Raw genomic sequence first — 52,864 nt, 5'->3', positions numbered from 1 at the left:
GAATATTGTAGTCGATATCACTATTCCAATTACGGACTGAAAGAGCTTTTAGATAAAGGGTTAGGAATTCTTTTTACAAGAAACCTTAATATAATACATGATGCAAGTGGATTCTCCTCTTCATGGAAGTATTATTTTTTAGGTGTTCCGTTTATCCCTGAGCAAACAAGAGGTATGTTTTTTGGTCAGTATTTCCTTATGGATGAGGAGGAACTGTGACCTGTTGTATAATGCCAATTCTTGCAATTTGCCATCTTAGAGAAACCAGGGATCAATCTTGTTTTTCTGGACCGTACAAAAATTGACTAATCAATCTATTTCATTTAGAATATATAAACTATCATGCGTTATGGACACTTTGACGATGCAAATTGCGAATACGTTGTTGAAAAACCTAATACTCCTCTGCCTTGGATAAATTATCTCGGGACTCAAAAATATTGCGCGCTAATATCTAATACTGCTGGTGGATACTCTTTTTATGAAGATCCCAGAGAGCGCAGAATTTTACGTTATCGTTATGACAATGTCCCTTTTGATCAGGGGGGTCGTTACCTTTATATTAGAAATAATAAAAATAAAGATATTTATTCTCCTACATGGCAGCCGGTTCAGAAAAAATTAGAGAAATATGAATGTAGACATGGACTGGGCTATACTTCAATTGCTTCTTTGTATAAAGGGATTAAAACGAAAATAACTTATTTTGTCCCAATGGATGAAAATTTAGAAATTTGGAAGGTGGAGATAGAAAACAAAACCAAAAAGAATCAAGATCTGACACTCTTTTCTTTTGTTGAGTTTTGTCTTTGGGATGCTGTTGGCGATTCGACTAATTTCCAGCGTACTTGGTCAATAGGCAAGGCGTATTGTGACGGATCTACGATAATTCATGATACCTTGCATAAAAGCTGGGTGGATATTCTTGCCTTTTTTGGCGCATCTGAAAAAATAGATAGTTTTGATTGTCAGCGGAAAAATTTTTTGGGGAATAATGGATATAATTCTCTTCAAAAACCTAAAGCTGTAGTTGACGGTCGGTGTTCTAATTCTGAAGCAATCGGCTGGGCTCCTGTAGGGTCCCATTGTATAAAATTGAAGTTAGCAAGCAACCAGAAGAAGACAATGATTTTTGTTTTAGGCGTTGCTCCTGACGAGAAAAAAGCGAAAGAACTTGTGAAGAAATTCACAAAAGTGCAAACGGTTGACCTGGAACTTACAGCAATAAAGGAATATTGGAAGAAAAATCTTTCTAAAATCCAGGTAAAAACCCCTGATGAAAATGTAAATTCCATGCTCAACATTTGGAATCAGTATCAATGTATGCAAACCTTTAACTGGTCTAGATATGCAAGTTATTATGAATCGGGAATCGGCCGTGGAATGGGATTTAGAGATTCCAACCAAGATACACTAGGGTTTGTTCATATAATCCCAGATAAGGTGAAAAAACGGATTCTTGATTTGGCTTCAATTCAATTTGAAGAAGGTGATACTTATCATCAATACTCTCCGATAACAGGAAAAGGGGCCCTTTATGGTTATTCCGATGATCATCTTTGGTTGATTGTTTCTGTTTCTAATTATATTAAAGCCACGGGTGATTGGAAAATATTGGACGAAGAAATCCCTTTTGCTGAAAAAGAGGAAATGATCCCTTTGCAGATGGGACATCATGATCATGTTGACATCCAGTTGAAGGATGAAAAACATAAGAAGGTTAAAAAAGCTACCTTATATGAACATTTAAAAAGAGCAATATTGTTTTCATGGAAAAATATAGGGCCGCATGGGTTTCCAAAGGCGGGATTTGCTGATTGGAATGATTGCTTAAATATGGTTGGCAAAAACGGGATGGCTGAGTCGGTTTTTGTGGCTGAATTGCTTGTTTTTGCCGCGCGTGAAATGATAAGCATTGCCAGTCATAAAGGATTGAAAAAAGATAAAGATTTTTTTGAAAATTCACTTTCTGAAATGGCCTCTTTAGTAAATGAATATGCCTGGGATGGGGAATGGTATTTGAGAGCTTTTGATGATGAAGGAAAACCTGTTGGAGCGAGTACGGATAAAGCAGCAAAAATCTTTCTTGAAACCCAACCGTGGGCTGTTATCTCTGGTGCTGCATCCAAGGATAGGGCGAAAATTTGTATGGATTCTGTTGCCAATCATCTGGAGACGGAAAAAGGGATAAAGTTACTACATCCTTCTTTTAAAGAATATAAACCTAAGCTTGGGGAAATTTCAACTTATCCTCCGGGGCTTAAAGAAAATGGATCTGTTTTTTGCCACACAAATCCATGGGTTGTAATAGCTGAATGTTTGTTAGGGCATGGAGACAAAGCTTTTAAATATTATAGTGCAACTCTTCCTTCAGCTCAAAATAATGTTGCTGATGTTAGAAAGACTGAGCCTTATGTTTACTGTCAAATGATAGCAGGTCCTGACCATCCTGATTTTGGGGAGGGGAAGAATTCCTGGCTTACTGGTGCTGCTTCATGGAGTTTTGTTGCCGCGATCCAATGGATAATAGGCGTCCGGCCGGATTATAATGGTCTAATTGTGGATCCGTGCCTCCCAAAAAAATGGAAAGAAGTTGAATTGAACATAACTGTTAGAGGCGTTAAATATAATATTAAAATCAGGAATAGTTTTAAGGTTAGTAAAGGCGTTAAGTTTTTGAAAGTTGATGGCCAAAGAGCTGACGGATGTTTGATTCCTTATTTTAAAGATGGGAAGGAACACAAAGTTGAAGCAATTTTGGCTTAATAAAAAGAAATCAATTATTCAATCTTCAAATCCCATGCTATTTTGGCATTTGACTTTTGTTAAGAAGTATCTTTTTTTAAGATTTTTAATTTTATTTTTTGTTTTTCTTTTTTTCTTTTTTTCAATGCCATCTTTAGCCCAGGATCTTTTGAAAAACAGTGGGTTTGAAGAAGGGTTGGTTAATAATATACCAAAATATTGGGGAGAAGAATATTATAACAGCTCTCTGCTCCCTGATCGTGGCGGAAATGTTTTAAAAATCATAAATGATTCTCCAAAAATGTCCTTGGGCGCGCAAACTATTGCAATAGACTGGAGAAAAATATCCAAAGTTACTCTTTCCGCGTGGATAAAATCTGAGAATGTTGTTCAGGGAAATGAAGATTGGAACCAAGCCAATATTCAGCTACTTTTTTTCGATGAAAAAGATGTGCAAGTTGGCGGATGGCCAAGCGTTGGAGCTTGGACAGGGAGTTTTGGCTGGAAATATGTTGCCAGGAATATTATTGTTCCAAAAGGTACGGTTAAAGCAAAAGTTGTCTTTGGCCTTTATGATTGTGCTGGGACTGTATATTTTGATGATATAAAACTTGTCCCTCTTCCCGATCAAAAAAATACAGACCCATATAATTTTTTGGAAAATGGAGGGCTTGAAGTTTGGGAAAAATGGGCATATGGAGGGTCGGAAGATTGGGCAATTATTAATAATAATGTTAAAGTTGGCAATGGTGCTTTGAGGATAAGAAATTCCACCCCTGTTTGGTCTTTTGTTTCTCAATCGGTCTCCGTGGACGGAAGAAAAGCAAAGAAAATAAAACTTTCCGGATATATTAAGGCTAAAGATGTTATTCCAGGGGTAAAACCGTGGCAACTTGCCAGGATTAACATTGAATTTAAGGATGGGAAGGGGAAGCGGTTGGATGGGTGGCCTATCTTGGAAGCTTTTTCAGGGACATTTGACTGGAAATTTATTGAAAATGAGTTTAATGTTCCAAAAGAGACCCGAAGGATTGACGTCTTTGCGGGTCTTTTGGAGTGTGCCGGGGAAGCATGGTTTGACGAAATAAAACTTATTGCGTTTGATAATGAAGGAAAAAAACTTCAACCTGGCGGTATTTATGTAACTGATACAAAAGATTGGAATGAGTTTATTCCACTTAATGAGTCATACAAAAAGACTGTTTCGGATGTAAGTTTTCTGCTTGACTCGCCAGCCGGAAAACATGGGTTTTTAAAGGTTAAAAATGGTCATTTTTATTTTGAGGATGGAACTAGAGTCCGATTTTGGGGGACCAATATATATGCCCCTTCAACTTTTCCTGAAAAACATGATGCTGAAATTATGGCAGAACGCCTTGCCAGATCAGGATGCAATCTTGTTCGTATCCATCATATTGATGCTTTTTGGTCCAATCCGAATATTTTTGATCAGAATTATGATGATACTCAACATTTATCCAAGGAATCTTTTGATAAATTAGACTATCTTATTTATCAGCTAAAGCGACGGGGAATCTATGTATTTATGGATCTCTTAGTGGATCGTGAGTTTAAAAAAGGAGATAACGTTAAGGATTGGCAGAATGTCGAGAGGGGGGCTAAGGTTACCGGCTTTTTTGATAATCGTATAATAGAACTTCAAAAGAAATATGCAGAACAAATTTTGACTCATAAAAATCCTTACACTGGATTGCGTTATGTTGATGACCCTGCGCTTGTTTCTGTTAAGCTTATTAACGAAGCAATGCTTTTTTATTTCGGCACGCAATTTAATATTTCTAAGCACTATCTTACTGATTTGGATGGGATGTTTAATGAATGGTTGCTAAAGAGATATAAAAATAGAAATAATTTAGATAAGACTTGGACGGATAAATATGGGCGCAAAGATTTAAAGCAGGACGAAGATCCCTACAGAAAAAATGTACAACGGGCAGATATTCCTCTTAAATATCAAAGAAGCGGCGCTGAAAAATATGAACCAAGCCGGCTTGCCGATACTTTAAAATTTTATGAGGAGCTGCAGGTTAAATATTATAAAGAGATGTCAGAATATTTAAAAAAACTGGGAGTTAAGGTTCCTATTTCCGGGTCGAATCACTGGGTTAATCTTTATGTTGATGTAAAAACAAATTCTTCTTTAGATTATATAGACAGACATCGTTATTGGGATCATCCTCAATTTGGATATGGCACACAAGTTGTTTTTGAAAATTTAAGTATGCTTCAGAATCCTGTAGATGCTCTGCCAAATAACTTTGCTTTTTACAATGTAAGCGACATCCCTTTTGTTGTTTCCGAATGGAATTGTTGTTTTCCTAATGAATTCAGGGTGGAAGGCCCTCTTGTTATGGCTGCATACGCCAATCTTCAGGATTGGGACGGAGTAATTCAATTTTCTTTTAACCATGCCGGATGGCAGGCTCCCATGGAAGACAACTTTGATGTTTCCGCGTGGCCCAATGTTTATTCTCAGCTTCCCGCAGCAGCGCTGCTTTTTTATCGGGGAGATGTTGCAGAAGCAAGAAAGAGCTTAAACTATCCTGTGTCGGATTCTGAATTGTATGGGCTTTTGGATGAAGATAAGATGATAGCCGGAAACCCTTATTTGCCCTATATCCTAAAAACTACGATTAATTTTAAAGGAAAAATTAATTCTATTCCAAAAGACTATGTTTCAAAATATCATGATAAGCAAAACAGAATAATATCTTCAGATACAGGTGAGTTGAAATTGGATTATGGCAAAGGGATATTTACAATAAATAGTGACAGGACTGAAGTTGCTATGGGCTTTATGAAAAACAGAATAATACAATTAAATGATTTTATCGTAGAACCTGAAAATGAATTTTGCTCTATAGCGTTTTCTGTTTTGAATGACAAACTAAAATTTAAGAAGATAGACGGCGGTACGATCCTTGTTACTGTTGCGGCAAAGATAGAAAATAAAAACCAGGAATATAATGAAAGCAAAACTCAACTTGCAAACGTTGGCGATGCTCCTCTTTTGACGGAGGGGGTGGAGGCAAAGATTACATTTAAAGGGGTACTCCCCAGAAGGATATCAGCCCTTGATATTAATGGGGATATTATAAAAACGATCCCTTTGAAGGGCAGGAGTTTTTATATGGATGCTTCAGACAAAGCATTCTTTTATGAAATGATTTTTTAATCTAATGAAATGTTTTTGTGATGCAAAAGCCTGGCATATTTTTCGCGCTATTTAATAAGCCCCGATTATTCTCCTCTAAACATGAGTCCTCGGGGCGAATTGAAAACAATGTCTCTACATAGTATAATAAAGCCTTCATGGGAGCAATAATTTCCTTTGTTAATCAGAAGGGTGGGGTTGGTAAAACAACCACTACGGTTAATTTGGCTGCTTATTTAGCCTCTTTTAATAAAAAAGTTTTGGTGATAGATATAGATCCTCAAGGAAATGCAACGGTTGGCTGTGGGATTGAAAGACAAAGTCTTGAAATGTGCATATATAACATCCTTGTTGATCAAGTTCCTGTTATTGATGCTATTAAGAAGACAATTGTGAGTAATCTTGATATTATTCCCGCGACATCCCGTTTGGCTGGAGCTGAAGTTGAACTGGTATCGGTTTTTGAGAGGGAGTTTAGATTGAAAAAAGCGCTTTCTGCTGCAAAAGATATTTATGATTATCTAATGATTGATTGCCCCCCCTCCTTAAATCTTTTAACTGTTAATGCATTGACCGCTTCTGATGAAGTTATGATCCCTATACAGTGTGAATATTATGCCCTGGAAGGGATAAGTCAGCTTATTTCGACGTTAGATCTTGTTAGAGAGAGGCTAAATCCTATGCTTAAAGTTGGAGGTGTCCTTCTTACGATGCACGACCAGAGAACTGTTTTAGCCAATCAAGTTGTAGAAGAGGCCCGTAAACATTTTGGCGCAAAAGTTTTTCAAACAATCATACCTAGAAATGTGCGTTTGGCTGAAGCCCCAAGTTTTGGCCAGCCAATAATGTTTTATGATCCTACATCAAAAGGGGCGTTGGCCTATGAAAAATTAAGCAGGGAGGTAATTGGCGATGAATAAAAAGGGTTTAGGCAGAGGTTTATCAGCGTTAATTCCTGAAGGGTCTGTTTTTACCGGCGGAAGAACAATTGTGAATATTCCTATAGATAAAGTTATTCCGAACCCGCGTCAGCCAAGAACAGTTTTTAATGAAGATAGCTTGAAAGAACTTGCAGAGAGCATAAAAAGCACTGGAGTCGCCCAGCCTATTCTTGTTCGTTTAAGAAAAGGAAATTATGAACTGGTTGCAGGAGAACGGAGGCTTCGTGCCGCAAAAATAGCAGGACTTAATGTTATCCCTTCGATTATTAAAGATTTTAGCGATCAAGAGTCTGTTCAGTTGGCCTTAATAGAAAATTTACAGAGGGAAGATTTAAACCCCATGGATGAAGCTGAAGCATATTCCAAATTGCTTTCTGAGTTTAGCATGAGCCAAATTGACATAGCAAATAAAGTCAGTAAAAATCGTTCCACAATTGCAAACATGCTAAGATTAAATGAACTGCCTGAAGAGATGCGTGATTCTCTTCGTAAGGGAGAGATTTCTTCCGGCCATGCAAGAGCTCTTTTATCTCTTTCTGACAGTAAAAAGAGATTATTGATTTTTGGGGATATTATAAAAAATAAGCTTAGCGTGAGAGATGTAGAGCTTATTGTTTATGGCGGGCCAAAACCTTCAAAAAACAAGAAAATCTCAAAAAGAGCTGTGAAAATTGATGATGAACTTAAACCATGGCTTGAGAAACTTACTTTTTGTTTGGCAACCAAAGTTCACCTTAGAGGGAATAAAAATCGTGGCAGAATTGAAATAGATTTTTTTTCTCAGGAAGACCTTGAAAGGATTTTGGATATTATTTTGGGAGAAAAGGTTAAAAGAGTTGAACCTGTGTTTGTAACAGAAGGAGGGATTGAAATTGATAAGCAAATTAATTAAGTTGGTATTGGGTGTTGTTTTTGTGGCTTTTGGAGTTTGGGCTATTGTTGTGTGGTGGGGAGATGTTTTGTTGTTGGTGAGGGGTGGGGTAGGATTTATGTTGATACTTGTAGGATTAGTCTGCTTTGCTGTTTTAGATTAGAAACTTATTTTAGAGATAAGATTTTTCTAAGTAAGCTCATGAAATGATTTTTTGGCTTGGGAGCGATAAAAAGCTATTTATTTTTATTGTGTTTGTTGTATCTTTGATGGGTCTGTTGAATAATGGTCATTCCCGTGAAAACGGGAATCTATTTCTCATAAAACAACCCCGATTATTCATATGCTCGAGGGATGAACCCCGATTATCCTAATCGGGGTGAATAATCGAGGTTAATCAGGGGGGCAGTCTTTTTTTAGATTTTCTATAGTTTCTGTTACAGAAAGGTTCTCTTTTGCTGATTGTATTATGCTTCTATACATTTTCTTTGTTTTTGGGTCAGATTTTTCCATGACAGCATATAGCTTTGCTTCAAGCTCTGCTCTTGCTTGAGAGGTTAAAATCGAGTAAATTCCCAAGAAATCTATAAGTTGTTTTTGTAATTTGCTGTTTAAATCAGTCATGGTTAAATTATATCACATATGGTATAATACTTAAGACGTGGTAGATATCTTTCCTTTTTGTGGCGTATTATACAATAAAAAAAGAGTGAAAAAGCTTTCAAATGTTCTCTCTCCCCCTTATGATGTCATCAAAGATGAAGAGCAAGAGTTTCTTTACAATTTATCTGACTTTAATATGGTTAGGCTTATTTTGGGAAAGGATTTTCCTGGGGATAATGAATATAACAATAAATATGTTAGGGCTGCCTCTTCATTTAATGGTTGGATTCGTCATGGAATTTTATCTGTTGAGGAAAAGCCGTCGCTGTATGTTTATGAACAACAATTTAAATATGGGACAAAGACGTATTCTAGAACAGGGATTATTGCTCTTTTAAGATTTGATGATGTTTCCAAGCGAAAGGTTGTTCCTCATGAATTTACTTTGCCTACGCCAAAACGTGATCGTATAAGCCTTATACGTTCTGCGTCAGCAAATTTTGATAATGTTTTTTCCCTGTTTTCTGATGAAAAAGGAAAAATTTCTAAAATCATGAAAAAAATGAAAAAAGGGAAACCCGAACTAGATGTCAAAGACGTAAAAGGGATAATAAATAGACTTTGGAAAGTAAAAAAGAGATCGGAAATAAAAAAGATCCAAAAATACTTTAAAGATAAAACCGTTTTTATCGCAGATGGACATCATCGATATGAGGCTGCGCTTCAATTTAAAAATGAAATGAAAGTTCGTAATACCAGATTTACAGAAGAAGAAGCTTATAATCATGTAATGATGGATTTTGTTCCTATCCAGAGCTTGGGGCTGGTTGTTCTTCCTATCCATCGAGTTTTGAAAATACCTTTACAGTTTAGCGCTCAATATGTTTTAACTCAGCTTGAGGCTTATTTTGATATTTTTGAGTATCCATTTAAAAAGAAATCTGAAGATAAAATAAAAAAGAAAATGACAAAAGAGCTTCAGAAAAAATCAAATGAGCATGCTTTTTGTTTTTATTTTAAGGAGATACCTGACACGTATTATATTTTGGCCTTAAAAAAGGATGTGATTATTCATGACATCATAAAAGAAGATAAATCTGATAACTGGAAAAATTTAGATGTTACTATTTTACATAGTCTGGTTTTTAAAAACCTTTTAGGCATTGAGGATAATGAAAATTTCATATTTACAAAGCATCAGGAAGAAGCTTTAAACTATGTTAAAGATCAGAATGCCTCTTTAGCTGTTTTATTAAATCCTGTAAAAGTTGAGGACATAATAAAAATAGCTGAAAAGTTTGAAAAGATGCCTCAAAAATCAACATATTTTTATCCTAAGCTGACAAGCGGAGTAATTATGAACAGAATTATTCTGGGTGAGAAGATTGAATAGTGAAATTTCTTAGGACAATTTTTTTATTTTTTACGGTTTTTTTGACTTTTTTTGTTGGTACAGGAATCACTCTTTTTTCTTCATTTTTTACGTCATCGCCCAAAAAGAGAAAAACATTTCAACGATCAGCCGCTATATGGTCGCGTTTACTTATATGGTTAAGCGGAGTTCCTGTTCATGTTACGGGAAGAGAAAATATCCCACGGGGAGAGCCATTGATTTTTGTTTCCAATCATCAAGGCGCTATTGATATATTAATTCTTTTGGCTGTTTTGCCTGTGGGGTTTAGGTTTATTATTAAAGAGGAACTTTTTAAAATTCCGTTTTTTGGATGGTATTTGAGACGTTGCGGTTATATTCCAGTTGACAGGGGGACAAGAAAAGGGGCTCTCAACATGTTTTTAATGTCCAGGGAGGCGCTTGCCAGCAAAGATAGTATCTTGATTTTTCCTGAAGGGACAAGAAGCCCTGACGGCACTCTCAAGGAATTTAAGAGGGGAAGTATGTTGTTAGCGATAAAAAACAAGGTTCGGGTTCTTCCTATTGCGATATCAGGAAGTTTTGAAATTATGCCAAAGCATAGTATGGTTATACACTCGGTTCCTGTAACTTTAAAGATTGGAAAGCCCATCTCTTTGGAAGAGTACGGGAAAGATCCTGACAGAGCGAACGAAGAGGTTTATAGAATTATTGAGAGCATGCTTTAACCCCGAGCATCATAATCGGGGTTCACTGTTTTCTCCTGACTTCCGCACAAGCCTCAAAAAATGTTAATTCCTCTCGTAAAAAGTTGCGATTTGGGTGTTGCAAACTAAACTTAATGACAAGATTTCGTATGAAATCATTCACCCCGATTTCCTAATCGGGGTTCATACCAGAATCAATAACTAACAAATTATCAAATATTACTCGATGTATGAATAATCGGAGTTAAATATATTTCAACCTCACCAAGCGATCATTAAAAATCTTATATACTCCTTCCTGTATTGACGTTCGTAACCTTCTGCAATATTAGATGATATGCCAACAACAGCCCTTCTTATTTGAGAAGTTATGCCAAATTTTTCTTCGGAAGGGAAAAGCTTTGTAGCCTTGTACACCTCTACCGCTAAATCATATGACTTTTTCCAAACTTTCAAGTCTTTAAAAGTTCTAATATCCATGTTTGTTTTTTCCCTTACTCGATCCCTTGAAACCTAGAAACCTTGACACCTTTTTTGTAGCAATTTTCATTCCATGACTCTAACATCTCTATTGCCCCCTAAAATAAAGGAGAATTTCAAGTAGAGCTTTTAAACCGTAGACGAGAATTCGTCACCCATGACCTTAGGACATTTATTGGACAATTGGGGTTAATTGTTTTAGAAGAGATTATAACGACTTGTTTTTTCTATAGATTTTAATATGCTTGCATATCTCATGACGCTATATTGACCTGGAGAATTTTGTATTGTATCTCTCAAAGCAGGAACTGCCGCTTTTCCTAGTTTTTGCAATCTTTTTATTGTTCTTTGGCTATCTACTGCCAATCCCTCTATCAACTGAAAAGCAGTTAATCTTCTCTCTTCTTCTGACCCTTTCTTTGTGTTTCTTGCTTTTTTTAGCGCTTTTGCAACTATTGATTTTTTTTCTCCGCAACCATTGAGCAGATGATCTTCCAAAATTTGGATAGCTTCTTCTCTGTTTATTTCTAACAACAAATTAACGGCTGCTTCGACTCTAAAGGCATAAGAATCATTTAGTGCGCTTTTTAGCGCATAAATAGCATCGTTCCCAAGATTTTTAACTTCTTGTGTTGAAGGTTTCTTTTCTTCCCATCTATCAATTAATATGTACGCGTATAGCCGCTTATATTCGGCAGTTCCAGGCTTTAGTTTTCTGACGTTTATCATTACCCCTGCTATTGCCGCCCTTGTATTTGATAAAGAAAAAAGGTTCAATCTTTCATCCAGCAAGGAAAGCTTTTCTGGTGGGATTGTCTTTTTTAGTAAAGGAACAACTCCTTCACAATTTATAAAATAGGGATTGTGTTTGATCTCTTCTTTTAGAGCAGGCAAAATATTTCTTCCTAATTTTTGAGCTTCTTTATATTCCCTTTTTTGAATTAAATGATAAGCTATTAGCTTTTGGTATTCATCTGTTTCACTTTCAAGCTTTTTTATTTTAATTATTGTTAATGCAGCTAATGCTCTAATATAGGAATTATTATCTTTTAGTCCTTTTTCCATTGCAGAGAGAGCTTGTTCTCCAAGCTTCACGCAATTATCAAAAGAGGTTTTTCCTATGATTAAGGTATAAGCATATAGCTCCTTATACTCACTAGAGCCTTTTTTTAGATTTTTAAGTTTGATTAGTGTTTTTGCCGCTGCGCTTCTTACTGACGCTTCGGCATTATTTAATTGCTTTTCAATCGCAGCAACTGCTGTTTCATTCTCTATAAATCCAATTGCCTCGATAATTGATTTTACTATTCTCATTGAATCCTCATCCCAATTAAATTGAGAATAGTATTCAAGCCCTTGCAAGAGTGTTGGAAGAGAAGAAGAATTTCCTAAATGGCCGATAGCTTTTGCTGCATTTTTTTTGACCTCTACAGTTTCTTCCCCATCTCTCAATATTTGTTCAAAAGCTTTAATTGCTTTTTCTCTCCAGTTTAAATAATACTCTTCTATTTTTTCAGGATCAATTTTTTTAATTGCTTTTTGTAAGTCACTAAAATTCTTTATTTTTCCTTCCAGATCTAAAAGTGAAATATATAGAACTATTTTTCTGTACAATTGTTTTCTTGCGATTGCTACTTTGGCTTTTGATGATGGCTTTGGGGCTAAGTGTAATAAGCCTTTTTGAGAGAACAGTTTTATTCTTATTAATCTGTCAAAATATTCCGCGGCAACATGTTCCTCCGTCAAATCTTTCAAAGGAGCGCGTTTTGTTGGGTGTTCTTCCGGAAAAGTTGGGAATCTTTCTTCTTGGTTATTGAAGGAAGAATCTTTATGGCGACTTGTGAAGTAATACCCGCCCGTTTTAAAGACTTTTGCTTGAGGTGAACGATCTTCAAGATTACCATTGAGAATAGCATGGAAATTACTTCTATCGGCTAACTCTGTTACTACCCTGTGGATACTCCATCCCATGCGCGGGGTTCTAATGTTGAGAAATCGAAACATCCAATGCCCTATTTCTGCTTTTATTGTTGAATCTATAGATTTGGGTTCATAGATTATCTTTCTTCTATTAAACATATTGATTGTTGCTGTTATTTTGTTTTTTTCAGGATTATATTCTCCATAATCATTTCCGTATCCGTCTTCAAAAATGCTTAGTTCTTCATTTAAACCTTTTATTCCCACTTGGTCTTCCATTAATCTCATTTCCAGCCAGAGAGCTTTTTTGTATTCTTCTTCTAACTGAGAATCTTCAATTTCCTTAGGGTTGAATTCTAATTCTTTTTTAAATTGAGGATATTCTTCGTATTTTTCTAAGCCTGCGCTTCCTGCTCTTGCCCAGAATTCAAACATTACTAAAGCTTTTCCCTGTGTTAAATCAGATTCTTGAACAAAAGATCTGACTTTTAACATGAAACAGTTTCTCATATATTCAAAATTGTTTTTGTTTACTCCTTGGTTTTGTATATTATTAAAGTCCCAGTTGAAAAGCATCCAGGCTGTTTCCGGTTTTATGGCACCGACAGCTAACATCTGTTTTAGTATATAAACAGTAAAGGAAATATAATGTTGTCCTAAACTGGTTAGATTGTTTAATTCTTCTTGGGAGGGGAGCTTGTCTATCTTTTTGTCTATATTTTGAGGAAAACCATAATAACATAATGAATGTGTGATTGTTTTTCTGGCATCTCCTGTTATTTCAGGCAGATGTTGCCTTGAAGGTGTTTTGTCCCCGGGGAATTTCCATCTTACGGGAAAAGAGCCGTATTTACTTCCTTTAAATGTTGATGTTTGTATTTGAGTATTTAGCATGATTTGTATATATATCGTTAATTCTGAGGTTGAATTTCGGAAGGGAACTTTTTTATATGGGCATGGTGTGTCCATAAGGAATTTCAAGCCCCGATAATGATAATTTCTGGTTTAAACGTGAATAGTCGGGGTTAATGTGGGGTGCTTATTTCTCAACAGTTCCGATATTATTAAATGCCTCAGAAATCGATCCGGCTACCGCGATTTCTATTTTGGAAGTTTTTATCTGTTTCAGATTCCCTTTTGGAATTAGAATCTTCTTAAAGCCGAGCTTTTCGGCTTCTGTTATCCTTTTTTCGATCTGATTAACAGCTCTTACTTCTCCCGTTAATCCTATTTCTCCGACAGCGATTAAATCTTCCGGAAGCGGTTTGTTTTTATAGGAAGACGCGACTGCCAGCGCCATGGGGAGGTCGATGGCAGGTTCCGCAACCTTTATCCCTCCAGCAATGCTTACAAAAATATCAAGAGACGATAGTTTTAAATTGGCTTTTTTCTCCAGAACAGCCAGAATCATCATCAATCTGTTGTAATCAATGCCGACCGATGTTCTTCGTGGCATTACCATCTTTGTATATGCTGTTAAGGCTTGTACTTCAATTAAAAGAGGTCTTGATCCTTCTATAATGGCTGTAATTGTTGATCCGCTTTCTCCTTTGGGCCTTTCTGCCAGGAAGATTTCAGATGGATTGTCAACTGTTACAAGCCCTGTTTCTGTCATTTCAAAGATACCGACTTCTGATATAGATCCGAATCTGTTTTTTATCCCTCGAAGAATTCTAAACTGTTTGTGTTGTTCTCCCTCAAAATAGATGACAGCATCAACTATGTGCTCCAAAATTCTAGGCCCTGCGATGTTCCCTTCTTTTGTGACATGCCCGATTATAAATATTGGGATATGAGTCTCTTTTGCTATTTTTACCAGGTAAGCTGCACACTCTCTCACCTGTGAAACAGATCCCGGGGCAGAATCTATATCTTCACGAAACATTGTTTGTATAGAATCTATTATTACGATTTCAGGCTTTTCTTGTTCTATCCCTTTTTCTATTAAAAATAAATTTGTTTCGGCATAAACCTTAATTTTTTCAGATAGCGCTCCAAGTCGTTGAGCCCTGATTTTAATTTGTTTTGCTGATTCCTCTCCTGAAGCATAAAGGATTTTTTTGTCTGATTTATTTGCAATTTGCAGCATTAAGGTTGATTTCCCGATTCCCGGATCACCGCCCACTAAAATTACAGCCCCCGGGACAATCCCACCCCCTAAAACCCTGTCAAATTCTTCCACTCCGGATGATTTTCTCTCTTCTTGGTTATAATCTATATCTTTTATTGATAGTGGAGTTGTATTTAACTCGGCATGTTTGGGTTTGTAGACTGTTTGTTTAGCTTTCACGGTTTTTTCTTCGACCAGACTGTTCCAGGCGCCACAAGATTGACATTGCCCTGACCATCTCGGGAAATCATTCCCGCAATTTTGGCAAAAAAAACGTGATTCGGTTTTCATTTATTCTTTAAAGAGGTTTCTTTGACCAACAGCGATTTTTGCAGATTTTTTGAATTTGTTTTTAAAGTGCTGAAAATTATTTTGTTGTCTTTTGTATCAGCTTTTATTTCCGAACCAAATATAATTTTCCCCCGAAGAACCTCTTCCGAAAGGGGATCTTCAATATAGTCTTCGATAGTACGTCTCAAAGGCCTGGCTCCAAATTTGGGGTCGTAGCCTTTTTCCACAAGAAAATCTTTAGCTTTTTTTGTGATTTTAATAGACATCTCTTTTTCTTTTATTCTTTCGTTGATGTCTTCTATCATTAAGTCTACTATTTCAGCTAAATCCTCCTTTGACAATGGAGCGAAAACAACTGTTTCATCTATTCTGTTTAAAAACTCCGGCTTAAACTCTTTTGAAAGTTTTTCCAGAACTTCTTTTTTTGTTTTTTCGTAGTTGGCATGCGCATCTTCTCTGTTTATAAAGCCAATTGAAGATTCCTTCTGAAAAAGATCTCCGCCGATATTGCTTGTCATTATTAATACTGTGTTTTTAAAATCGACTTTCCTCCCTTGCGCGTCAGTTGCAGTTCCGTCATCTAAAATTTGAAGAAGGATATTCATTACGTCTTTATGTGCTTTTTCAATTTCATCAAATAAAACGACAGAATGTGGTTTTTTGCGGATAGGTTCTGTTAGTAATCCACCTTCGCCATGGCCTATATAGCCGGGAGGGGAGCCTAGCAATCGTGATATCGTATGAGATTCTAAATATTCCGACATATCAATTCTGACCATTGCATCTTTGTCTCCAAACAAAAACTCCGCCAAACATTTTGCCAGCTCTGTTTTTCCAACGCCGGAAGGGCCAAGAAATATAAATGATCCTATAGGCCTGTTTGGATTTTTAAGTCCTGTCCGAGCTCTTCGTATGGATTTTGAAATAGTTGTTATTGCCTCTTTTTGGCCTACGACTTTTTGAGATAATTCTTCTTCCATCATTAGCAGCCTTTTTGTTTCTTCGGAAGTTAATTGGGTAATAGGAAATCCTGTCCATGCGGAGACAACTTCTGCTATAGCTTCGGAATCTACAATTGGCAGTTCATCATAAGATACTCCAACAACTTTTTTTGATGCTTCTTCATACTTATTTTTTAGTTGCATCTCTTCATCTCTTAACTTAGCAGCTATTTCAAAGTCCTGATTTTGTATGGCAGCCTCTTTTTTTGTTTTCATCTCTTCTAATTTTTTGTTGAGTTCTAAAAGTTCGGGAGGCGCAATGTTTGATTTGAGCATTATTTTTGAGGCGGCTTCATCCATTAAATCTATTGCTTTGTCAGGAAGTTTTCTGTCGGCGATATAACGATCCGAAAGCCTTGCAGCAGAAACAAGAGCATCGTTTGTAATTCTTACTTTATGGAAATCCTCATAACGGCTTCTTAAACCTTTTAAAATTTCAATTGTGTCTACAACCTTTGGCTCGTCAACAATTACTGACTGGAATCTTCTTTCCAATGCGGGATCAGATTCTATTTTTTTCCTGTATTCATTTAGCGTTGTTGCTCCAATTACATGAATCTCTCCGCGCGCAAGGGAAGGTTTTAGTATGTTTGCCGCATCCATGGCCCCTTCTGCGGCCCCTGCTCCTATTAGAGTGTGAAGTTCGTCTATAAAAAGGATTATTTTCCCTGACTTTATTATTTCTGTCATTATCTTTTTTAGTCTTTCTTCAAATTCTCCTCTGTATCTTGTCCCCGACACCAAAAGACCAAGATCTAAAGAGATAATTCTTTTGTTTAGTAGGGGGCTTGGAATGTCTGCCGCAATAATTCTTTGGGCTAGTCCCTCAACAATGGCTGTCTTTCCAACTCCCGCTTCTCCTAAAAGTACAGGATTATTTTTCTTGCGGCGAGATAAAATCTGGATTACTCTTTCTATCTCTTTGTGCCTGCCTATGACAGGGTCAAGTTTTGATTCTCTGGCAAGTTTTGTTAAATCCCTACTAAAACTGTCGAGAAACGGAGTATCACTCCTTTTGGGGAATTGTTTGTGTTGGGTAGTCTGTTGAGTCATGTATGAAATCAGGCTCTGTTTTGCCTGTTGTTCAGTTATGTTATATTTCTTAAACAATTCGGCTGTTATCCCTGATTCTATTCTTAACAAGGCAAGAAATAAATGCTCTGCGCCAATATAATTATGTCCCAGGGTTCTTGCTTCTTCCCATGATATTTCTATTACTTTTTTTACATTGTTTGAAAATGGAATTTCTTGTTTTTGTATGGTAATTTCCGACGGCAGATTTTTTTCTAAGATTGTCCTTAGTTCTTCGGCATAAAGGCCTAAAGCTTCAAATGTTTTAATTATTATAGATTCTTTTTCTCTTATCATTCCAAGTAAAAGATGTTCTACTCTAACTTCGGAAGCTTTCATCTTTTTTGCCTCTTCTTGGGCCGACATTATTATGCGAATTGCATGTTCAGAAAACCTTTCAAACATATAAAAAATTATAACATTTGTGCAAGTTTTAAGCAATTAACCCCGATATTTTATATTGAAAGCGCAATATATTTTAAAGGAACTTTTATGTGGGAAACTAGAGGGGATAAAAGCATGCATATAGATTTTAATAGTTCTTTGCCGCGCTTTTCTAAGACAGGATTGTCTTCCGTGTGGATGATTGGTGAAAACATAGAACATGATGTAAGTAAAGGTTTTTCTGATCCTTCCCCTTCTATTCGTTTGTCTGAATTTAGGCATTTTCAAGAGGTAGGCAGTTTGCCTCCGGGGTTTTTAAGCTGCGCTACGGAATCTTCTAATTTTCCCCAAATTTCTGAGGTAGCATAATAATAAAAGTTGTCCCTTTTCCAACTGTGCTTTTTACTTTAATTGAGCCTTTATGTTCCTCTATAATCCTTAACGTTATCGGCAAACCCATTCCGGTCCCTTTAACCTTTGTTGTGAAAAACGGATCAAACAATGATTTTAGGTGTTCTTCGTCTATTCCAGGGCCTGTGTCTGAAATTTCAACAAAAATTGCTTTTATAGCTCCCTTTTCGAGAAGAGAGTCTTCCTTGTAATCTGTCTGAACAACTTCCCCTATATCGGTTTTTACAATGAGTTCACCATTTTTATCCATTGCTTGTATAGCATTTAAAATTAAATTGACGAAAGCTTGTGATAATTGTTGTGGATCGCCTGTAATTTCAGGTAGTTCTGTAAACTTTGTGCTGAGGCGGATATTGTTTTTTTTGCATTCACTTTCGAAAAGAGTGAGTATTTCCTCAAGAATTATATTGACATTTACTTTCCCCATTTCTGGTTTACTTGGTCTGCCAAACTTAAGGAGACTTTCTGCTATTTTGTTGATTCTTTCGATTTCCGCGGGAACTATCTGCGCAAATTTCTCTCGGAATTCTTTGTCTTCCCATCTGCTTAGCAATAGCTGAGAAAAGGTTCTAAGCGATACCAGAGGATTTTTTATTTCATGAGCCATTCCCGCGGACATTGTTCCTAACGCGGCTAATTTTTCAGAAAGTATTAAACGATCCTGGCTGTCTTGCAGATAGCGGGTCATTTTATTAAAAGCAAGAGCCAGCTTACCTATTTCATCTGAAGATTCAATATCTATTTTTGCGCTTAAATCTCCGTGGGAGATTGCTTCTGTCCCTTGGGTAAGTTTATGTATGGGACTTTCTATGCTTTGGGCCAGAATCAATCCTGTTATAACGGTTAGAGTTAAACCTATTATTACAAAAATCAAAGAATTTGTTTCTAATTGGCGCATTTCATAAAAGGCATCTTTTAATGGCTCTTCCACTATTAAGGCGCCGCCAAATTTTCTGATTGGAAGAAAAGCCCCTGCCTTAATTTGCCCAAAATCATCTTCTCCCAGTATTCCTGACCCGGATTTTCCGGAAAGAGCTTTTTTTACATATATTATTTCTTTAAAGTTTTGTTTAATAAAAACTCGGGTTTTGTCGGGATGGGCTATGATATTGCCTTGCGAATCTATTACAAAGGCAATTCCCGTTCTTCCGATTTTTTTATTTTCTACAATATTTTGAAGAGCATCATTATCAGGAGTATCAAGAAGCTCTATTTGGTCTCGGATGTTTTTTGCTATTTCGTTATAACTTAAGAAGATTGATTTTTGAAGAGCTTGTTTGCTTAGATTTAATGTTACAAGAGTTGTTATTTCAAAAAGAATAACTATAATAAGCACAAAAATAAAGACTAATTTAAATAATATCCTGCTCCTGAAAAAGCTAAAAGGGCTTTTTGCTAGGGGTGATTTGCTAGGGATTATCTCAGCCAGCGTTAAAAGAATTGTTCCTGAAAGAATTGTAATCCATGAAATCAGTAGATAATAATTGTTTTGTGTTGCAAGATATGCAATTGTCGGCAAAACCGATGAGAAAACTAAAAAAGAACCTAAACATTCGTAGAGCAACAGAGTTTTTTCCGCCCCCTTTTTCTTGAAAGAGAAAAAGAGAGAGACTATTGAAAGCAATAGCCATGTGTTTGACCAGACAGGGCGAAGAAGTGTTGGAATAGAAAAATTTACCATTGGTTCTACTCCTTCAACCCTGTATACAAGGCTTATGGAAGAGGCTCCAACTCTGTAAATCATTGTTAGCGCAGAGATAAAAAATATCCATAGAATAATATTGATCATTTTGGGATTAAATCTAAATTTTATGAATAAAAGTATTAAAAATGCATCGAGGATTAAGTTGTAAGAAATTAATCTCTGGATGAAGATAAGTGAAGATAAAGGGGTCCCCAAATTGTAAAGCATTTGGGAAATAATTATAAGGCATGGGTATATCGCAAAAGAAAAAAGGGCAAGACTTAGAATGAAATCCTTTTTTTGTTTCTGTTCAAAAAATTTTTTACCAAATGCGAAAGAAGTAAAGAGCAATACTCCTACGCTAAAAATCTCAGTAAAAATAGTTATTATTACTATTGTTGGAAGCATTTTTATTTTTATTGTTGAGGTGGAATTACTTCCAAAACAACATATTCTTTCCCTGTCTCCCCTTCATAGTTGACTGCGAATACGATTATTCTTTTTTGGCCTCTTTGCACAATTGATGGGACTACAGTATCTAAATAAAATTTATTATAACCTATCTTTTGCAGATTAACTTTTTCGCCTTGCGCAATTTCTCTTAAATCCGCAAAAACCTCTTTTATCATATCATTTTTATTTGGAGAGATAACTGTAACACTTATTGTGATCTGCGTGTTTTCTCCTGCTTTAATTCTAGGAGGAGTTATTGCAAGGTCTTTAAGCTTTGGGGATCTGTCAACTGTTATGGTTGTTTTTGAAAGAGCAAGCCAGCCTTTTTTGTTTACCGTCTTAACTGTGATTTCTTTGTTTCCCAGGGGTATGTCGGGATTAATATTTGTTTGCATTGTATATATCCCATCGTTGGGGGTTTGATCTCCCCAGAGCCCCGTATCTACTAAAATTGTCTCTTTTAGTCTTCCTATGTTGGTTAGATCTGCTGTGACTCCTTTTATATTGGATAATCCTTCAGGGTCATCAATTGCGGCAGATATTTCTAGAACTGTCCTTCCGTCGGGAGGGACGCTTTTGGGGACAGCTTTGATGTATTTTATAATAGGAATAAGCTTTACTCTGTTGATGGCGCTTATGTCATATCCTTTGCTCCAAGATAATAAACTGCCTATTTTCTCTTTTAAAAACTTAGTTGCTGAAATTATATCAATGGCTTCTCCTTTGGAAAGAACTTCATCGCCAAACGATGTAGTATTTACAACTGTTGAAAGCATAAAGATTATTATAAGTGCATTTTTTAGCTTCATATATTTTTTATTTTTTTTATGATTTTCTCTGCTTCTGTTTTAGTTATAGTTTTTTCAGGATAAAAATAGCCTCCTTCTCCAGACATTATTTTTTTATCAACCAAGGTTATTATATAAGGCGCAAACGGATATGTTGACGGCACATCGGAAAAAAGATTTGAATCTGTTGAATTTGCAAGTGGAATATTAAATGACTTTACAACCCAACTTGCAAACTCTCCTCTGGAAATTGGCTTGTCAAATGCAAATTCTTCTTGAGGAGCAACATCTATTACTCCAATTGTTATCAAAGCTTCAAGCTTTTCTTTTCTGATTTTAAATTGTGTCATCTCTTTTTTTGCGAATTCTTTGGCTTCTTCTGTTTTTGCTGATTTTAAATCGTTTTCTATTTTTCCCTCTTCTGCTATTTTGATTTTTGCTTTTCTTAGGATTTTTAGATCAAGATTTTCTTTCAAATCATTTAGTGAAGCCTCGATAGCTATAAAGTTCTTGCCTATGGATAAGGGCAGGACAACTTCAAATTTGTTGTTTTTGTCAAGAATAATTGGCTGATTATTTATTAGGACTATTGTTCCGTTTTGAGCTTCTCCGCTTACAACTATGTTTTCATTGTAGGTTGTAAATTCTTTTGGAACGGCAAGTTTTATTACAGATGCTTTTTTCCCTTCCGGCTTTATATTATTATCGGAGCTTTTAGGTTTAAATGTCCATGTTTGGGGGTTATATAACATAGAAAACGTATAAGCCCTGGAGCTGCTAAGAAAATCATAATATGAAGCTATATCTAGTCCCCATTCAGGAGTATTAAATCCTATTCCGAAACTGCCGGTGTCGCTTGGCGCTGGCTTTGTTACAATCCCGCATCTAAACGCAAGGTAATTGTTAAAAATCCATTCAAGCCCTATAGTTGTTACACTTTGCGACAGTTGCTGGCTTTGCATATCCGTATTTAAAATGAGTTTATTTTGCTCAGAATTGATAGGACTTTCCGGCCCAATAATTTGAGCGCTGACTCCGCTTTTTAATATTGCAGGGACAGCTCCATATCCTGCGGTGTTCCAGTTTATTACGCCTCCATTGTTGACGTTGCTGCCTTTTGGCATGATGTTTTGGGCCGTTATACCAAAAGAGAGCCATGGGAGGGTTTTTGTAAGTAATCCAGCATCAAGTTCCCACCCCTGTGTTATTTTGTCGATGGTACCGGTAATCTCAAATGTTCCTGTAGTTATTTGTGAAAGGATAGACTTAAAATTAAAGCCTATTCCTATGTTTTCTGAATTTGGAATTTTACTTATAAAAGGAAGAGCGCTCAATTTACTTCCGGCCGAAAAAACAATAACACTGCTCGAAAAATCTCCCGCTGAATTGTTGTCAATTATGAGATTTTTTATATTTGATCTTATATAAGCAATTCCCAATGTTGAGCCAAATCCTGTGGGATATGCTTGCGATACGGATAAATTATTGAAATCTTTTCCATTTAAACTTATCCCTTTTGCCCATGGAAGTCCCCCTGGATTATAAAAAGAAGCATTCGGATCGTTCGCAACTGCGACAAAAGCCCCCCCCATACTTAAAGGCCTACTACCTAAATTTGTATCAAATACTTGATCTCCAAGCTCTAGTAAGGTTAAACAATTTGCAGTTGCTCCTAAAAATAGAGTAATTATAATAGTAAGAAATATTTTTTTCATTCTGTGGCTAATACCTTTATCCCTTTATCCCCTTTCCATCCAAATCTGTTTACAGCTGTTATTTTTATGTTTTTTTCTCCTGTCCCCTCTGATGATCCTTGAAACTTTAGGGTGTATTCTCCGTCTCCTTTAACTTTATCACCATTTGTTGCATCATCATACATCTTTGCATCTGCCTCGTTCCCAAAATCTGAAAGGTCCGCTTTAACATATAAAATATCATCTAAATTATACGCTGGATCTATCTTTGCATTAATTGTTAACAGGTAATCAGTATTAATCGTAATAAATTTGGGAATTATTTCTACAGAACTTATTTCCGGGGCTATATTAATTTTGCAAAGTTTATCGTCTGTATATCCTGAACTAAAATCATATAACTCATTTTTTTGTGTTTTTACTCCTTTTAGGCGAGAGAGTAGAGCTGCTGTTTCTGCATGTGTTATATCCCTGTCGGGTTCAAACATGGGGATTTCATATGAAACCCCTTTTATTAAACCCAGAGATTTTGCCAGTTGAAGTTGGTTAAATAGGGGATGTGTTTTTGGTACGTCTCTAAAAAAACCGATGGAAACAACCTCTTTGATTGAGGGTTCTTCTGATTTTAAGGCGGAAACCGCAGCTTCAACCCTGCTTATGTTGTAATCTAGATTGAAATTATCATCTGAATAGCCCTTCATATAACCCGCCTTTATAACTGCTTCAATATAAGGAGCTCTCCAATGTTCTTTGGGTACATCTTTGAAAGGATCATTTGTGAGTTCCTGTATTTTTAAGTTTTGAGCCTTGCATAGCCAAGTAGCAAACTCTCCTTTTGTAGTACTGTCATTAAAATAATAATTGCCGTCAGGATGTCCTTCTATTATTCCTAAAGTATTAAGAGTGTCCGACTCTTCTTTTGCCCAAGAAGGCCTTTTGGTGTAAATATTTATTGAGTCGGGGAATGATACCATGCGTAAGACCCTGAATGACCCTATGTTTTTTATTTTTATGAGATTTTTTCCTGGAGAGAGTATAATTTCATAACTGAAAGAGTTGTTTTTTTCTTTGACAAGAGCGTTGTTTACTTTAATTTCTTGTCCTTTTTGCGCTTCTTCTTTTATTTCTAGAATGTTCTTATAAACTATGAACTTATCTTTAAAATCAGAAGGCTGTATTGTGTCAGCCACAAGGTTTTTGCAAAATACTGCCGTAAAAAAAATAATCAATAGGAATGAACCCCGATTATTCATAGACGAACAAAATTCTAGCAGAGTGTTGAAAATTTTCCCAGGAATGAACCCCGATTTCCTAATCGGGGTGAATAATCGGGGTGAAATCTTTTTTTGCATTTAAAGGCTATTTTAACAAGGGGAAAGATTGTTTGCAAGAGAATCATTCTGTGGTAATATTATTGCCGATGAATCTTAAGTCTTTAGAAATTAAAGGGTTTAAAACATTTGCTGATGGAGAAGAGATTATATTTGACTCAGGGACCGGCATTACAGCTATTGTGGGGCCTAACGGATGCGGAAAAAGTAATATCGTAGATGCATTTCGTTTTGTATTGGGAGAAACAAATATTCGCGGTCTTAGAGTTAATTCTGTTCCCGAGGTGATTTTTGCGGGGACTGAAACCAAAAAAGCACTTTCTATGGCCGAGGTCTCTTTGGTTTTTGATAATTCCGATAGATCTTTGCCGGTTGATTATAATGAAGTTTGCGTAAAAAGAAGAACTTTTCGTGATGGAGAAAGCAAGTTTTTAATCAATGGACAATCTTGTCGCTTAAAAGATCTAAGAGATTTGTTTTTAGACACGGGATTAAGCACGGAATCATTGGCTATTATCAGCCAAGGGAAAGTGGATGCTATTTTATCTTCTAAGCCCGAGGACCGGCGTGCTGTTTTTGAAGAGGTTGCGGGGATTAACAAATATAGATTTCGTAAAACCGAAGCGGAAAGAAAATTAATATTGTCTGAACAAAACTTGCTTAGGATTTCGGATTTGAAAGTTGAAATAGGGGAGCAGCTTATATCTCTTGAATTACAAGCAAAAGCTGCAAGAGAATATAAGGAAATTCAAGGGGAATTGCGTTTGTTGGAGCTGTCCGCTTTTAATAAACAGGCCAAACAACTGTTGCAGAAGCAAGAGAGTGTAACTAAGGAACTTGAAGCTTTGCGTAAACTTTTAACTCAAAAAGAAGAAGAACTCCGTAAATTAAAAGAGGAAAGGGTTCATAAACAAAAGGATTTGCAGTTATGTGAAACAGAATTAAATGATGTTTTCCAAAGATTGGAAAATGTAAAAGATGAAATAGAAAAAGAGAGAGGGAATTTAATCATAGAAAAAGAGAGGCATCTTTTTGAGGAAAAAAACAAGGTCAGGGACATAAAAGAAGAAGAGAGGTTTTTGGCTTTTGAAATAAAAAAGGTAAATGACGTTTTAAATTCTTTAAGTGAAAAAAGAAAAGAAATTCAAAACAAAAGCAAAAATTCTTCATCTATGAATTTGGAGGAGTTTGGAGATTTTAAAGAAGTTATACGCCTTACGGTTGATACTTCTCAAAAACTTAAGGCGATACTTGTTTCCTGTTTTGGAAAAGCTTGGGATGGATTAAAAGAAGATGTCTCTATAGAACGCTTTAGAGAATTGCTAGAAAGGGAGTTTAATATAATAGAAGCGGAGATTGCCACTCGCCAAAAAGAGCTAAAAGAAAAACAGGAAAAGTTAACTTGTTTAAGGGATGATTTAATAAAAGCAGAAAAGAGGCTTGATGAAATTATAAGGCAAACAGAAGATTTTGAAAAAATGCCTATTAGTGAAATTGTATCTAAGCTCCAAAAAGAAAAAGAGCTTTTTGAGCAAAAAAAGGATGTTTTAAAAAATCAAAAAGACAAGCTCTTAAAAGATATTCAATCCATAGATAGTACGGCATTTGATGATATCACTTCTGACGGACAAAGCTCCGAATTGTTGAGAAAAGAGATTTCTTTGACAAAGATAAATAGCGAACTTGCCCAAATAGAGACTTATATTCAAGCGGAATATGCTATTTTATTTTCTGATTTATTGGCTTTTGACGGGGATGTCGGCAATGTGAATAGGAGCAAAAAAGAGATAGACTTGCTTAAGGAAAGACTTAGGGCGTTAGAGCCTGTAAACCTTCTTGCCATAGATGAGTATGAAAAGTGCAAAGACAGGCATGTTTTTATTGAGTCCCAGCATCAGGATATATTATCGGCTAGAGAGAATTTAATGACTCTTATTTCTGAACTTGATGTTAAAGCTAGGCAGGATTTTCAAAAAGCCATGGAGGTTATCGCAAACAATTTTTCGCTGGTATTTTCTGAATTGTTTAAGGGGGGAGAGGCTAAAATTGTTCTGGAAGGAGAAAAAGATACGTTAAATGCAGGGATTGAAATTTCCGTTAGGCCCAATGGGCGTAAATGGCTAAATCTTTCCTTGCTTTCCGGAGGAGAAAGGTCTTTAACTGCCATAGCCCTTCTTTTTGCAATATTAAAAACATCTCCAAGTCCTCTTTGTATTTTGGATGAAGTGGATGCCGCTCTTGATGATTCTAATATAGTTAGGTTTACTTCTTATTTAAAAAATTTTTCAGAGACATCGCAAATGTTGGTTATTACCCATAGTAAACGTACTATGGCCGTTGCGGATTATATATATGGCATAACCATGGAAGAACCTGGAGTTTCAAGAGTTATTTCTATGAAGCTAGATAAAGTTGATTGATTTTTAGATTTTGAATGATCAGCAGATAAGGGCAAATGACAATTGATAAAGAAAAAAAAAATAAATTTTGCGTGCCTAAATCCCGATTTTTGTTTTTTTTGGGAGTGGGTATTGTAGGGTTTATTTTTTTTGTTAGTTTTATTTGGGCTGAACAAGTTTCTCCTTCCGCTAATTATCCTAAAACTTTATGGAAAGAAGGGGGAGTTATTGTTAATGATTCTCCTGGAAACACCATTCAAAGAAATGTAAAGATTATAAAATCCGGTATTTCCGATTATATTTTAGTTTTTGAGGATCTCCGTGATGGAAATGCCGATTTATACATGCAAAAGATAAGTGAGGACGGGAGCAGATTGTGGGGGATTACGGCTTTTCCTCTAATAAAATTTAAAAATGATCAGATTTTTCCTCAGATAATTTCGGATAATGCAGGTGGGGTTTTTATTGTTTGGCAGGATGATAGAAATGGAGATTTTGATATTTATTTGCAGAGGGTAAGCGCGAATGGCACTTTATTATATGCCAAAACCGGAGTTCCTGTTTGTGCCGCAAGGGGGGGGCAGATTTTTCCAAAAATTATTTCAGATGGGGAAGATGGAGTTATTATAACGTGGTTTGATTATAGATCAGGGGAAGAAGATATATATGCCCAAAAGGTAGATTCAAAGGGTCGTTCTCTTTGGATGTTAAACGGTGTTCTTGTTTGCAACGAGAAAGCAACTCAATGGTATCCGGAAATTGCGGGGGATGGAAAAGGAGGAGCTTTTTTAGCATGGGCAGATAGAAGATCGGGGGATTTTGATGTTTATGCTCAACATGTTGATATGGAAGGGAAAAATACATGGCCTGCATCTGGCATCGCAGTCTGTAAAATCGGCGGGAATCAGGAAAACCCCAAAATTGTGAAAGATAAAAATGGCGGTGTTTTTATTACTTGGCTTGATAAAAGGTCTGGCGATGCTGGTGTTTTTATTCAAAATTTAGACATTAACGCAAAAAGCCTTTTTGAAAAAAACGGATTGAAAGTTGCTGACACATTTTCTAATCCGACCCCTCCTGAAATTGTTTCAGATAAAGATGGGGGATGTACTCTTGTATGGAGCGATCCTCATGCAGGGGATTCTGATGTATACATGCAAAGAGTTTCATCACATGGCGTTTTGTTATGGGGAGGAGATGCAAGGCCTGTTGTAAGCAAGAGAGGCATTCAATCTAATCCTAAGATATATGGAACATCGCCATTTTATGTTGTTTGGGAAGAGGGGGTGGGGAGACAAAGAAGGCTTTATCTCCAGAAAGTGACAGACGATGCGCTTTTAATTTTTGACAAAGAAGGAGTTCTTATATCTGACTTTCAACATGACGCAATAGAATCTGATCTTGCCCTTGGGAGTAGAGAGGATGCAATTGTCTGTTTTCAGGATGATAAAGATGGAAATTTTGATATTTATGCTCAAAGAATTTCAAAGGGAGGTGGGCGTGTTTGGGGAGATTTGGGGAAAGTAATTAATAATGTGATGGGATCTGTTGTTCAAAAAAACTTTCAGGCGACTCTAGATGATGATGGCTCTTTCTATTTTGCTTTTGAAGACAAACGTTTTGGGAATTTAAATGTTTATGCCCAAAAATTAAGTTCTCAAGGTTTTTTACTTTGGGGAGATAAGGCTGTTGCTGCTTCACGTCAAGATTTTGAACAGACAAATCCTGAAGTTGCGGCAGATGGTAAAGGAGGCGTATATGTTGTATGGGAGGATGAAAGAAAACTTTCAGGCACAAAAATTTATCTACAGCATTTTGATCAAGAAGGAGAAGCTCTCTTCCCCGGGGGGATAGAACTCACCCCTAAACGTATTTCTTCCAGGCAGACAAAACCAAAAATTGTCTCTTTTGAGGGAGGAGGGGCTGTAGTTGTTTTTATAAATGAAGATACTACTTCAGGCAAGTTTGATATCGGCACTCAGAGAATTGATTCAAAAGGGACTCTGTTGTGGGGGGGAGGAGGCAAACTGGTTTCTTTTTCTATAGGAAGACAGGACTCTCCCTTGATAATGCCTGTCTCCCTTTTTACTGTTTGGATTGATTACTCAAAGGGTGAAAAAAATTCTGATATACGCGCCCAAAAACTTGATTTATCAGGCAATATTGTTTTTCAGGATGACGGAATTCCTGTGTGTGAAGCCCCTGATCTGCAAAAAGATTTGACGATGGCTGCTGATAATCTTGGGGTTATTGTTGGATGGACGGATAAAGGTAGTGGTAATTTTGATGTCTACGCTCAAAAAATAGATATAAAAGGAAAAAATTTATGGATTAAAGACGGTGTTCCTGTATGTCAGGTAGGACGTACTCAGCAACGACCGAAAGTTATTTCTTTGAGGGGAGGAGAGTCTTTTTTTGTATGGGAAGATTTCCGTTTTGGAAATTGGGATATTTTTGGGCAGGAAATTGAACGGGACGGCAGGATAAAAGAAGATAAAGACAATAAAGACGGAATAGATATTTGTTCTGCTCCCGGGACGCAGTATTCTCCTTCTATTATAAACCTTGATGATGACAAAATAATAGCTTGGGAGGATTATAGGAGTGGTGCGAATTATAACATTTATTTGCAAGCTTTAAATAAATCAAATGTTACAATCTTCCCAAAAAACGGGGTGAAAATAAAGGAGACTGCGGGAGGCGCCCGCGCTCCCAAGCTTTTACCTACAGGAAAGAGGGAATTTCTTTTGGTATGGGAAGACCTTTCTGATGGAGGAAGATCAATCGCCGCCCAAAAATTTAGATTTTAAACTATTTCTTTTAAAACTAAGCTGCTTTTTTTAGTTCGTTAGCTTTATTTGTGTTTTCCCATGGAAGAGAAAGTTCAGGCCTTCCAAAGTGACCATAGGAAGCCACAGGTTTATACAAAGGTCTTCTTAAGTCAAGATTTTTAATTATTAATCCTGGCCTTAAGTCAAAATGTTCATCTATAAGTTGTGCTATTTTTAGTTCTGAGAGTTTGCCTGTGCCAAAAGTATCTACCATGATTGATAGTGGCCTTGCAACTCCTATTGCATAGGCAAGTTGGACTTCACACTTATCAGCCAGGCCCGATGCTACAACATTTTTTGCTACCCATCTTGCCGCATATGTTCCCGATCTATCAACTTTGGTTGGGTCCTTTCCGCTAAACGCTCCTCCGCCGTGTCTTGCATAACCTCCATAAGTGTCAACTATAATTTTTCTTCCTGTAACACCTGTATCGCCCTGAGGTCCTCCTATTACAAACCGACCTGTCGGGTTAACAAAATATTTTATTTTATCATCGACTAATTCCTGAGGAAGAATAGGAAGGATGACCCTTTCTATAATGTCTTCTCTTATTTGTTCAGGTTTTACTTCAGGGGCATGTTGTGCTGCTATTAAAACTGTGTCAAGTCTTATTGGTCTTCCGTCTTCATATTCAACGGTTACTTGTGATTTTCCGTCAGGTCTAAGGTATGATAATTCACCGGTTTTTCTAACTTCGGCTAATTTTTTGGCCAGTCTTTGAGCCAAAGTTATTGGAAGAGGCATTAGTTCTTCTGTTTCATTGCACGCATAACCGAACATTAGGCCTTGATCTCCTGCTCCCAACCCCTCCAGATCTTCTCTTATTACCTCTCCGCCGCGGATTTCCAAAGCTTTGTCTACCCCTCTGGCGATATCCTTGCTTTGTTCTTTGATAGAGACCAATACACCACAAGTTTCGTAGTCAAACCCGTATTTTGCTCGAGTGTATCCTATCTCTTTTATTGTATTTCTGACTAATTTTGGAATATCGACATAACAGCCGGTAGTTACTTCCCCTGCCACTACACACAGACCATTGGTGACAAGCGCTTCAACCGCAACGCGTCCCATAGGATCCTTTTCCATTATTTCATCTAGGATAGAATCGGAGATTTGATCGCAGACTTTATCGGGGTGCCCTTCAGTAACAGACTCAGACGTAAAAAGATACTTTTTTCCCATTTTTATCATGCCTCCCTTATAATAAGCGGACCAGCAATTTTAAATGCGACTTTTTTATTTTCTCATAATATTAAATAATTTGCAAGTTTAATGGGTTGTTGTGCGATAAAAGATATAGGGAGGGGTGTATCTTGCCGATAGATCCGATCAATCCAAATCAGCCGGGCGCTTACAATGTAGGAAGATTAGGAACTTCTATTCCCTACAATCAGCTTGGTATCCAGGGGATAAATACCAGACCGGTTATTATTCCTGAAGGGATAATTTTACGCAAAAAGATAGCAAAAGAGTTTGGGGTTGAGGTTGTCGATTCTGATGTTAAATTTTCATCTGTTGAAGTTGCTATAATTGGTGAAACTCTAGAGGAAATTCAGAAGAAAAAGCGCCAGCATTTGATGGGAGTTAAACAGATTATAAAAAATCGTGAGCATCGTATTCGTTTGCTTTCTGGATTGCGGATTGATGCAGGAGGCGCGTATGATGCGGATAGTAAGCGGATTTATGTTTTTGATAACGTCACGCCAGAAGGGATTCCGGAAGTTTTGGTCCATGAAATAGGTCACGCCGTTTCTCATTTTAATCTGGAATTTGCAGAATTTATGGAGTTTGTAAAAGATGCTGGGTACAACATGACAGAATTTCGCAAGTTTTTTATTCCGGGGAATAAATTTCATCAAATAGGATTAAAACCTGTTGAAATTGACAAAGAAGACTGGGAATCTGTTGTTGATCGTTTCAGCATGAAGTCTTTAACCAGAAATAGTGATATTTTTGGCGAAATAATTTTAAAGCTTAATCATAAGAAAAAGCATCCTATGGACGAGAATCCATTAGAGGCTTTTGCCTGGGCTTATGAGTGGTATGTTAATAAAAATCCTGAATTTAAAGAGTTGGCTTCTAGGGCAGCAAAAGCGGGTGATTACACTTTTTTTAACAGATACTCTTTTATGGATAAAGAGATTTTTAGTGAGTTCTAAAAATATATCCTTTAGGCTCAAGAGCATAGAGAAGCGTTTGTGGAATTTTTCAGACTGGGATATCTTCCTCTAAATGCTGAAGCATCAATTTCTCGGCTTTTCGCATCCACTGTCGCAGAATTAAGGTTTCAGTTGACATAGGATCGACTAGTATGGTATAGGCGCCGATAATATTGCCTCCCAATATATCCATAAATAATTGGTCTCCTATTACTGCGACCTCTTTTGGCATAAGCTCCATTTTTTTGCAGGCTGAATTAAAAGCAAAAGGAAACGGTTTCATCGAAAAAGTAGAATATGGAGCGCCTAATATTTTACCGACATGTTCTACTCTGTCTTTGGAAAAGTTGTTTGATAGTAAAAATATGGAAAACCCTAAATCTTTTAATCTTTCAATAAAAGTAAGAAGAACATGGGATATTTCAATCATCTGCCTCGGCAAAAGAGTATCGTCTATATCAAGAATCAACCCTTTTATCCCTTTCTCTTTTAGCGCCTTGAAATCCACCTGATAAATAGATTCCAAATGTTCTTTTGGTCTTAATTTTTCTATTATGTTTTTCAATGATTAAAGTTTTTTGCCCTTTTTGAGATTAAATCTTTTAATTAACCTGTCAAAATCTTTTATAAAGTCAGGCGATACATGCATATGTATTATAGCTGTATCGTTTTTTGGCGGTTCCGGCGTTCTTAAAGATAGCATCCCCTGATATGCCTCGAAAAAAGGGGCCCAAAAGAATACTTCTTTTTTAGGGACTTTAATGAAATAATTTCTACAATCTTTCATTACAATTTTTCTATGTAAAATAGAGGGATTATTGGTAAATCGTTCGAGAGTCTTTTATTGATCTCTTGTATTTTCTTTAATTGTTCTTCTTTCATGGAACTGTCAATTTGAGCAAGCTGATCTAAAAGGTTGTCAATATTTATATTACTATAGAAGGTAAAATTAGCGTCTCCTTTCGAATAAAAAAGAGGTCTAAGGAGTGCTTCTGTTTCAGTTTTCCCCGTATTTTTAGGATGACAATTTACTGTGTCGGGAGTAAAACCATTTTTTATTGCATCATCATAAGAAGAGAATAAAACTTGTTTATCTTCAAGCGGAACTTTTTCACAATCCATTAGATGAAAAATTTTAGAGCTTGTATCTCCTATAAAAATCGATAAAAATGGATTTGCTTTATATCCCATAAGGAACATATGATATTTCCCTGAGGATAATTCACTTACCCATGTTTCAGGCTCCGCATATTTTACCTCTACAAGTTTTATCCCTATGCCTATACTTGATAAATCTTTTTTAATAGCTTTTGCTATCTTTTGAGTAATATCTCCATCTGTATGCAAGAGCTCTAAATTTTTAAGCCTTTTATCGTTCATAGAAAACCCCAAAGATTTTAAGGTTTCTTTTGCTGTTTTTAGATCATAATCTAAATTTAATGATTTGTAGGATCCAAGCATATCGGGCGGAATAATGCTGTTTGGCATCACTTCTGATTTAACAATTTCTTTTGAAATCTTTTTTCTGTTTATTGACTGAAATATTATTTCTCTTATTTTCTGATTGCTTAATAAATCTTTATGGACATTAAATCCAAGAAACCAGATGCCGTCATATTCTGTTGCTAATGCAGAGGTTTTAAAAAGGGTTAAAGATAAAAGGAATACAATAATAATTAAAAATATCTTTTTAAACCCAAAATTCCAAACCTGCCAATAATCTGACATTTTATTATTCCTCTCTCTCTTCTTCAAAAAAATCATTCCCTTTGGCATCATAGGCGACGATTAATGGAAAGTCTTTTACTTCAAGCTTTAATACTGCTTCAGGTCCAAGCTCAGGGAAAGCAATAAGTTCAGAGTTCTTTATGCATTTTCCAAGAAGGGCTGCAACTCCCCCTGTCGCTATAAAATAGACTGCTTTATACTGCTTTAGCAGTTTTTTAATGTTTTGATCTCTTGGCCCTTTACCAATCATACCTTTTAGTCCGTTTTTTAGCAATGGTTCAACAAAAGAATCCATTCTGCTTGCTGTTGTAGGACCAATTGACCCTACAATCTTTCCATTTTTCCCTGGGGTGGGTCCCGCGTAAAAAATTATCTGATTATTTAAATCAAAAGGGAGTTTTTTCCCTTTGATAATTAATTCCACGAGTTTTTTATGGGCTTGATCTCTTGCTGTATAAAGGGTTCCGCTAACTAAAACACGATCTCCATTTTTTAGAGATGAGATGATCTTGTTATTTAGGGGAAGCACAAGTTTTTGTCCCCTTGAGTTTTTCATATTGTTGCCTCTTTATGCCTGTGGGAGTGGCATTGCAGATTTATTGCAAGAGGTAGGCTTGCAATATGGCATGGAGCTGTTTCTATGTGAATGGCGAGCGCCGTTGTTTCCCCTCCGACCCCCATAGGTCCGACATTTGTTCCATTTATCTTTTTTAATAGAATCTTTTCTATCTTTGCGATTTTTTTGTCCTTGTTAAAGCTTTCTATAGGCCTAAGTAAAGCTTTTTTTGCAAGTGTTGCTACATTGTCAAAAGTGCCGCCAAGTCCTATTCCTATTATTAGTGGAGGACATGCTTTTGTTCCGTTTTCTTTCACGTGGGTTACTATTGCGTCTATGATATCTTCTTCCGATGATGTCGGGAGGAGCATCTTCAAAAGGCTTGCGTTTTCAGCCCCACCACCTTTTGGGAGGACAGTTATTTTGATTTTGTCTCCAGGGATAATATTCATGTGAAGATTGACAGGCGCGTTATCTTTAGTGTTTTCTCGTGTAAGAGGGTGTCCCACGATCGATTTTCTGAGATTTTTATATGCCTCAACTGCTCCATCATTTATTGCCTTGTAAAAATCTCCTGTTATATGTACATCCTGGCCAATTTCTATGAAAATTGTCGCTGTCCCTGTATCTTGGCAGAGCGGCATTTTTTCTTCTCTTGCTATGTTTATATTGTCTATTAATTCTTTTAATATGTTTTTTTCCAGTTTTGAGAGATTGCTTTTTTTATAAGATTTTTTCATTGCAGACTCAACCTCTTTTGGCAGATCATAAGCGGCTTCTTTAAGAAGTGTGGTAATAGTCTCTTTTATTTTTAAAGAATTAATTTTTCGCATAATTTTTTTACCGCATCTGCAGAAGAGACTAAAGCTTTTTGTTCATTTGGAGTTAATTTTAGCTCTATTATCTCTTCAACGCCATTTTTGCCGAGCTTTGCTGGTACTCCGACATACACGTCTTTTAAACCATATTCACCGTTCAGGTATGCGCATGTCCCTACGATTTTTTTGCTGTTTGTAACAATGGCCTCTGCCATGAAGGCGGCCGAGCTTCCGGGGGCGTAATAAGCGGATCCTGTTTTTAAATGTTTTACAATTTCAGCCCCGCCATTTTTGGTCCTTTCAACAATATTTTCTATTTGTTCAGACGTCATCTTTTCTGTTATGTTTTTTTTATTTATTGTTGACAATCTAGGAATTGGAACCATTAAGTCTCCGTGGCTTCCCATAACTTCTGCGTATATATCGTTTACAGAAGTTCCTGTCATTTCTGAGATAAAATACTGCATTCTTGCGGAATCGAGTACAGGGGCCATTCCGATTACCTTATTTGACGGAAGGCCTGAAACTTTATACGCAAGGTATGTCATGGCATCCAGAGGGTTTGTTACAATTATCAAAATTGTATTTGGCGATTGTTCCACGATGTTTTTTATAATTGAGGAGAGTATTTCTGAATTTTTGGCGATCAGATCATCTCGTGACATCCCTGGTTTTCGCGCTAATCCCGCGGTGATTACAACTACATCGGAATTTTGGGTGTCTTTATAATCATTTGTTCCTTTAATTTTGACATTAAATCCTTCAACCGCTCCTGCCTGCATCATGTCGAGAGCTTTTCCTTGAGGTAAACCCTCTAGGATATCGATTAAGACCAAATTTCCATGTCCCATCTGCGCCAATCGATATACGCATTGAGCTCCGACATTTCCTGCTCCGACGACTGTTATTTTTTGCATAGAATTATTTTAGCATATTTTTTAACACAGCAGCATCAGAAATAATATTTGGGAAACGTCCAAAGTGTTTTTGCTAATAATTGGGGTTTATTATCCTCTGACGTCTCTTATGACATAAACAACCCCGATTGTAATGCCGAAAGAATCACGAATTTTATTGGCGTTTATTATGGAAGGGATCTTTTCTCCCTGAGGGTCTATTAACTCCGCCTCAAATCTTTGGATCTCCATATTTTTTTCTGCAACTTCGCAGAAGAGTTGATTGTATTTATTTACATCTTTAAATAACTTGCATATCGGTTTTCCTATTATCTGTTCCTTGGGAACATGAAAAAATTTTTGTGCTTCTTTGTTTAAAGATAACACCCTTCCTTCCAGATCGGTAATCATAAGTGAGTCTGGCATGGTTTCAATAATTGTTTCTGCGGCAAAGCCTGGAGACACTGTAAATAAATTGTATTTTCTCATTGCGATGAAAACAAACAACCCCATAAGAGCAACTGAAAATACAACGGTTGGGGGGAATATTCTTGTGCCATAAATAAGTGGGATTATTTGGTCGGTGATACTTGCTAGCAAAAGCGATAACATTGCGCCCATTGCTATAATTTCAGATTGTTTTTGTATTATTGGATGATGACAGACTCTTCTTGCGCAGCTTACAAAAAGATAACAGGCAAGTAAAACATAAGCTAGAGAATATATTGTAAAAATCCAGTACAGAGGAGAGGGTTGACTTACTATTCCTATATCTCTTATTTCGTAGTATGAGTACATTAAATTTGTAAAGAGGAATAAGCTGCTTACGATAATGGCAGGCAGATATAAAATTATATAAGTTATTCTGTTGCTTAACCAAGAGTATCTTCTGGTAAAGATCATGGCGAATTGTACAAACATGGCAAGCATAAAAGACAAGAAAATGATGCTTATCCTGTTTATCCCTCTTGCTATTTCCAGTGTGAAAGCAATCCTCATGGAATATTCAAAAATCGCAGCAAAGAATCCCACAAGAGAAAGACGGGCATAAAACCTGGCTGCCTTATCGTCATGATATCTGCTAAATATATAGAAAGACATTAATAATATAAAGAGTGAGGCCATTAATTCAAAGTATGAATAGAAAATTGCCATTTCAAAATGAAATTATAGTATAGATTATCTTGTTAATCAAATTTAAATTCACCCCGATTAGGATAATCGGGGTGAATAATCGGAGTTAATTGTCTTGGTCGATTTTAAGGCCTAATTCATTAATCATTTGAAGGTCTTTCTCAGGGGATCGCCCTTTTGTAGTTAAGTAATTACCGATTAAGGTGACGTTGGCTCCCGCGATAAACATGAGGGGCTGAAGAGATCGTAGCGCTTTCTCCCTTCCGCCAAAAACCCCTATATCAGCCTTTGGGAGAAGAAATCTGTAAGTAGCTATAAGCCTTAGTACTTCAAAGGGTTTAATTGGCTTGTAATTTTTTGCGGCAGGCGTCCCCTTTATCGGATTTAATATGTTTATTGGAACAGATTCAACCTCTAATTCTCTTAAAGTGAAGGCAAGCTCAAGTCTTTGTTCCAAAGACTCTCCCAATCCGAATATTCCACCAGAACAGATTTCTAATCCCGCCTTTTTGGCCTCTTTTATCGTGTCCAACCTTTCTTTATAACTGTGTGTTGTACATATGTTGCCGAAGAAACTTTCCGCTGTCTCCAAATTATGATGCAGACGTTTCAATCCTTTTGCCTTTAATTCTTCAATTTGCTTTTTTGACAGAGTTCCCATTGATACGCAACGATTGAGGCTTGTTTTTTTGCTTATATTTTTTATTGCTGTTCCAATAGTTGCCAATTCATCTTTTTTTATAATTGATTTGCCCGAAGTTACAATGCTAAAACAGGTGGCCATCATCTCTTCTTCCGATTTTTTCGCTGCAGAGAAAATCTTCTTATCTGACATTAATGGATAGATATCGGAATTTGCTTTATGATGAGCCGATTGGGCGCAGAAGGAACAGTTTTCGGTACACTTGCCCGACTTTGCGTTGACTATTGCACAGAGTTTTACTTTATTCCCTTTAAAAGCTCTCTTGATATGGTTTGCTGCGGATAGAAATTCAAAAGTATCGTCATCGGAAGTTTTTAGCAATTGCATAGCTTCATCAAATGAGAGTTTTTTTCCTTTAATCGCCTGTTTTGCGAGAGCTTTGTAATTCATATTCACCCCAATTAGGACAATCGGGATTAAATTATACCATGTCTGATATAATTAAATATATGATGACACTAATGTTCATTCATGGCTTTGCTACAGGCCCTTCTATTTGGGATGGTCAAATAAAAGAATTTTTAAAAGATTTTAATGTAACGACAGATTCCGAAAAAATTACCGATTTAGATAATGTTGTTATTGTTGCATGGTCGATGGGAGGGTGGAAAGCCTTTAAGCTTTATAGCGAATATCCCCAGAAAATAAAAGGACTTGTATTGGTCTCCTCGTTTGCAAAATATTTGAAGAGCGATGATTATCCATATGGAATAAATCCTGCTCTTTTAAGAAAACTAGAAAAAAAGTTTATGGTTGACTATAAAGAGGGGATGAAGTATTTTTACCGGCTAGTTTTTGGAAATGCTGATTATGATTATCTAATTGATAAAATCCCTCCGCACAAAAAAGAAGATATTGTTTTATGGTTTGAGCGCTTAAAAAAAGAAGACTTTAGAGCATTTTTGCCGGAGGTTAAAGTCCCTACACTTTTGATCCATGGGGATCACGATCAAGTTGTTCCTGTTGAGGCTTCGAAATATATGAACACTAAAATTGTATCGTCGGAGCTTGAAATTTTTAATGGGGGAGGGCATGCTCTTTTTATTGCGGAAATTGACAAGTTTAATTTAATAGCAAGAAACTTTATCAGGCAATTTTCTTTTCCCTAATTAGTCATTATTGTTTTGAGTGTGAACCCCGATTATTCTAATCGGGGTGAATAGTTGAGGACTGCAATTTTTAATAAGTAATTATCCTGTGGTCAGAATGCTGGATTTTATTATCTGTAATTTGCAAATTGCAATTCTATGTTAAGGTTAACCTGTTTTAGCTTTTGTATCACAACTTGAAGATCATCAATTTTTCCAGCTGAGACTCTTATCTGATCTCCCTGTATTTGTGATTGGATCTTAAGCTTCATCTCTTTTATCAGTTTGTTGATCTCTTTTGCTTGTTCTTGTGATATTCCTTGTTTGATTTTTATTTCTTGACGAACAGTTCCCTGAAGAGCCTGGTCTGTTTTCCCATAGTCTAAAAATTTTAGAGAGATTCCTCTTTTGACCAGTTTGTTTTGTAATATTTGAATTACATTTTTCAGCTTAAATTCATCATCAGAAATTACTGTAATAGTAGTATCTGCTCTTTTTATGTCGCTTTTTGTCCCTTTAAAATCAAAACGATTTAAAATCTCTTTCATTGACATTTGAATCGCATTGTCAACTTCTGCGAGGTTCGCGTTTGAAGTAATATCAAAAGAATGATCTTGTGCCATATAAAAATGCCTCCCTTTTTGTAATATTATAGCAGAACATAGGCTCTTGGGCCGATAGTTTTTTAAGTGTGGTATAATAATTTTATTCCCATGCAAAAAGTTTATAAACTGAGGCCCTCTTTTTCTCAAAATGAGGCAAACTATACAATCCCTTACGAGAAGGAATTGACAGATGAGCAACTCCCCGTTGTAAAGGCTTCGGGCGGACCGATGCTTGTTATCGCGGGAGCAGGGTCAGGAAAGACAAGAGCAATTACATACCGTGTAGCTTATCTTGTTGAATCGGGGATCCCTTTGAGGGATATCTTGCTTGTAACTTTTACAAATAAAGCTGCAAGAGAGATGCTTTTTCGCGTTGAAGGGCTTTTAAGGAGAGACTTAAAAGGTTTGTGGGCCGGCACTTTTCATCATATTGGAAATCTTATTTTAAGAGCGCATGCTGAAAGAATAGGATTTGAAAAAAACTTTACAATTCTTGACAGGGCTGATTCAAAAGATCTTATTGATAAATGTATAAAAGAAGCCGGAATAGATACAAAAACCAAGAAATTTCCAAAGGGAAATATTCTACAGGATGTTTACAGTTATGTTTTAAATACCGCAAAACCTTTTAATGAAGTTATAGAAGGCAAATATCCCCATCTTTTTGATTTTCAGGCCGAAATCAGCAAGGTTATAATAGTTTATGAAGATACAAAAAAAGCTCAAAACTTAATGGACTTTGATGATTTACAGACTAAATTGCTTGATCTTTTGTTGAAACATGAAGATGTTTTAGCCTTATATGCTGAACGCTTTAAACACATCCTTGTGGATGAATATCAGGATACCAATATCATACAGTCTAAAATTATTGAATTGCTTGCTTCAAAATATAAAAATCTTATGGTTGTTGGGGATGATTCCCAGAGTATTTATTCGTTTAGAGGCGCGGAGTTTCGGAATATTATAGATTTTCCCAAGAGATATCCTGGCTGCTCTATTTATAAGCTCGAGCTTAATCATCGTTCCACGCCTGAAATCCTTGACTTGGCAAATGATAGCATTAGCAATGCCGCTGAGCGTTTTGAAAAAATGTTAAAGCCTGTTAGAAAAAAAGGGGTTCAGCCTGTCCTAGCTTCATTTAAAGATGTTTACCAGCAAGCAAACTTTGTTTCACAGCGTATACTGGAGCTTGTTGACGATGGGATGAATTTATCGGATATAGCTGTAATTTATCGTTCGCATTATCACTGCCTGGAGCTTCAAGTGGAATTAACCCGTCGTCGTATCCCGTATGAAGTAAGATCCGGAATGAAACTTTTTGAAGAGGCTCATATAAAAGATGTATTAGCCTATCTTAAGGTTTTTCACAATTCAAATGACAATCTTTCCTGGGCCAGAGTTTTAAGGTTAGTTCCTGGAATAGGCCAAAAGACGGCAGAAAAGATAATTAAAACCATAAAAGAAAATTCTCTTCCCATAAACGAAATTATAAAAGAGTCAATTCTTGCATTTGTTCCAAAGAATGGAAGAGATAGCTTTATGAAGTTCCAAGCGTTAATAAAAGTTTTATCACAAATGACAAGCAGTCCATCAACTATGATGTCTACAATTGTTGAAAATGGATATGCAGATTATTTAAGAATGTCATATCCAAACGCTGGGATGAGAATTGATGAAATAGAGGAACTTGGCAATTATGCTTCTGAGTATGAGAATTTAGAAAAGTTTTTGTCCGCATTGGCTTTATTGGGCGGAGTGTCTGCCGAAGAGATATCTCCCAATGCGGCAACCTCCGAAAAAGAGGCGGTCGTGTTAACTACTGTTCATCAGGCAAAAGGGCTTGAGTGGAAAGTTGTTTTTGTTATTTGGCTCGCGGAAGGGCGTTTTCCGTCTTATCTTACTTTTAATAATGCAAAAGAGCTTGAAGAAGAGAGAAGACTTTTTTATGTTGCATCCACACGAAGTAAAGACCAGTTATATTTGACATACCCTGTTGTTTATCATTCTAGGGAAGGGGAAATTGTGATGAAGGCCAGCCGGTTTGTTAAAGAGATTTCAGAGCATAGATATGATAAGTGGCTGGTAGAAAGCGAATCCCCCGCCTTTTCCGACAATTCCAGCAATATTGGGAGTGGCTCTTTTGGCGAGCAACAAGAGGAGACAATAACCTGGGAAGATTATGGTAATTTTAAAGAAGTAAAAGTTGAAAATAACAAAAAAAATGATTCTAGAGAAGATAAATTTTTTTGGGAAAAATAGTTTAACCCCGATTATTCATACTAGAAGGGACTGTTGCGAAATTCATCTTTTTTCAAAATTGGGGTGAAATTTTCCTTTCTTAATAAAGAGAATAGACTATATGAATAATATTTTAAAAGTTTCTGGTGGATCATTGGTGAGGTTTATGTCTTCTTTTCATCGTGAAGCAATAAAAAGAGGGTCTAACGTTTTGAGGATGACAGAAGCAATCGAGAACAATTTTGGTTTATTGGAACAGAATCCTGAGGGGATTCCAATCAATCTTCCCAATGAAAATGGCAGATTATTTAAAGGGTGGATTGATGCCATGGCGGCAGGAAATGATTCTTTTGGTCATTTAGATTGGTTTCCTCACTGGCATTTATCCGGGACCGGTTTGGACGGTAAGCATAACCATAAAGGAAATATTCGAGGCTTAAGAGATCAATATGAATTTGTGACACGAAAAAAGCTTGCTATAAGGTTTCAGAAGAGAGGATTTCCATCTAAAGAAGAGCTGACTACAGGTATTTATGCTGGAGCAAAAGAAACGTTTGTAGCTGATGTGAAACATTTTGGATCTTTATATTTATGGGCTAGAGATGTAACAGATATGATGCTTTTAAACGTTGGACAGATTAATTTTAGTGGCAGTGCAGAAGATATGGAATTACTTGCTTGTTGTACAAACGATAGTTTGCGAGAGAGACTTGTGCAAGACTATAAAATTGTCATTAAAAATTTAGAAGTTATAGATAGAGTATTTAAGAACCCTTATTTTTTGGCGGAGGATAATGCCTCTCTGGGCTTAAATGCCGGGATTTGTTTTTGTGGGAATAGGGGTATATTCAATACAAAGATTATTGCGTCTGGGCAAGAGGTTTATGCAGATGTTTTATATGACTGTTTTTCCTGTGAAGGGGGTAGTTATTTAACAGATAGGGATAAATTCCCATTAACGTCTTCTTTGTCATTTAGCAGAAGCGTTTTCCCTGAACAGATATCTTCTTTTTTGGAGGCGTTACAGCAGACGGTTGGGACGGATTATCGAAATGCTTTTCATTTTGACGTTTATTTTTTGCATGAAACGATAGAAAAACTTGAGAAAAAAGAAAAGGCGCCAAACTCTTTTTTTATGTCAATATATCTTCATAATAACTCAAGGTTTCCTACATGGCAGATTGCCTTGTATATTTAACCCCGATTAGGAAATCGGGGTTCATTAGCTTGTGCACCATAAAATTTTACTTGCTAACTTAATCTCCTATAAGTAAAATCTTTACTATATGAACAAAGTTTTTTCTGTAAGCGAACTTAACAATACGGTGAAATATTACCTGAAAAATCTTGAGCCTGACGGTGTTTGGGTGAAAGGGGAAATCCTCGGGTTTAAGGCGGACAAACGATACGCAAGTTTTTTGTTGTGCGAAAAAGAAGAGGGGACAAATAATATTGTGGGACAGACTCAAGTTATGTGCTGGGGAAGTGATTTTTGGGATATGGAACGCAAATTGAGAGTAGTAGATAGAACTCTCTCTCTTAAAGATGGGGTTTGCGTCCAGCTAAAATGCCAGTTTGACCTTTGGGCAAAAGCGGGGAGGTTTCAGCTTATCGCAAAAGATATAGAGCCATCTATAACTCTTGGGGAACTTCATCTTTTACGCGCAAAAATTTACAACGAGTTAAAAGAGCTTGGCCTTCACGATAAAAATAAAGAGCAAAGGATATCTCTTTGCCCCCTTAGGATAGCTCTTGTTGCATCGCGCGGCAGCGCAGGATTTAACGATTTTATAAGCGAAATAAAATCTTCAAAATATCCTTTTGTGATAGATTTTTACCACGCTGCGGTACAGGGGGAGAAGGTTGAGGAGGAGGTTCTTTCTGCTATCGCAAAGATTGTTAAAAGAAAAAGAGATTATGATGTTGTTGCAATTGTCCGCGGAGGCGGGGCTGTTACCGACTTGAAATGGTTTGATAATAAAAAAATAGGAATTGCGATTTCCGAATGTCCTATCCCTGTTTTTACCGGAATTGGACACGAGATCAATTTGTCTGTAACCGATATGGTTGCCAATATGAATTTTAAGACACCGACAGCTGTTGCCTCTTTTTTGATCCAGTCAGTTTCGCACTATGAAGAATCTCTCTCTGAATTAATCGATGGAGTTTACACGGAAGCAGAAGCTTTTCTGTCACAGGTTGAAACAAAACTGTATGAGACGATAAAAGATATAAACTCTGAAGGGAAATTTTATATAGAAAGCAGTAAAAGAGATATATCGGAGATAGTGGGGAATCTAACGGTAGATCTCTCTCATTTTTTGAGATCACGCAGAGAGGAATTAGAGCATCTTGAAGAGAAGGTTGCAATTTTTGATCCGATAAACACTTTAAGGTTTGGTTATAGCATTACTAGAGATTCAAATGGGAAGATCGTTAAAAAAATAGAAGATGTCGATATAGCAGACAAAATATCAATTTCTCTTCAAAATGGGGATATTTGCGGGGAGGTTGTAAATAAGGAGGCAAAGCATGGCAGGTAAAAAAGGGGTCTACAAAGTTGCGTACGAAGGACTGCAGGTGATTTTTAATGAGTTGCGGGAGGGGAATATTGAAGTCGATGATCTTGAAGTAAAACTTAAAAAGGCGTTGGAATATATAAAAACCTGCAAAGAGATACTCAAAAAACAGGAGACAAAGGTGACAGATATTTTAAAGGAGATTAAGGATGAGGGGTAGAGGCACAAACTTTTGTGCCGTAAGCAGAAAGCTAATATCCAAGGAATGACAACCAAGCTAGGATTGTTGCGAAATTCATCTTTTGTTAATCGTAAGTTTCCTCGACAAAAATAAGTATTTTGCAATACTTTCAAAATGTAATAACTTTATCGCTTTCTTTCACTATTTCATACATATCTTTTAATGTTGAAATAGGACATGCTTCTGATTCTTTTTGTTGCCTGGACTTAATGCAAGTTCCGCAGGCATAGACTTTGCCGCCCGATTTAAGGAATTTGTCTGACTGTTCAATAGTATTGAATTTATCTGTACTAACACTTTGATATTCCACTCCTTTACCCATAAAAAAGACCTTAACTTCATCCTGTTGGCCTATAGAATAATTCGCGTACCGAAGAGCATTCCAACATGTTTCTGCGTCGTTACTTGAAATAATTATACCTATTTTCATTTTAGCCCCCTTTTTTTAGAAAGTACTATTCCATAATGATATGGTTTTAAGTTAAACTGGATGGGATTATCAAATCCTGCTTCTTCTCCCCATTTAACGCACTGGTCTGGATTAGGGCGAATATCCATTGACGGACCTCGTGGTGTTGTTGAATCATAATTCCAATGGATTATTCCAACCTTCCCATCTTTCTTTAAAATTCTATTTGCTTCAAGAAGCAGTGAAGTAGGATTTTCAAGGTGAAGGATATTAAAAAGCATGGCATAGTCTACGCTTTCATCTTCTAATCCTGATCCAAAAGATACAAAATCGCGGAGAATAATTTCTATATTTTTCAATCCATGCTTTATTGCTTCGCTTTTTGTTGTTGAAATCATTTCCGGTTCAATATCAAGGGCAAAAATTTTGCCTTTAATGATTTTGCCTGCAGGAATTGTGAATGTTCCATAGCCGCATCCAAACTCCGCGACATCATAAGTTTTATTGTTTAAGCCAAGTGTTGCAAGAATTTTATCAGGATTAAAAAACTTCTTCCACATTTCACTGTCCGGCATTCCGCTATCTCTTGCTTTCATTGTTTTGTCTGCTCCATTTATTTGTTGCTTTGCTTACTTCTGATAAATGTTCGATTAGTACTTGCCTCATAATGTCACAAGCCTTAATGACTTTTAAGTTAGAGATTCGATAAAATATATTGATTCCATCTCTTCTAGCTTTGACAATTCCTTTGGCACGCATCAAAGCCAAATGTTGAGATAGATTGGATTTTCTAATTTTCAGTTTGGCTAACAATTCACCCGCCGCCATCTCATTATTTCGTAAAATGTTTATAATTTCTATTCTTATTGGATTAGCCAGGGTTTTGCATATCTCTGCATGTAGCTCGTATATCTGTTTCATAGTTTCGAATATTATAAACTATAATTTCTAAAATGTCAAGAATGCGGAAAATTATTATTTTATCCTTGGAATAAATTAAAACGTCATGTAATATATGCATAAGTATGTCTTTGCCAAAGAAAAAATCAAGAAAAATTATTGTAAATGGAGTTAAATATAGATGGCTTGGGTTTGCCACTAAATATGAAGGGGATGATTATGCAGAGATATTTGTAGAGCTTTTTGATAACCCTAGGAAAAAAATAAAAGCGACATTTACTTTTTCAAAATTACAAAAAAAATATAAGGAAGTTGGCCACAAGTTATTCGTTCCTGCAGATAAGCCTCCACCATATATAGTGAGGCAAACTATAATATATGCTCTAAAAAACGGCTGGAAACCGGATGAAGAAGGTGGTGTTCTTGATCTGGGCAATCTTGATGAAAAATTAGATTATAGTTTAATGAAAAAGCAAGATGTATTTTAATCAAACATAAACAGAATAATTTCTTATTTTGACAGAGATAATATGATATAGAGGGAAGTAACGGGGATAAAGACAAAAGTGTATTTTATTAGCCCTTGGCTACCCTGAAGCCAAAGGCCTTGAAACAACGCTTTGGTTTATCGTAGCCACGGTAGGCACCTCTAAAGGGATTCGTTTTGAAGTCAAACCAAGAACCACCGCGCAACACTCTGTCTTCACCAGTTCTAGGACCTTTAGGATTATTAATGTCCTTAAAATTGTACAACCAATAAAAATCAGCTACCCATTCCCAAACATTTCCTGCCATTCCCATCACCCCTTCTGGCGTTGTTCCTTCAGGATGAGCGTCTACAGGCTCCGTTCCTTCTCTCTTTCCATTTACGCTAGATGTAAACTTTGATGGGTCAAAATCATTTCCCCACGGATATTTACGGCCATCTGTTCCTCTTGCTGCAAGCTCCCATTGAGCTTCCGTTGGAAGATGGTATCCTTTTTCTATTAAATTTTTACTTAGGATTACTTTTATAATTTCTCCAGCTCTATTACGTTTAATAGTATAAGCAGGTTCAAGCCCCTGCTTTTTACTTAACCAGTTGCAATACTCAACAGCATCAAACCATGACACCCCAGCTATTGGATGATTAGCTTTTTCTGGATCTGATACTGCCGCCGGAACTTCTCGATTTGTATCTTCAAGGTACATTTTATATTCCCTGTTTGTCACAGGATATTTACCTATACTGTATCCAGAAACAGTTACCTCTCTCACCGGTTGTTCATCCCTGTAATCAGTACCCCCCATTTTAAATGTTGATGCAGGAATTTGAATCATCTCAGTTATACTACCAACCGAAGAAAAAAATAAATCTTTCAAAAAACAACCAAAAGCGGCAAGCTTACCAGGATCAACCATAGCTTTACGCATCATATTTCTTGTAAAAGGGAATCCATAGGCTATAACATCTGCGATAAATTCTTCAGTTAAAATTACATCCTCAGAAGATTTTATCTCTTCAAAGCTTTGATATAACTCTTTTATCGGTCTTCTTTCTATTGTCTTATCCAAATCAAAAGATACTACCTTTTTATATATCATTTCCTATACTTTTCGAAAGAGACATAATGAAATTTCACGATTAAAAATTATGAAATAGAAAATTCTATTTCTATTAGCGCATGTCTTGAAAACCCTAAAAAAATCTGGTATTCTAATTATTTAGATGTTTGACTATGGCCCCATCGTCTAACGGTTAGGACATCAGCTTTTCAAGCTGACGGTCGGGGTTCGATTCCCCGTGGGGCTATAATCGAGTTTCTAATTCTTACGCTTGAGATGAATTTGCTATCGGTTTATAATTAATTGCAATGGATGTAAAAAATGAAGACTAAATCTCTTTACTTTTTTTGGGATTATGACCTTTCTGAAAAAGAAGTAGTCAATATATTAAAAACAGGGAATAAAACAGAGAAAAACTGGATTATTGCAAGAATATTGGAGTACGCTAAGTGGGACGATATTTGGAAATATCTTTCGTTAAATCAAATTAAGGAAGCTCTTCCTTCATTAAAAATAAATCCCAAGTTTAAAAACATTTGGCAATATGCTGTAAACAGGTGGACAAATGCCAATTAGTATTTTGACTGATTTTCAAAGGGAATTCCTGAAGGTTTTTTTTGAGCAAAAAATGTCGGATTCGTTTTATTTAACAGGAGGAACAGCTTTATTAGAAATTAAAAATCTAAATATGTTCCCTAAAATGATTAAAAATATAGATTTGGATTTATTAAAGAATTATTTTATTACTATGGCTAATAAATTATTTGATGCTGCTAAACCTTCAAACATAGGAGCCTAGTCCTTTTTGACTTCCATAATCTCCTTTTGCGTCCTTTTAAGCAACTGGCATATAATTTTGTAGCACTTTTGATTGTTACGTCGTGGGACTATTTGCTTCTTTGATAAAACATTTGAAACATTCTTTCCAATCGCTGGCATTCTTTCTTGTCTCGTGCGTCTTTCAGCCCGACTCTTAAATCAACCGCCACTTGCCAATCTCTATCAGTTAAGCTGCTTAGATTTGTTTTTCTAAAGTATGCGGTTAACTGGGGAGGAATTTCACCGAACAACTTGATCCTTTAATTTATTTAACATCTCGGATGCGTGACAAACACTAGAAACCTTCATACCCATTTAATCGATAAAACGAGAGTGCAATTTCACCTTTTTAATTGGGGGGATAGAAAGTTCTACGGACATAATTTGTCGTGGTTAAGGTTGAAAGGAAATGTTATAATTATTTAAAGACCAATGGAAATAGAATTTTCGCCTCATGCCAAACGGCAATTAAAGGAAAGAGAGATAAATTTCAAAAAGGTTGAGAAATCACTTAAAAAACCTGATGAAATTGTAAATGGCAGTTTGCATGGAAGAAAAATTGCTCACAAAATATTTAAAATAAAAAATAAAATTTTTCTTTATCGGATTGTTTTCATTAAGGAAAGTTTAAAATATTTTATTATTACAGTATATAGGACAACTAAAATTCAAAAATATTTTAAGGGGGAGAAGTTAAAATGAAGGTCAGTTATGATGAGCAATCAGATTCAATGTATTTACGATTTAGCGATAACCCTTATTACGAAAGCGATGAAGTAAAAGATGGCATAATTTTGGATTACGACAAAAAAGGGAAAGTCATAGCTATTGAAATTTTGGATGCATCAAAAAACTTACCAGCTCCAAAATCAGAATTTTATACTATTGGTTTTGAAATGCTAAAACCCCAATTAAAAATTTTAAAGAAACGATAATGTGCGAAACTATCGGCCTTTGCTGATTATTATAATTTTCTGTTGTGTCCCCTTACGAACTTGGCATATAATTTTGTAGCACTTTTGATTATCACGCCGTGGGGCTATAAATTTTGCTGGTTTTACATCAGATCCAATCACGCATAGAATTGTATTTTGAACGACCAAATATATGATAAAATTAAAGATAACCCCGATTATTCATGGTGAACTCAGAAATTAACCTCGATTATCATAATTGGGGTTAAGAAGAGGAGCGTAGAATTTTATGACAAACAAAAAAGATATTATTCTGGCAATAGATGATGATGATTGCATGCTTATAACTTATGAAGCTGTTTTAAGAAAACATTATGATGTTATTGCGACCCCTTCTGGGACAGACGGTCTTGAAATATTAAAAAATCAGTCTATAAACCTTGTCCTTCTTGATTATATGATGCCCCAAATAGATGGCCTTGAGGTTTTAAGAAAGATAAAAGAGATTGATTCTGACATAGAAGTAATAATGATAACAGCTGCCGACGAAGCAAAAGCGGCTGTCCAAGCTATAAAATTGGGCGCGTATGATTATATTACCAAGCCTTTTGAAGTTGAGACTCTGCTTGCTGTCATAAAAAATGTTTTAGACAAACAAAACCTTAAAAAAGAAAATTTATGCCTAAAGAAAATAGTGGATGACGAGTTTAAAGATATTGATCTTATAGGAAATTCTTTTGTCATTAAAAAAATAAAAGAACAGATTGCTTCTCTTTATGATGTTGACAGTACTATTTTAATAACAGGGGAGACGGGGACGGGAAAAGAGGTTGTCGCAAGGGCTATACATAAGTTGAGCTTGCGCAGAAGACATCCTTTTGTTTCTGTAAACTGCGCTGCCATACCTGAAAATTTATTTGAATCAGAGCTTTTTGGTTATGAACGAGGGGCTTTTACGGGGGCATTTGAGAGGAATATAGGCAAGTTTGAGCTGGCGGATCAGGGAACAATCTTTTTGGATGAGATTGGATCTCTTCCTATGACGATGCAGTCAAAATTGCTGCGAGTTTTGGAAAACAAGTCTTTTGAGCGGGTGGGGGGGCATAAACTGATTACTTCTGATGTCAGGATTATTTCCGCGACAAATGCCAATTTAAAAGAGTCCATTGAAAAAGAGACATTTCGAGAAGATTTATTTTACAGATTGAATGTCATAAACATAGAAATTCTTCCTCTTCGTGAACGGAGAGAAGATATAGAGCCGTTATTACTGTTTTTCTTTGATAAATTTTGCAGAGAACTTAAAAGAAAAAATATAAAGCTAAGCCATCGGGTTTTTGATTTTGCTTCTTCCTACGAATGGACGGGGAATGTTAGAGAACTTAAAAATTTTGTTGAAAGGCTTGTTGTTTTGGGAGAAGAAGTTTTGATAAAAGATAAATCCCGATTATTCACGGTAAAACCAGAAATTAACCCCGATGATCATAAATCGGGGCTTGAAATTCCTTCTGGTCGGGGTAAAGAGCTTGATTCTGATCCTCCTGTCGGTTTTAAAGAGGCTGTTAGGCAATTTGAGATTGATCATATTAAACGGGCGCTTGAAAAGACGGAAGGGAACAAAAGTTCCGCCGCTAAAATTTTGGGATTAAGCAGGACAACCCTGGCCTCAAGAATACAAGCCTTGAAGATAGAATAATAAGTGTGGGACTGTTGCAAAATAACGAATGTGCCATGATGAACCCTTAGGCTGAGCTCAGGGTGACATTACGCAACAGTTTCCACCTGACTTAGGACACCCCCTCTAAATTGAGCACAAATCAATAACTTTTAGGACACTAAACTTAACCACATTCCAATCTAAGCTAAAATTCTTGGGATACTAAAATGTCCTAAGTCAGGAACTATTCCAGAATGATCTTTTGCCCCCCAGCCCCCTAAAGGGGGAGATGGAGAAATGGGAAAAAAATATGAGATTGTTGCAACAAGCCCAACATACAACCGATAAGTAGTGTGAAGTCCCCTTTAGGGGATTTAGGGGCATAAAAAGCAATAAAATTCTTGGGACACTAAATGTCCTAAGTCAGGAAATAGATTCCCGTTTTCACGGGAATGACAATTACGCAACAGTTCCCAAGTAGAATCTACACCTCACAACAAAACAATTATTTTTCTCTGGCGCACTCTCAAATTTAACTTTTTTAGCGGGATTTAGTTTATTTTATAAGCGCTATAATAATTTGTTCCGTCAACTCTGTTAGACCATGTTCCGCTTAGAGAACCCGCATCAAAAAAGGATGCGGTGACAGAGGCCCAATTAAGTTGTCCCTCATTGACAATGTAGGTCATAACACCATTGGTGTAGGTATATGTGCCGGAAACAGTTTCCCCTCCGCCGGTACTTGCAGAAAGCACTACAGTTCCTTGTGTTGCGGAGATTGGGAAAAATTCAGCAATATTATTATACCCCTCATTTCCTTCCCAAAATTCGTACCAACGTCCCTGCAAAGTGTAGTCGGTTGAGTTATTGCGCGTCGCATGGGCGCCAGTTGAAGTATTTCCGCTATTATTCTCTGCGGAACCATCGATTGTGTTGTCATTGGTAAATGTTCCGCTGAATGTTATATTGCCGTTGCTGCTGAAATAAAAGACAACAGTTGTCCCATCATAAGTATAAGTGCCTGCTGCTTCATTTGTTCCTATGGCGATTGTTCCTTCGTCAGTTAATGATGTTGTTATTGTTGATGTTGATGTGCATTCGAGTAGATATAAGCTTTGGGAGGTGCTTTCCCACGTAACCAAAAGAGCCCATTTCCCTGCGATGACGCTGCTGGCATTTCCTCCGTTGCTTGTTCCTGTTGAAGTTGAACCTGAGCAGCCAAAAATTCCAATCACGGCAATAATGGAAATACTGGCAATAAGAAGAAACAAGATTAAGAAAATATTTTTATTCATATGAAAATCCTCCTACGAGAAACTTTTTTACTTTAAGCAATTATAACATAATACTAAAAATTCATTTTGACTTTTTACAAGTTTATTTTGACTTTTTACCCCTATTATTCGCAATCATCTACTATTTCTAGAGTCTTATTCGAAAAATTGTATATTCTGTCTGTTGCAATTCCGCTGGCCATTGATCTTGTTATTTGGTCTAAGTCGTCTCTTTTGGCAACTTTTAATAAAGCTTCTTTTATAGCTCTTTCTGCTTTTTGGGAGCATTCGACCAGCTTTAACTCCAACATGTTTACTGCCTCTTTTGCAAGAGATATATCTTTTGCCTCAGATGCTTTTATGAGGAAAGGATATACAACCTCAGTATCTAAGCTGGAAGCAAAGACGATTTGCATTCTCAAAGTCCTCTTTGTTTTTTCGTTTTCAGGCAGCTGTAAAAATTCTTTTTTGTATAAAACTTGAGGGAGTAAGACGCTTTGCATTATTTTTCCAAGCGTACCGTAGAAAGTGAATCTGTTTTTTGATAACGATTCAAGGGTGTTAATAAGAGTCTCTTCACATAAGATTTTTTCCCCTTCTGGAGTTTTGACCTGTATGTTTGCAATTTGTATAATTGACATTAAAAGATCTTTTATTTCTCTTTCTGTTGTTTCTGCATACTCCATAATTGTTAGCAGATCTGAAATGTCTTGTTTTATGTTGGTTATTAGCGCTTTGCCTTCAGGAAGTTTTAGTCTTGAAAAAACTCCCGCATTAACCAATGCTGAAATCGTTGCTTGAAATAAAACAGCCGGAAATGCTGTGAGTTTAAAAAAAGGCCCTTGTGCGAGGGGAGAGAGTTTTGAATCTCTTATAACCTTATAATCTACAGTCACCATTTTTTTATCATTCTCCTTTCAAAAATTTAAGGAGCATAAAAATCAATTTATTATTAGCTTATGTTTTTATCTTTTGAGCCTTTTTATAACCGCGTAAGCGACTGTTGTTTCCGCTTCTTTCCTGATTTGATCCTTTAAATCTTCTGGCAAACTATCATTGGCAAGCATTCTACTCCATATCTTGAATTTTGTCCCTTCATTAAAAGGGGCAATATATGTTAAAAATATTTCTTTGAGCCCCTCATCTGTAAAATCAATCTTTTCCCCCAGAATAGCGACAATCGGATCACTTGGGCTTAAATGACTTCCAGGGTAATGGACTTGCATAGGTTTCATTAGCTTCAAGACATATCCTGCAACGTTTCTGTCTTCTAAACAAAACCTTAGTCTCCCTTTGTGTAGTATGTGATTTTGCTGAACAGGAGAGATTCTTTCAATGGCAGCCAAGTATTCCATCGCAAAATCAGGCTCGTTTACTGGAGCTCTATCCACCAGA

Annotated in this window: 46 protein-coding genes, 1 tRNA gene and 2 pseudogenes; 23 read left to right on the top strand and 26 right to left on the bottom strand. The window is 36.3% G+C overall.

Translation table 11 applies throughout. From position 1 onward, the window contains the following. From A2290_08790 to A2290_08770, 5 genes and pseudogenes are all read left to right on the top strand, one after another. Window positions 1–219: pseudogene (locus tag A2290_08790) on the top strand (hypothetical protein). Between the two features lie 123 nt (window positions 220–342). Further along, a complete protein-coding gene (locus A2290_08785; protein OGC14775.1) occupies window positions 343–2,766 on the top strand; it encodes a hypothetical protein in 2,424 nt (807 codons plus the stop codon). After that, window positions 2,729–5,941, top strand: a complete 3,213-nt coding sequence (locus A2290_08780) for a hypothetical protein (GenBank protein OGC14774.1) — start codon at window positions 2,729–2,731, stop codon at window positions 5,939–5,941. The genes A2290_08785 and A2290_08780 overlap by 38 nt, the downstream gene beginning before the upstream one ends. Before the next feature lie 137 nt (window positions 5,942–6,078). Beyond that, a complete protein-coding gene (locus A2290_08775; protein ID OGC14773.1) occupies window positions 6,079–6,840 on the top strand; it encodes a sporulation initiation inhibitor Soj in 762 nt (253 codons plus the stop codon). Then, the gene (locus A2290_08770; GenBank protein ID OGC14772.1) at window positions 6,833–7,753 is read left to right on the top strand and encodes a hypothetical protein; all 921 of its coding nucleotides are present in this window, start codon (window positions 6,833–6,835) and stop codon (window positions 7,751–7,753) included. Before A2290_08775 ends, A2290_08770 begins: the two co-directional genes overlap by 8 nt. Window positions 7,754–8,125: 372 nt before the next feature. Here the strand turns inward: A2290_08770 and A2290_08765 are convergent, their stop codons facing one another. Then, a complete protein-coding gene (locus A2290_08765) occupies window positions 8,126–8,356 on the bottom strand; it encodes a hypothetical protein (GenBank protein ID OGC14771.1) in 231 nt (76 codons plus the stop codon). Window positions 8,357–8,441: 85 nt separating this feature from the next. Between A2290_08765 and A2290_08760 the strand changes: the two genes are divergently transcribed. Next, window positions 8,442–9,728 carry a hypothetical protein gene (locus tag A2290_08760; GenBank protein OGC14770.1) on the top strand — a complete coding sequence of 429 codons (1,287 nt, stop codon included), beginning with the start codon at window positions 8,442–8,444 and terminating at the stop codon, window positions 9,726–9,728. Further along, window positions 9,728–10,435: a hypothetical protein gene (locus tag A2290_08755; GenBank protein ID OGC14769.1), complete on the top strand. Its 708-nt coding sequence runs from the start codon at window positions 9,728–9,730 to the stop codon at window positions 10,433–10,435. The genes A2290_08760 and A2290_08755 overlap by 1 nt, the downstream gene beginning before the upstream one ends. 240 nt (window positions 10,436–10,675) lie before the next feature. Here A2290_08755 and A2290_08750 read toward each other — a convergent pair whose 3' ends face one another. The 4 genes from A2290_08750 to A2290_08735 form a co-directional block, all read right to left on the bottom strand. Next, the gene (locus A2290_08750) at window positions 10,676–10,894 is read right to left on the bottom strand and encodes a hypothetical protein (protein OGC14768.1); all 219 of its coding nucleotides are present in this window, start codon (window positions 10,892–10,894) and stop codon (window positions 10,676–10,678) included. A 198-nt stretch (window positions 10,895–11,092) separates the two neighbouring features. Continuing rightward, on the bottom strand, window positions 11,093–13,708 hold the full coding sequence (locus A2290_08745) for a hypothetical protein (GenBank protein OGC14767.1): 2,616 nt from the start codon (window positions 13,706–13,708) through the stop codon (window positions 11,093–11,095). Window positions 13,709–13,853: 145 nt separating this feature from the next. After that, the gene (locus tag A2290_08740; GenBank protein ID OGC14766.1) at window positions 13,854–15,215 is read right to left on the bottom strand and encodes a DNA repair protein RadA; all 1,362 of its coding nucleotides are present in this window, start codon (window positions 15,213–15,215) and stop codon (window positions 13,854–13,856) included. Continuing rightward, complete coding sequence (locus A2290_08735) at window positions 15,212–17,692, bottom strand: ATP-dependent Clp protease ATP-binding subunit ClpC (protein ID OGC14777.1); 2,481 nt, start codon at window positions 17,690–17,692, stop codon at window positions 15,212–15,214. The genes A2290_08740 and A2290_08735 overlap by 4 nt, the downstream gene beginning before the upstream one ends. On the opposite strand from A2290_08735, the gene A2290_08730 reads away from it, so the two are divergent. Then, window positions 17,669–18,040: a hypothetical protein gene (locus A2290_08730; protein ID OGC14765.1), complete on the top strand. Its 372-nt coding sequence runs from the start codon at window positions 17,669–17,671 to the stop codon at window positions 18,038–18,040. The two genes, A2290_08735 and A2290_08730, sit on opposite strands and share 24 nt — an antisense overlap. On the opposite strand, the gene A2290_08725 is transcribed toward A2290_08730, so the two are convergent. The 4 genes from A2290_08725 to A2290_08710 are packed head-to-tail and all read right to left on the bottom strand — an operon-like array spanning window position 18,009 to window position 23,930. After that, window positions 18,009–20,174: a hypothetical protein gene (locus A2290_08725; protein ID OGC14764.1), complete on the bottom strand. Its 2,166-nt coding sequence runs from the start codon at window positions 20,172–20,174 to the stop codon at window positions 18,009–18,011. The two genes, A2290_08730 and A2290_08725, sit on opposite strands and share 32 nt — an antisense overlap. Before the next feature lie 8 nt (window positions 20,175–20,182). After that, complete coding sequence (locus tag A2290_08720) at window positions 20,183–21,028, bottom strand: hypothetical protein (GenBank protein ID OGC14763.1); 846 nt, start codon at window positions 21,026–21,028, stop codon at window positions 20,183–20,185. Continuing rightward, window positions 21,025–22,722 carry a hypothetical protein gene (locus A2290_08715; protein ID OGC14762.1) on the bottom strand — a complete coding sequence of 566 codons (1,698 nt, stop codon included), beginning with the start codon at window positions 22,720–22,722 and terminating at the stop codon, window positions 21,025–21,027. Before A2290_08715 ends, A2290_08720 begins: the two co-directional genes overlap by 4 nt. Beyond that, the gene (locus A2290_08710; protein OGC14761.1) at window positions 22,719–23,930 is read right to left on the bottom strand and encodes a hypothetical protein; all 1,212 of its coding nucleotides are present in this window, start codon (window positions 23,928–23,930) and stop codon (window positions 22,719–22,721) included. Before A2290_08710 ends, A2290_08715 begins: the two co-directional genes overlap by 4 nt. 104 nt (window positions 23,931–24,034) lie before the next feature. On the opposite strand from A2290_08710, the gene A2290_08705 reads away from it, so the two are divergent. Next, window positions 24,035–26,452 carry a hypothetical protein gene (locus A2290_08705; protein ID OGC14760.1) on the top strand — a complete coding sequence of 806 codons (2,418 nt, stop codon included), beginning with the start codon at window positions 24,035–24,037 and terminating at the stop codon, window positions 26,450–26,452. Window positions 26,453–26,487: 35 nt separating this feature from the next. After that, on the top strand, window positions 26,488–29,241 hold the full coding sequence (locus tag A2290_08700; GenBank protein ID OGC14759.1) for a hypothetical protein: 2,754 nt from the start codon (window positions 26,488–26,490) through the stop codon (window positions 29,239–29,241). A 16-nt stretch (window positions 29,242–29,257) separates the two neighbouring features. Here A2290_08700 and A2290_08695 read toward each other — a convergent pair whose 3' ends face one another. Next, window positions 29,258–30,445, bottom strand: a complete 1,188-nt coding sequence (locus tag A2290_08695; GenBank protein ID OGC14758.1) for a methionine adenosyltransferase — start codon at window positions 30,443–30,445, stop codon at window positions 29,258–29,260. Window positions 30,446–30,576: 131 nt separating this feature from the next. Here A2290_08695 and A2290_08690 point away from each other — a divergent pair, with 131 nt between their 5' ends. Then, window positions 30,577–31,422 (top strand): hypothetical protein, encoded by an 846-nt coding sequence (locus A2290_08690; GenBank protein OGC14757.1) that lies wholly within the window; start codon window positions 30,577–30,579, stop codon window positions 31,420–31,422. 49 nt (window positions 31,423–31,471) lie between these two features. Here A2290_08690 and A2290_08685 read toward each other — a convergent pair whose 3' ends face one another. The 8 genes from A2290_08685 to A2290_08650 form a co-directional block, all read right to left on the bottom strand. Further along, window positions 31,472–31,978 (bottom strand): hypothetical protein, encoded by a 507-nt coding sequence (locus tag A2290_08685; protein ID OGC14776.1) that lies wholly within the window; start codon window positions 31,976–31,978, stop codon window positions 31,472–31,474. Between the two features lie 12 nt (window positions 31,979–31,990). After that, window positions 31,991–32,209 carry a hypothetical protein gene (locus tag A2290_08680; GenBank protein OGC14756.1) on the bottom strand — a complete coding sequence of 73 codons (219 nt, stop codon included), beginning with the start codon at window positions 32,207–32,209 and terminating at the stop codon, window positions 31,991–31,993. Next, window positions 32,209–33,186: a hypothetical protein gene (locus tag A2290_08675; protein ID OGC14755.1), complete on the bottom strand. Its 978-nt coding sequence runs from the start codon at window positions 33,184–33,186 to the stop codon at window positions 32,209–32,211. Before A2290_08675 ends, A2290_08680 begins: the two co-directional genes overlap by 1 nt. After that, complete coding sequence (locus A2290_08670) at window positions 33,155–33,706, bottom strand: fumarate hydratase (protein OGC14754.1); 552 nt, start codon at window positions 33,704–33,706, stop codon at window positions 33,155–33,157. The genes A2290_08675 and A2290_08670 overlap by 32 nt, the downstream gene beginning before the upstream one ends. Next, window positions 33,703–34,539: a fumarate hydratase gene (locus tag A2290_08665; protein OGC14753.1), complete on the bottom strand. Its 837-nt coding sequence runs from the start codon at window positions 34,537–34,539 to the stop codon at window positions 33,703–33,705. Before A2290_08665 ends, A2290_08670 begins: the two co-directional genes overlap by 4 nt. Further along, window positions 34,518–35,441 (bottom strand): malate dehydrogenase, encoded by a 924-nt coding sequence (locus A2290_08660; GenBank protein OGC14752.1) that lies wholly within the window; start codon window positions 35,439–35,441, stop codon window positions 34,518–34,520. Before A2290_08660 ends, A2290_08665 begins: the two co-directional genes overlap by 22 nt. A gap of 90 nt (window positions 35,442–35,531) precedes the next feature. After that, a complete protein-coding gene (locus A2290_08655) occupies window positions 35,532–36,575 on the bottom strand; it encodes a hypothetical protein (protein OGC14751.1) in 1,044 nt (347 codons plus the stop codon). 85 nt (window positions 36,576–36,660) lie between these two features. Then, complete coding sequence (locus A2290_08650) at window positions 36,661–37,647, bottom strand: biotin synthase BioB (protein OGC14750.1); 987 nt, start codon at window positions 37,645–37,647, stop codon at window positions 36,661–36,663. A 38-nt stretch (window positions 37,648–37,685) separates the two neighbouring features. Between A2290_08650 and A2290_08645 the strand changes: the two genes are divergently transcribed. Then, window positions 37,686–38,366 carry a hypothetical protein gene (locus A2290_08645; protein OGC14749.1) on the top strand — a complete coding sequence of 227 codons (681 nt, stop codon included), beginning with the start codon at window positions 37,686–37,688 and terminating at the stop codon, window positions 38,364–38,366. Window positions 38,367–38,476: 110 nt separating this feature from the next. Here A2290_08645 and A2290_08640 read toward each other — a convergent pair whose 3' ends face one another. Next, complete coding sequence (locus tag A2290_08640; protein OGC14748.1) at window positions 38,477–38,968, bottom strand: YajQ family cyclic di-GMP-binding protein; 492 nt, start codon at window positions 38,966–38,968, stop codon at window positions 38,477–38,479. A gap of 90 nt (window positions 38,969–39,058) precedes the next feature. Here A2290_08640 and A2290_08635 point away from each other — a divergent pair, with 90 nt between their 5' ends. The 4 genes from A2290_08635 to A2290_08620 all read left to right on the top strand — a co-directional run bounded on the left by A2290_08635 (window position 39,059) and on the right by A2290_08620 (window position 43,930). Continuing rightward, entirely contained in the window at window positions 39,059–41,212 is a 2,154-nt protein-coding gene (locus A2290_08635; protein OGC14747.1) for a hypothetical protein, read from the top strand. A 100-nt stretch (window positions 41,213–41,312) separates the two neighbouring features. Further along, window positions 41,313–42,389, top strand: coding sequence for a hypothetical protein (locus A2290_08630; protein OGC14746.1), 1,077 nt, complete (start codon window positions 41,313–41,315; stop codon window positions 42,387–42,389). A gap of 88 nt (window positions 42,390–42,477) precedes the next feature. Beyond that, on the top strand, window positions 42,478–43,734 hold the full coding sequence (locus tag A2290_08625; GenBank protein OGC14745.1) for an exodeoxyribonuclease VII large subunit: 1,257 nt from the start codon (window positions 42,478–42,480) through the stop codon (window positions 43,732–43,734). After that, window positions 43,724–43,930 carry a hypothetical protein gene (locus A2290_08620; GenBank protein OGC14744.1) on the top strand — a complete coding sequence of 69 codons (207 nt, stop codon included), beginning with the start codon at window positions 43,724–43,726 and terminating at the stop codon, window positions 43,928–43,930. The genes A2290_08625 and A2290_08620 overlap by 11 nt, the downstream gene beginning before the upstream one ends. A 130-nt stretch (window positions 43,931–44,060) precedes the next feature. Here the strand turns inward: A2290_08620 and A2290_08615 are convergent, their stop codons facing one another. From A2290_08615 to A2290_08605, 3 genes are read right to left on the bottom strand one after another with little or no spacing between them, the layout of a single operon-like run. Then, window positions 44,061–44,381: a sulfur reduction protein DsrE gene (locus tag A2290_08615; GenBank protein ID OGC14743.1), complete on the bottom strand. Its 321-nt coding sequence runs from the start codon at window positions 44,379–44,381 to the stop codon at window positions 44,061–44,063. Then, window positions 44,378–44,956, bottom strand: coding sequence for a methyltransferase type 11 (locus A2290_08610; protein ID OGC14742.1), 579 nt, complete (start codon window positions 44,954–44,956; stop codon window positions 44,378–44,380). The genes A2290_08615 and A2290_08610 overlap by 4 nt, the downstream gene beginning before the upstream one ends. Next, window positions 44,940–45,281 carry a hypothetical protein gene (locus A2290_08605; GenBank protein ID OGC14741.1) on the bottom strand — a complete coding sequence of 114 codons (342 nt, stop codon included), beginning with the start codon at window positions 45,279–45,281 and terminating at the stop codon, window positions 44,940–44,942. Before A2290_08605 ends, A2290_08610 begins: the two co-directional genes overlap by 17 nt. Before the next feature lie 104 nt (window positions 45,282–45,385). Here A2290_08605 and A2290_08600 point away from each other — a divergent pair, with 104 nt between their 5' ends. Beyond that, complete coding sequence (locus A2290_08600) at window positions 45,386–45,748, top strand: hypothetical protein (GenBank protein OGC14740.1); 363 nt, start codon at window positions 45,386–45,388, stop codon at window positions 45,746–45,748. An 88-nt stretch (window positions 45,749–45,836) separates the two neighbouring features. On the opposite strand, the gene A2290_08595 is transcribed toward A2290_08600, so the two are convergent. Beyond that, window positions 45,837–46,844: a hypothetical protein gene (locus A2290_08595; protein OGC14739.1), complete on the bottom strand. Its 1,008-nt coding sequence runs from the start codon at window positions 46,842–46,844 to the stop codon at window positions 45,837–45,839. 136 nt (window positions 46,845–46,980) lie between these two features. On the opposite strand from A2290_08595, the gene A2290_08590 reads away from it, so the two are divergent. The 6 genes from A2290_08590 to A2290_08565 all read left to right on the top strand — a co-directional run bounded on the left by A2290_08590 (window position 46,981) and on the right by A2290_08565 (window position 50,234). Then, window positions 46,981–47,052 (top strand) — tRNA-Glu (locus A2290_08590). Window positions 47,053–47,126: 74 nt separating this feature from the next. Beyond that, a complete protein-coding gene (locus tag A2290_08585; GenBank protein OGC14738.1) occupies window positions 47,127–47,381 on the top strand; it encodes a hypothetical protein in 255 nt (84 codons plus the stop codon). After that, window positions 47,371–47,604, top strand: a complete 234-nt coding sequence (locus A2290_08580) for a hypothetical protein (protein OGC14737.1) — start codon at window positions 47,371–47,373, stop codon at window positions 47,602–47,604. The genes A2290_08585 and A2290_08580 overlap by 11 nt, the downstream gene beginning before the upstream one ends. A gap of 452 nt (window positions 47,605–48,056) precedes the next feature. Next, window positions 48,057–48,326: a hypothetical protein gene (locus tag A2290_08575; GenBank protein OGC14736.1), complete on the top strand. Its 270-nt coding sequence runs from the start codon at window positions 48,057–48,059 to the stop codon at window positions 48,324–48,326. Continuing rightward, window positions 48,323–48,559 carry a hypothetical protein gene (locus A2290_08570; GenBank protein ID OGC14735.1) on the top strand — a complete coding sequence of 79 codons (237 nt, stop codon included), beginning with the start codon at window positions 48,323–48,325 and terminating at the stop codon, window positions 48,557–48,559. Before A2290_08575 ends, A2290_08570 begins: the two co-directional genes overlap by 4 nt. A gap of 268 nt (window positions 48,560–48,827) precedes the next feature. After that, the gene (locus A2290_08565) at window positions 48,828–50,234 is read left to right on the top strand and encodes a hypothetical protein (GenBank protein OGC14734.1); all 1,407 of its coding nucleotides are present in this window, start codon (window positions 48,828–48,830) and stop codon (window positions 50,232–50,234) included. A gap of 512 nt (window positions 50,235–50,746) precedes the next feature. On the opposite strand, the gene A2290_08560 is transcribed toward A2290_08565, so the two are convergent. From A2290_08560 to A2290_08550, 3 genes and pseudogenes are all read right to left on the bottom strand, one after another. Further along, the gene (locus A2290_08560; GenBank protein OGC14733.1) at window positions 50,747–51,490 is read right to left on the bottom strand and encodes a hypothetical protein; all 744 of its coding nucleotides are present in this window, start codon (window positions 51,488–51,490) and stop codon (window positions 50,747–50,749) included. Window positions 51,491–51,594: 104 nt separating this feature from the next. After that, complete coding sequence (locus A2290_08555) at window positions 51,595–52,368, bottom strand: hypothetical protein (protein OGC14732.1); 774 nt, start codon at window positions 52,366–52,368, stop codon at window positions 51,595–51,597. Window positions 52,369–52,434: 66 nt separating this feature from the next. Beyond that, window positions 52,435–52,864, bottom strand: a pseudogene (locus tag A2290_08550) (hypothetical protein).

It is taken from the genome of candidate division WOR-1 bacterium RIFOXYB2_FULL_36_35, from assembly GCA_001771505.1.
In the GTDB taxonomy this organism is placed as follows: Bacteria; Margulisbacteria; WOR-1; order XYC2-FULL-46-14; family XYC2-FULL-37-10; genus XYB2-FULL-36-35.
This window is presented reverse-complemented; position numbering and strand designations above follow the sequence as displayed.

Bases quoted from the DNA above. Each gene is read 5' to 3' on its own strand.
- A2290_08580 (OGC14737.1), top strand. From the start codon at position 47,371: ATGCCAATTAGTATTTTGACTGATTTTCAAAGGGAATTCCTGAAGGTT.
- A2290_08635 (OGC14747.1), top strand. From the start codon at position 39,059: ATGCAAAAAGTTTATAAACTGAGGCCCTCTTTTTCTCAAAATGAGGCA.
- A2290_08765 (OGC14771.1), bottom strand. From the start codon at position 8,356: ATGACTGATTTAAACAGCAAATTACAAAAACAACTTATAGATTTCTTG.
- A2290_08660 (OGC14752.1), bottom strand. From the start codon at position 35,441: ATGCAAAAAATAACAGTCGTCGGAGCAGGAAATGTCGGAGCTCAATGC.
- A2290_08600 (OGC14740.1), top strand. From the start codon at position 45,386: ATGTCTTTGCCAAAGAAAAAATCAAGAAAAATTATTGTAAATGGAGTT.
- A2290_08575 (OGC14736.1), top strand. From the start codon at position 48,057: ATGGAAATAGAATTTTCGCCTCATGCCAAACGGCAATTAAAGGAAAGA.
- A2290_08745 (OGC14767.1), bottom strand. From the start codon at position 13,708: ATGCTAAATACTCAAATACAAACATCAACATTTAAAGGAAGTAAATAC.
- A2290_08560 (OGC14733.1), bottom strand. From the start codon at position 51,490: ATGAATAAAAATATTTTCTTAATCTTGTTTCTTCTTATTGCCAGTATT.
- A2290_08570 (OGC14735.1), top strand. From the start codon at position 48,323: ATGAAGGTCAGTTATGATGAGCAATCAGATTCAATGTATTTACGATTT.
- A2290_08695 (OGC14758.1), bottom strand. From the start codon at position 30,445: ATGGGAAAAAAGTATCTTTTTACGTCTGAGTCTGTTACTGAAGGGCAC.
- A2290_08670 (OGC14754.1), bottom strand. From the start codon at position 33,706: ATGAAAAACTCAAGGGGACAAAAACTTGTGCTTCCCCTAAATAACAAG.
- A2290_08770 (OGC14772.1), top strand. From the start codon at position 6,833: ATGAATAAAAAGGGTTTAGGCAGAGGTTTATCAGCGTTAATTCCTGAA.
- A2290_08610 (OGC14742.1), bottom strand. From the start codon at position 44,956: ATGAAAGCAAGAGATAGCGGAATGCCGGACAGTGAAATGTGGAAGAAG.
- A2290_08565 (OGC14734.1), top strand. From the start codon at position 48,828: ATGACAAACAAAAAAGATATTATTCTGGCAATAGATGATGATGATTGC.
- A2290_08720 (OGC14763.1), bottom strand. From the start codon at position 21,028: ATGAAGCTAAAAAATGCACTTATAATAATCTTTATGCTTTCAACAGTT.
- A2290_08655 (OGC14751.1), bottom strand. From the start codon at position 36,575: ATGGCAATTTTCTATTCATACTTTGAATTAATGGCCTCACTCTTTATA.
- A2290_08605 (OGC14741.1), bottom strand. From the start codon at position 45,281: ATGAAACAGATATACGAGCTACATGCAGAGATATGCAAAACCCTGGCT.
- A2290_08650 (OGC14750.1), bottom strand. From the start codon at position 37,647: ATGAATTACAAAGCTCTCGCAAAACAGGCGATTAAAGGAAAAAAACTC.
- A2290_08595 (OGC14739.1), bottom strand. From the start codon at position 46,844: ATGATATATAAAAAGGTAGTATCTTTTGATTTGGATAAGACAATAGAA.
- A2290_08785 (OGC14775.1), top strand. From the start codon at position 343: ATGCGTTATGGACACTTTGACGATGCAAATTGCGAATACGTTGTTGAA.
- A2290_08715 (OGC14762.1), bottom strand. From the start codon at position 22,722: ATGAAAAAAATATTTCTTACTATTATAATTACTCTATTTTTAGGAGCA.
- A2290_08555 (OGC14732.1), bottom strand. From the start codon at position 52,368: ATGGTGACTGTAGATTATAAGGTTATAAGAGATTCAAAACTCTCTCCC.
- A2290_08615 (OGC14743.1), bottom strand. From the start codon at position 44,381: ATGAAAATAGGTATAATTATTTCAAGTAACGACGCAGAAACATGTTGG.
- A2290_08730 (OGC14765.1), top strand. From the start codon at position 17,669: ATGTTCAGAAAACCTTTCAAACATATAAAAAATTATAACATTTGTGCA.
- A2290_08775 (OGC14773.1), top strand. From the start codon at position 6,079: ATGGGAGCAATAATTTCCTTTGTTAATCAGAAGGGTGGGGTTGGTAAA.
- A2290_08725 (OGC14764.1), bottom strand. From the start codon at position 20,174: ATGCTTCCAACAATAGTAATAATAACTATTTTTACTGAGATTTTTAGC.
- A2290_08585 (OGC14738.1), top strand. From the start codon at position 47,127: ATGAAGACTAAATCTCTTTACTTTTTTTGGGATTATGACCTTTCTGAA.
- A2290_08675 (OGC14755.1), bottom strand. From the start codon at position 33,186: ATGATTTTTTTGAAGAAGAGAGAGAGGAATAATAAAATGTCAGATTAT.
- A2290_08630 (OGC14746.1), top strand. From the start codon at position 41,313: ATGAATAATATTTTAAAAGTTTCTGGTGGATCATTGGTGAGGTTTATG.
- A2290_08700 (OGC14759.1), top strand. From the start codon at position 26,488: ATGACAATTGATAAAGAAAAAAAAAATAAATTTTGCGTGCCTAAATCC.
- A2290_08780 (OGC14774.1), top strand. From the start codon at position 2,729: ATGGGAAGGAACACAAAGTTGAAGCAATTTTGGCTTAATAAAAAGAAA.
- A2290_08640 (OGC14748.1), bottom strand. From the start codon at position 38,968: ATGGCACAAGATCATTCTTTTGATATTACTTCAAACGCGAACCTCGCA.
- A2290_08620 (OGC14744.1), top strand. From the start codon at position 43,724: ATGGCAGGTAAAAAAGGGGTCTACAAAGTTGCGTACGAAGGACTGCAG.
- A2290_08665 (OGC14753.1), bottom strand. From the start codon at position 34,539: ATGCGAAAAATTAATTCTTTAAAAATAAAAGAGACTATTACCACACTT.
- A2290_08735 (OGC14777.1), bottom strand. From the start codon at position 17,692: ATGTTTGAAAGGTTTTCTGAACATGCAATTCGCATAATAATGTCGGCC.
- A2290_08740 (OGC14766.1), bottom strand. From the start codon at position 15,215: ATGAAAACCGAATCACGTTTTTTTTGCCAAAATTGCGGGAATGATTTC.
- A2290_08625 (OGC14745.1), top strand. From the start codon at position 42,478: ATGAACAAAGTTTTTTCTGTAAGCGAACTTAACAATACGGTGAAATAT.
- A2290_08645 (OGC14749.1), top strand. From the start codon at position 37,686: ATGTCTGATATAATTAAATATATGATGACACTAATGTTCATTCATGGC.
- A2290_08680 (OGC14756.1), bottom strand. From the start codon at position 32,209: ATGAAAGATTGTAGAAATTATTTCATTAAAGTCCCTAAAAAAGAAGTA.
- A2290_08750 (OGC14768.1), bottom strand. From the start codon at position 10,894: ATGGATATTAGAACTTTTAAAGACTTGAAAGTTTGGAAAAAGTCATAT.